The sequence below is a fragment of the Streptomyces sp. NPDC055815 genome, assembly GCF_053616475.1.
Window position 1 is genome coordinate 1 of record NZ_JBSHDU010000040.1, and the last position, 55,174, is coordinate 55,174.

A 55,174-nucleotide genomic window follows, 5' to 3' on the forward strand; every position below is an offset into this window, starting at 1 on the left:
ATCCGGGACCTGGGTGACAAGGTCGCCGCCCGGCACATCGCGCAGCGCGCCGGTGCCCCGCTGGTCGCGGGCACCCCGGACCCGGTCTCGGGTGCGGAGGAGGTCGTGGCGTTCGCGCGGGAGCACGGGCTGCCGATCGCGATCAAGGCCGCGTTCGGTGGCGGCGGCCGTGGTCTGAAGGTCGCCCGGACCCTGGAAGAGGTTCCGGAGCTGTACGACTCCGCCGTCCGTGAGGCCGTCGCGGCCTTCGGCCGGGGCGAGTGCTTCGTCGAGCGCTACCTCGACAAGCCGCGCCACGTGGAGACCCAGTGCCTGGCCGACACCCACGGCAACGTGGTCGTCGTCTCGACGCGTGACTGCTCGCTGCAGCGCCGCCACCAGAAGCTGGTGGAGGAGGCTCCGGCGCCGTTCCTGTCCGAGGCGCAGAACGCGGAGCTGTACGCGGCGTCGAAGGCGATCCTGAAGGAGGCCGGCTACGTCGGCGCCGGCACGGTCGAGTTCCTCGTCGGTGTCGACGGCACGATCTCCTTCCTGGAGGTCAACACGCGTCTGCAGGTCGAGCACCCGGTGACCGAGGAGGTCACGGGCATCGACCTGGTCCGCGAGATGTTCCGGATCGCCGACGGCGAGGAGCTCGGCTACGGGGACCCGGAGATCCGCGGTCACTCCTTCGAGTTCCGTATCAACGGCGAGGACCCGGGCCGCAACTTCCTCCCGGCCCCCGGCACCGTCACCGTCTTCACCCCGCCCACCGGCCCCGGTGTCCGTCTGGACGCGGGCGTGGAGTCCGGCTCGGTGATCGGCCCGGCCTGGGACTCGCTCCTGGCCAAGCTGATCGTCACCGGCGCCACCCGCGAGCAGGCCCTGCAGCGCGCCGCGCGTGCGCTTGCGGAGTTCAAGGTCGAGGGCATGGCCACCGCCATCCCGTTCCACCAGGCCGTCGTCGTCGACCCCGCCTTCACCGCCACGGAGACATTCACAGACGTGTTCCAGGTCCACACGCGGTGGATCGAGACGGAGTTCGTCAACGAGATCAAGCCGTTCGCCCCGGCCGGCACGGAGGCGGAGGAGGACGAGGCGGGCCGCGAGACGATCGTCGTCGAGGTCGGCGGCAAGCGCCTGGAGGTCTCCCTGCCGTCCTCGCTCGGCATGACCCTGGCCCGCACCGGCCTGGCGGCCGGCGCGAAGCCGAAGCGGCGGGCGGCGAAGAAGTCCGGCCCGACCGCCTCCGGCGACACCCTCGCCTCCCCGATGCAGGGCACGATCGTGAAGGTCGCGGTCGAGGAGGGCCAGGAGGTCAAGGAGGGCGACCTGATCGTCGTCCTGGAGGCCATGAAGATGGAGCAGCCCCTCAACGCCCACCGCTCCGGCACCGTGAAGGGCCTGACCGCCGAGGTCGGCGCCTCCGTCACCTCCGGCGCCACCCTCTGCGACATCAAGGACTGAATTCAGGCGGCCACGCCCGGGCACGGCGAATTCCTTCCCCCCTTTCACCTCATTTCTCGGCCTTCTTCAGCACGTCCTTTCGAAGGACTTTTCCGGTGAGGAGAGAACACATGCACAGCACTCTGATCGTGGCCCGCATGGAGCCCGGATCGAGCACCGACGTCGCCAAGCTGTTCGCCGAATTCGACGCCTCCGAGATGCCGCATCTCATGGGGACGCGCCGGCGCCAGCTGTTTTCCTACCGCGGCCTCTACTTCCACCTCCAGGACTTCGACGCCGACAACGGCGGCGAGCTCATCGAGCGCGCCAAGTCCGACCCGCGCTTCGTCCGCATCAGCGAGGACCTGAAGCCCTTCATCGAGGCCTACGACCCGGCCACCTGGCGCTCGCCGGCCGACGCCATGACCACCCGCTTCTACAACTGGGAGGCGAACGCGTGACCGCGCGACGCGTCGTCATCACCGGCATCGAGGTGCTCGCCCCCGGCGGCACCGGCGCCAAGGCCTTCTGGGACCTGCTCAGTGAAGGCCGCACGGCGACCCGGGGCATCACCTTCTTCGACCCGGCGCCGTTCCGCTCCCGGGTCGCCGCCGAGATCGACTTCGACCCGGCGGCCCACGGCCTGACCCCGCAGGAGGTCCGCCGCATGGACCGGGCCGCCCAGTTCGCGGTGGTCGCCGCGCGCGGCGCCGTAGCCGACAGCGGCATCGACCTCGCCGCCCACGACCCGTACCGCGTCGGCGTCACCGTCGGCAGCGCGGTCGGCGCGACCATGGGCCTCGACGAGGAGTACCGGATCGTCAGCGACGGCGGCCGGCTCGACCTCGTCGACCACGAGTACGCGGTGCCGCACCTCTACAACTACCTGGTGCCGAGCTCCTTCTCGGCCGAGGTCGCCTGGGCCGTCGGCGCCGAGGGCCCCAACACCGTGGTCTCCACCGGCTGCACCTCCGGCCTCGACTCCGTCGGCTACGCCGTCGAGCTGATCCGCGAGGGCTCCGCCGACGTCATGATCGCCGGCTCCTCCGACGCCCCGATCTCCCCGATCACGATGGCCTGCTTCGACGCCATCAAGGCGACCACCCCCCGGTACGACGACCCGGCGCACGCCTCCCGGCCCTTCGACGGCACCCGCAACGGCTTCGTGCTCGGCGAGGGCGCGGCCGTCTTCGTCCTGGAGGAGCTGGAGAGCGCCCGCCGGCGCGGCGCCCACATCTACGCGGAGATCGCCGGCTACGCCACCCGCAGCAACGCGTACCACATGACCGGTCTGCGGCCGGACGGCGCCGAGATGGCGGAGGCGATCCGGGTCGCGCTCGACGAGGCGCGGATGAACCCCACCGAGATCGACTACATCAACGCGCACGGCTCCGGCACCAAGCAGAACGACCGGCACGAGACCGCCGCCTTCAAGAAGAGCCTCGGGGACCACGCGTACCGGACCCCCGTCAGCTCCATCAAGTCGATGGTCGGCCACTCCCTCGGCGCCATCGGCTCCATCGAGATCGCCGCCTCGGCGCTCGCCATGGAGCACCACGTCGTGCCGCCCACCGCGAACCTGCACACCCCGGACCCCGAGTGCGACCTCGACTACGTGCCGCTCGTCGCCCGCGAGCAGCTCACGGACGCGGTCCTGACCGTCGGCAGCGGATTCGGCGGCTTCCAGAGCGCCATGGTCCTCGCCCGTCCCGAGAGGAAAACCGCATGAGCGCCTCCGTGGTGGTGACCGGCCTGGGCGTCGCCGCGCCCAACGGCCTGGGCCGCGAGGACTTCTGGGCCTCGACCCTCGGCGGCAAGAGCGGCATCGGCCGCCTCACCCGCTTCGACCCCTCCGGCTATCCGGCCCGGCTCGCCGGGGAGGTGCCCGGCTTCGCCGCCGAGGAGCATCTGCCCAGCCGGCTGCTGCCGCAGACCGACCGGATGACCCGGCTCGCGCTCGTCGCCGCCGACTGGGCGCTCGCCGACGCGGGCGTCAGCCCCGAGGAGCAGGCCGACTTCGACATGGGCGTGGTGACGGCCAGCTCCTCCGGCGGCTTCGAGTTCGGCCAGGGCGAGCTGCAGAAACTGTGGAGCCAGGGCAGCCAGTACGTCAGCGCCTACCAGTCCTTCGCCTGGTTCTACGCGGTCAACAGCGGCCAGATATCCATCCGCAACGGCATGAAGGGCCCCAGCGGCGTCGTCGTCAGCGACCAGGCCGGCGGTCTCGACGCCGTGGCGCAGGCCCGCCGCCAGATCCGCAAGGGCACCCGGCTGATCGTCTCCGGCGGCGTGGACGCCTCCCTCTGCCCCTGGGGCTGGGTGGCGCAGCTGTCCTCGGAGCGGCTCAGCACCAGCGAGGAGCCGACCCGGGCGTACGTGCCCTTCGACCGGGAGGCCCGCGGCCACGTGCCCGGCGAGGGCGGTGCGATCCTCGTCATGGAGGCCGCCGAGGCGGCCCGGGAGCGCGGGGCCCGGATCTACGGCGAGATCGCCGGATACGGCTCCACCTTCGACCCCCGGCCCGGCACCGGCCGCGAGCCCGGCCTGCGCAAGGCGATCGAACTCGCCCTCGCCGACGCGGAGCTGACCCCGGCCGACATCGACGTCGTCTTCGCGGACGCCGCCGCCGTGCCCGAGCTCGACCGCGCCGAGGCCGAGGCGATCAACGGGGTCTTCGGCGCCGGGGCCGTACCCGTCACCGCGCCCAAGACGATGACCGGCCGGCTCTACTCGGGCGCCGCGGCGCTCGACCTGGCCGCCGCGTTCCTCGCGATCGACGAGGGCGTCATCCCGCCCACCGTGAACGTCGACCCGGTGGCCGAGTACGGCCTCGACCTGGTCCTCGACCGTCCCCGTACCGCCGAGGTGCGCACCGCCCTGGTGCTCGCCCGCGGCCACGGCGGCTTCAACTCCGCGATGGTCGTCCGCGCCGCGGACTGACCGCCGCCCGCCCCCCACCACCCGCAGACAAGAGGAGACACACCATGAGCACCCAGCCCTTCACCCTCGACGACCTCAAGCGGATCCTGCGCGAGGGCGCCGGCGCCGACGAGGGCGTGGACCTCGACGGCGACATCCTCGACAGCCACTTCGAGACCCTCGGCTACGAGTCGCTCGCCCTCCTGGAGACGGGCAGCCGCATCGAGCGCGAGTACGCCATCACCCTCGACGACGACGTGCTGTCCGACGCCGACACCCCGCGCGCCCTGATCGAGGCCGTCAACGCCCATCTGTCGGCCGTCGCCGCGTCCTGAACACGCCCCCCTCCGCGTAGAGAAGAGACCAGCAGCATGTCCCAGCAGGAGAAGAGGGTCGCCCTCGTCACCGGAGCCACCAGCGGCATCGGCCTCGCCGTCGCCCGGCTCCTCGCGGCCCAGAACCACCGGGTGTTCCTCGGCGCCCGCAGCGCCCAGAACGTCGCCGCCACCGTCAAGCAGCTCCAGGACGAGGGGTACGAGGTCGACGGCACGACCCTCGACGTGCGCTCCGGCGAGGACGTCCAGGCCTTCGTCCGGGCCGCCGTCGACCGCTTCGGCACCGTCGACGTCCTGGTGAACAACGCCGGCCGCAGCGGCGGCGGGGTCACCGCCGACATCGCCGACGAGCTGTGGCACGACGTCATCGACACCAACCTCAACAGCGTCTTCCGGCTCACCCGCGAGGCGCTGACCACCGGCGGCATGCGCGAGAAGTCCCGCGGCCGGATCATCAACATCGCCTCCACCGCGGGGAAGCAGGGCGTCGTCCTCGGCGCCCCCTACTCGGCCTCCAAGCACGGCGTCGTCGGCTTCACCAAGGCCCTCGGCAACGAGCTCGCCCCGACCGGCATCACCGTCAACGCGGTCTGCCCCGGCTACGTCGAGACGCCGATGGCCCAGCGCGTCCGGCAGGGCTACGCCGCCGCGTACGACACCTCGGAGGACGCCATCCTCGAGAAGTTCCAGTCGAAGATCCCCCTCGGCCGCTACTCCACGCCCGAGGAGGTCGCCGGCCTCGTCGGCTACCTGGCCTCGGACACGGCCGCCTCCATCACCTCGCAGGCGCTCAACGTCTGCGGTGGCCTCGGCAACTTCTGATCCGCACCCTCTGAACGCGAGGAGAGTTCACGATGACGACCCGTGAGGTCGAGCACGAGATCACCGTCACGGCCCCGGCCCGGGCCGTGTACCGGCTGATCGCCGAGGTGGAGAACTGGCCGCGGATCTTCCCGCCCACCCTCTACGTCGACCACGTCGAGCGCGGCGAGCGGGAGGAGCGCATCCGGATCTGGGCGACCGCGAACGGCGCCCCGAAGAACTGGACGTCGCGGCGGACCCTCGACCCGGACACCCTGACGATCACCTTCCGCCAGGAGGTCTCCACCCCGCCCGTCGCCGCCATGGGCGGCACCTGGATCATCGAGCCGCTCTCCGCGACCGAGTCCCGGATCCGGCTCCTCCACGACTACCGGGCGATCGACGACGACCCCGAGGGCCTGAAGTGGATCGACGAGGCCGTCGACCGCAACTCGCGCTCCGAACTCGCCGCGCTCAAGACCAACGTCGAACTGGCCCACGCCTCCGAGGAGATCACCTTCTCCTTCGAGGACACCGTGCGGGTCGACGGCTCCGCCAAGGACGTCTACGACTTCGTGAACGAGGCGGACCGCTGGCCGGAGCGGCTGCCGCACGTGGCCACGGTCCGCTTCGAGGAGGAGACCCCGGGGCTGCAGAGCCTGGAGATGGACACCCGGGCCAAGGACGGCTCCACCCACACCACGAAGTCGTACCGGGTGACCTTCCCGCACCACCGGATCGCCTACAAGCAGATCACCCTGCCGGCCCTGATGACCCTGCACACGGGCTACTGGACGTTCACGGAGGAGGCCGACGGCGGCGTCTCCGCCTCCTCCCAGCACACGGTCGTCCTCAACACGGCGAACATCGAGCGGATCCTCGGTGCCGAGGCCACCGTCGCCGACGCCCGCGACTACGTGCGCACCGCGCTCAGCACCAACAGCCGGGCCACCCTCGGGTACGCCAAGGAGTACGCCGAGGCCAAGGCCCGTACCGAGGGCAAGGCCTGACCATGGAGACGACGGTGGAGACCGACGTCGTCGTCATCGGTGCCGGTCCCACCGGCCTGATGCTCGCCGGCGAACTGCGGCTCGGTGGCGCGGACGTGATCGTCCTGGAGCGCCGTGCCACCCCCACGACCGAGTCCAGGGCCTCCACACTGCACGCCCGCACCATGGAACTCCTCGACGACCGGGGCCTGCTGCCCGCCTTCGGCACCCCGCCGTCGGAGCCCCGCGGCCACTTCGGCGGGATCCCGCTCGACCTGACCCTGCCGAGCCCCCACCCCGGGCAGTGGAAGGTCGAGCAGACCCGCACCGAGCGGCTGCTCGCGGAGTGGGCCGCCGGCCTCGGCGCCGGCCTGCGGCGCGGCCACACGCTCCGTTCCCTCACGGAGACGGACACGCACACCGAGGCCGGGGCGGTCGGTCCGGACGGCCGTGAGGTACGGGTCAGGGCACGGTACCTCGTCGGATGCGACGGCGAGCAGAGCACCGTACGGGCCCTGACCGGGGCCGAGTTCCCCGGCCAGGAGGCCCGGCGCGAGCTGCTGCGCGCCGACGTCGCCGGGATCGACGTCCCGAACCGGCGCTTCCAGCGGCTGCCCGGCGGCCTCGCCGTCGCGGCCCGCCGGCCCGACGGCGTCACCCGGGTCATGGTCCACGCCTTCGGCCGGCCCGCGGCCCCTCGCACCGAGGAGCCCGGCTTCGACGAGGTCGTGGACGTGTGGAAGCGGGTCACGGGCGAGGACATCAGCGGCGGCACCCCGCTCTGGGTGAACTCCTTCCACGACGCCGACCGGCAGCTCACCCGCTACCGCGACGGCCGGGTGCTCTTCGCCGGGGACGCCGCCCACCAGCAGATGCCGATCGGCGGCCAGGCCCTCAACCTCGGCCTGCAGGACGCCGTCAACCTCGGCTGGAAGCTCGCCGCCACCGTCCGCGGCACGGCACCCGACGGGCTGCTCGACACGTACCACGAGGAGCGGCACGCCGTCGGCCGCCAGGTCCTCGGCAACATCAGGGCGCAGGCCCTGCTGCTCCTCGGCGGCCCCGAGGCGGAGCCCGTCCGCTCCCTCCTCGGCCCGCTCATCGGCCTGGACGCGGTGCGCACGCACCTCGCCGGGAAGATCTCCGGACTCGACATCCGGTACGGGACGGAGGACGGCGGAGTCCACCCGCTGACCGGCACCCGGCTGCCGCACACCGCCCTCGCCGGAGGCCACGCGCCTGTCACCGGGCCGCTGCGGGCGGGACGCGGCCTGTTCCTCGTCCTCGGCGAGGAGAGCGCCGCTCCCGCCGCCCGCTGGGCGGACCGGGTCACCACGCTCGCCGCCCGGCCGGTGCCCGGCGGCCCCCTCGACGGCCTCGACGCCGTCCTCGTACGGCCCGACGGCCACGTCGCGTGGACCTCGGCGGACGACGCGGGACCGGAGACGGCCCTGCGCCGCTGGTTCGGTGCCCCCACCCACGAACTCGGACGAAGGACGCCATGACCACCTCGCATCCCCGCACCACCGACACCCCCGCCGGCACCGACACCGACGTCATCGTGGTCGGCGGCGGCCCCACCGGCCTCATGCTCGCCGGTGAACTCCGCCTCGGCGGCGCCCGGGTCCTCGTCGCGGAGCGCCTGGAGCGGCCCACCGGCCAGTCCCGCGGACTCGGCTTCACCGCCCGCGCGATGGAGGTCTTCGACCAGCGCGGACTGCTGCCCCGCTTCGGACAGGGCGAGACCCTGGAGACCAGCCCGCTGGGCCACTTCGGCGGGGTGCAGTTCGACTACACCGTCCTGGAGGGCGCCCACTTCGGCGCCCGCGGCATCCCCCAGTACACGACCGAGAAGGTCCTGGAGGAGTGGGCGACCGAGCTCGGCGCTGACGTCCGGCGCGGCTGGGAGTTCACCGGCCTCACCCAGGACGCCGACCAGGTGGAGGTCACCGTCCGCACCCCCGAGGGCGAGCGGCGGCTCCGCGCCGCGTACGTGGTGGGCTGCGACGGCGGGCACAGCCCCGTCCGCAGGGCCGCCGGCTTCGACTTCCCCGGCACCCCCGCCACCCGCGAGATGTACCTCGCGGACGTCGTCGGCTGCGGGCTGCGGCCCCGGTTCCTCGGCGAGCGGCTGCCGGAGGGCATGGTCATGGCCGCGCCGCTCGCCGAGGGCGTCGACCGGATCATCGTCTGCCCGCACGGCACGCCGCCCCGCGACCGCCGCGAGGCCGAGACGGTGGGCTTCGCCGAGGTGGCCGCCGCCTGGCGGCGCATCACCGGCGAGGACATCAGCGGCGGTTCCGCCGCGTGGGTCTCCTCCTTCACCGACACCACCCGGCAGGCCACCGAGTACCGGCGCGGCCGGGTGCTCCTCGCGGGCGACGCCGCCCACGTCCATCTCCCGGCCGGCGGCCAGGGACTCAGCACCGGCGTCCAGGACGCCGCCAACCTGGGCTGGAAGCTCGCCGCCGCCGTGCGCGGCCGGGCGCCCGAGGGGCTGCTCGACACGTACCACGCGGAGCGCCACCCGGTGGGCGAGCGGCTCCTGATGAACACCCGGGCCCAGGGCACGGTCTTCCTCGGCGGCGAGGAGTCGGACCCGCTGCGCGAACTGTTCACCGAACTCCTCGGCCACGACGAGGTGAAGCGGCACCTCGCCGGCGTCGTCAGCGGCCTCGACATCCGCTACGAGGTGGGTCAAGGCGACCCGGACGACCCCCTGCTCGGGGCGCGGCTCGCGCACCGGGCGCTGACCACGGCGGCGGGGGAGACCAGCACCACCCGGCTGCTCCACTCCGCGCAGGGCCTGCTGCTCGACCTCGCCGACGACCCGGCGGTACGGGAGACGGCGGCGGCCTGGAAGGACCGGGTCCTCACCGTCACCGCCACACCGCTGCCCGCCGACGGCACGGACGTCCTCACGGGCCTGGCCGCCGTCCTCGTACGGCCCGACGGCCACGTCGTATGGACCTCGAAGGGCGGCGCGAGCCCCGAGGCGGCCCTGCGCCGCTGGTTCGGCGCCCCCGCCCTCGCGGTCTCCGACGGCGGCGCGTCCCGGTGACCACCACGACGAACGCCCCGGCCGCGCCCCGCACCGCAGGAGTGCGCCGGATCGTCCTGGACGGCGCCGGGGTCCCGATCTCCGCCCTGCTCGCCGAACCGGAGCCGGGGCCCGACTCCTTCGGGGCGCCGCGCGCGACCGTCGTCGCCCTCCACGGCGGCGGCATGAGCGCCGGCTACTTCCACGGCCAGGCCCAGCCGGGTCTCTCCCTGCTCACCCTCGGCGCCCGGCTCGGCTTCACCGTCCTCTCCCTCGACCGCCCGGGATACGGCGACTCCACCGCCCGGCTGCCGCACGGCCAGACGCTCACCGAGCAGTCGGACACCCTGCGGGCCGCCCTGGCAGACTTCTCCGCCCGGCACACCACCGGAGCCGGCCTCTTCCTGCTCGCCCACTCCTACGGCGGGAAGCTCGCCCTGACCGCCGCCGCCCGCGACACCGGCGCGGCCGGCACCCCGCTCCTGGGGCTCGACGTCTCCGGCTGCGGCCAGGAGTACGCGGTGGGACCCGACGACCTGCCGGGCAGCCGGGGCCACGGCCACTGGACCCGGAACTGGGGCGCCCTGCGCCTCTACCCGCCGGGCACCTTCCGGGCCAGCGGCGCGCTCGTCGCCCCGATGCCGGAGCGGGAGCGGGCCGAGGCCCTGCGCTGGCCCGGCCTCTTCCCGGAGGTGGCGGCCCGCGTGCGGGTGCCCGTACGGCTGACGTTCGCGGAGTACGAGTCGTGGTGGCGGCACGACGAGGCGGCGCTCGACCGGCTGACCGGACGATTCACCGCCGCACCCCGTGTCCTCGTCGAGCGGCTCCCGGACGCCGGACACAACATAAGCCTGGGCCTCGCGGCCCGTACGTACCATCTGCGGGCCCTCGCGTTCCTGGAGGAGTGCCTCGCGACCCTGCGACCCGAGGTGTGACCCGCGCTCATGGTGAAGGCCCGACCGACCACGTTCCGCTCCCTGTCCGTCCGCAACTTCCGGCTCTTCGCGGCCGGGCAGGTGGTGTCCGTGGCCGGGACCTGGACGATGGTCGTCGCCCAGGACTGGCTCGTCCTCGGCATGACCGGCGACTCCGGCACGGCCCTGGGGACCGTGACCGCCCTGCAGTTCGCCCCCATGCTGCTCCTCACCCTCTACGGGGGGCGGCTCGCCGACCGGTACGACAAGCGGACGCTGCTCACCCTCGCCAACCTGGCGGCGGGGGCGCTCGCCCTGATCCTGGCCGTGCTCGACCTGAGCGGCACGGTACGGCTCTGGCACATCTGGCTGCTCGCCCTCGGCCTCGGGATCGTCAACGCGGTCGAGGTCCCCACCCGGATGTCCTTCGTCGGTGAGCTGGTCGGCAACGAGCTGCTGCCCAACGCCTCCGCCCTGAGCGCCGCCTACTTCAGCGTCGCCCGGGTGGCGGGACCGGCCCTCGCCGGACTCCTCATCACCGGCTTCGGCACCGGCTGGGCCATCGCCCTCAACGCGGTCAGCTACCTCGCGACGGTGGCGGGGCTGCGCCTGATGCGGCCCGAGGAGAACCGGGGGGTCGGCCGCGGAGCGGCGCCGAGCACGGTGCGGGTCGTCGACGGCCTGCGCTACACCGCCTCCCGCCCCGACCTCGTCCTCCCCATGGCGCTCGTCGCCGTCATCGGCCTGTTCGGCATGAACTTCCAGCTGACCCTGCCGCTGCTCGCCAAGACGGTCTTCCACGCCGACGCGGCCTCCTTCGGCCTCCTCACCACCGCCTTCGCCGCCGGCTCCCTCCTCGGAGCCATCGCCGGCACCCGGCGCAGCGGGCGCCCCGCCGCCCGCACCGTCATCGGCTCGGCCCTCGCCTTCGGGGCCCTGGAGACGGCGGCGGGACAGGCGCCCGGATTCCTCGGCGCGCTCGTCCTCCTCACGCTCACCGGCTTCGCCTCGATCTCCTTCGTCCAGGCCGCGAACCACCGCGTCCAGCTCGGCAGCGACCCCCGCTACCGGGGCCGGATCCTCGCCCTCTACACCCTGATCCTCCAGGGCACCACCCCGCTCGGGGCGCTGCTCGTCGGCCTGCTCGCCGAGCACCTCGGCGCCCGCGCGGGCCTCTGGCTCGGCGGCCTCGTCTCCCTGGCCGCGGCCCTCGCCGCCCTCGCCCTCCAGCACCGCGGGAAGCGGGCGGCGGGGGCCGGCACCGATCCGTCCGAGAACGACGAAAGGCCGATACGCGATGCCGCTCCTGAGGGCCGGGGACGATGACCTCCACCTCTGGACGCTCCGCCCGCCCCCGCCGGACTCCGTGCTGCCCACCGGGGAACTCGACCGCCACGAGCGGCGCCGGGCCGCCGCGTTCGTCCGGCCCGCGGACCGCGTCCAGTACCTCGCGGCGCACCTGGCGCTGCGCCGGATCCTCGCCCGGTACACCGGAGTCGCGGCCGGGCGGCTGCGCTTCGGCCGGGCGGCCTCGGGACGGCCCGTGCTCCTCGGCCTACCGGAGCCGCCGTCGTTCTCGCTCTCGCACAGCCACGGCCTGGTGCTGCTCGGCGTGGCGGCGCGACCGGTGGGCGTCGACGTCCAGCGCGTCCCCCCGTACGCCACCGCCGAGCTGTGCCGTACGGCGCTCCACCCGGCCGAGGCCGAGGATCTCGCCGCGCTGCCCGGGGACCGGCTGGCCGAGGGCTTCGCCCGGCTGTGGACCCGCAAGGAGGCCTATCTGAAGGGCCTCGGCACCGGGCTCGCCCGGGGCCTCGCCGCCGACTACCTGGGCGCGGCCGAGCGGGCCGGCGCCCGGCGGCCCGCCGGGTGGGCCGTCCTCGACCTGCCGGGCGGGCCCGGCCACGCGGCGGCGGCCGCACTGCGCACGGACGGCAGCCCGCGCGTCACGACGCGGACGGTACGGCCGGAGGACCTGACCACCACGCACGAGATGTTCACCGAAAGGGGAGTGGGGAGCGCATGACCACGACGTCCACGACGACCGCGACGGCCGCGACGTCCACGACGACCGCGACGACCGCGGCCTTCACGGCAGGAGGCGCCCTCGCGGACCGCCTCACCGAACTGGGCAGGCTGAAGGAGCTGGCGCAGGAGGGACCCGATCCGAAGGCCACCGAACGCCAGCACGCGAAGGGCAAGCTGACGGCGCGTGAGCGGATCGGGCTGCTCCTCGACAAAGGGAGCTTCACGGAGGTCGAGCAGCTGCGCCGGCACCGCGCGCAGGGCTTCGGCCTGGAGGCGAAGAAGCCGTACACCGACGGTGTCATCACCGGCTGGGGCACGGTCGAGGGCCGCACGGTCTTCGTGTACGCGCACGACTTCCGGATCTTCGGCGGCGCCCTGGGCGAGGCCCACGCCACCAAGATCCACAAGATCATGGACATGGCCATCGCGGCCGGTGCCCCGCTGGTCTCCCTGAACGACGGCGCCGGCGCCCGCATCCAGGAGGGCGTCTCCGCGCTCGCCGGCTACGGCGGCATCTTCCAGCGCAACACCAGGGCCTCGGGTGTCATCCCGCAGATCTCGGTGATGCTCGGCCCGTGCGCCGGCGGCGCCGCGTACAGCCCGGCGCTCACGGACTTCGTGTTCATGGTCCGCGAGACCTCGCAGATGTTCATCACCGGCCCGGACGTCGTCAAGGCGGTCACCGGCGAGGAGATCACCCAGAACGGCCTCGGCGGGGCCGACGTCCACGCCGAGACGTCGGGCGTGGCGCACTTCGCGTACGACGACGAGGAGACCTGCCTGGCCGAGGTCCGCTATCTGCTCTCGCTGCTTCCGCAGAACAACCGCGACCTGCCGCCCGTCGTGCCGAGCTCCGACCCGGCCGACCGGCTCGGCGAGCGGCTCCTCGACCTCGTACCGGCCGACGGCAACCGCTCGTACGACGTCCGCGGGGTCATCGAGGAACTCGTCGACGACGGCGAGCACATGGAGGTCCACGCGGCCTGGGCGCCCAACCTGGTGTGCGCCTTCGCCCGGCTCGACGGCCATGTCGTCGGCATCGTCGCCAACCAGCCGGCCGCCCTGGCCGGAGTCCTCGACATCAAGGCCAGCGAGAAGGGCGCACGGTTCGTCCAGTTCTGCGACGCCTTCAACATCCCGCTCGTCACCCTCGTCGACGTACCCGGCTTCCTGCCCGGCGTCGACCAGGAGCACGAGGGCATCATCCGGCGCGGCGCCAAGCTGCTGTACGCCTACTGCAACGCGACCGTGCCCCGGATCTCCGTCGTCCTGCGCAAGGCCTACGGCGGCGCCTACATCGTCATGGACTCCCGCTCCATCGGCGCCGACATCTCCCTCGCCTGGCCCACCAACGAGATCGCCGTCATGGGCGCCGAGGGCGCCGCCAACGTGGTCTTCCGGCGCGAGATCGCGGCCGCCGAGGACCCCGAGGCCATGCGCCGCCGGAAGATCGAGGAGTACCGCGAGGAGCTCGTCCACCCGTACTACGCGGCCGAGCGCGGTCTCGTCGACGACGTCGTCGACCCGCGGGAGACCCGCCGGGTGCTCTGCCGGTCCGTCGCCATGCTCGCCGCCAAACACGCCGAACTGCCGCGCCGCAAGCACGGCAACCCGCCCCAGTAGGAGTCCCGATGACCGCTCCCGCGCAGCCCGCCCCCGGGCACCTCGTCCGCGTCGAGAAGGGCGCCCCGAGCCCCGAGGAACTCGCCGCCGTGACCGCCGTCCTGCTCGCCCGCACCCAGGAGCGCCCGGCCGCCACCGCCCCCCGGAGCGTCGCCGGCTGGCGGCGCCTTGAGCGTGCGGGCGGCTTCGAAGGGCCCCGCACCTGGCACTCCGTGCTCCCCGCCCGCCACCGCTGACCCGTCCCTCCGCACCGTCGAAGGAACCCACCATGACCACGACCACGACCGCGACCGACGAACTCGCCGAACTCCGCGCCACCGTCCGTACCCTCTCCGACCGTGCCGAGATAGCCGCCGTGTGCGAGCGGTACGCCATGCACCTCGACAAGGACCGCGGCAGCGACGACTGGTTCGGCCAGGTCTTCACCGACGACGTCCACCTCGTCTTCCCGATGGGCGAGTACAAGGGCATGGAGGGCCTCGCCGCCTTCCAGCAGATGGCCCGCACGACCTTCGCCCGCACCCACCACCTCACCGGCGCCTACGCCATCGACCTCGACGGCGACGAGGCCCGGGTCCGCGCCCACCTCACCGCCTTCCACGTCCGCGAACCCGCCGAGCCCTCCGCCCACTTCGCCATCGGCGGCCACTACGACGCCCACGTCGTCCGCACCCCGGCGGGCTGGCGCATCCGCTCCTTCGTCTTCGACCTCGTCTGGAACGCGGGCGAGGCCCCCGGCGCGAAGGGCCACTCCCGATGAGCGCCCCCACCCTGACCCCGCGCCGGCCCGCCGGGCTCGCCGAGCGGATCGCGCTCTCGGCCGCCACCACCCGCGGCGCCCACCTGTCCACCGAGGACTTCCACGGCTGGCTCGACGGGCGTCGCCGCGCGCACACCTTCCGCGTCGACCGGGTGCCCTTCGGCGCCCTCGACGGCTGGTCCTTCGAGGAGCACAGCGGCAACCTCGTCCACCGCAGCGGCCGCTTCTTCACCGTCGAGGGCCTGCACGTCGTCGAGGAGGCCGGACCCTACGGCGACGGCCCCTACCAGTCCTGGCACCAGCCCGTCATCAAGCAGCCCGAGGTCGGCATCCTCGGCATCCTCGCCAAGGAGTTCGACGGCGTCCTGCACTTCCTCATGCAGGCGAAGATGGAGCCCGGCAACCGCAACCTGCTCCAGCTGTCCCCGACCGTCCAGGCCACCCGCAGCAACTACACCAAGGCCCACCGCGGCGGCGACGTGAAGTACATCGAGTACTTCACCGACCCCGGGCACGGCACCGTCGTCGCCGACGCCCTCCAGTCCGAGCACGGCGCCTGGTTCTTCCGGAAGTCCAACCGCAACATGATCGTCGAGACCACCGGCGAGGTCGCCCTCCTGGACGACTTCTGCTGGCTCACCCTCGGGCAGATCGGCGAACTCCTCCACCAGGACAACGTCGTGAACATGGACGCCAGGACCGTGCTGTCCTGCGTGCCCCACCAGGACACCGCCCCCGGCGCCCTGCTCTCCGACGTACGCCTCCTCTCCTGGTTCACCGGCGAGCGCTCCCGCCACGACGTACGGGCCCGGCGGGTCCCGCTGCGCGAGCTGCCCGGCTGGAAGCGGGGCGAGGAGACCATCGAGCACGAGGAGGGCCGCCACTTCAAGGTCGTCGCCGTCTCCGTCCAGGCCGGGAACCGCGAGGTCACCCGCTGGACGCAGCCGCTGATCGAACCCGTCGGCCTCGGCGTCACCGCCTTCCTCACCCGCACCTTCGACGGGGTCCCGCACTACCTCGTGCACGCCCGCGTCGAGGGCGGCTTCCTCGACACCGTCGAACTCGCGCCCACCGTCCAGTACACCCCCGGGAACTACGCCCACCTGCCCGCCGGGGAGCGCCCCCGCTTCCTCGACCAGGTCGTCGGCGCCGACCCCTCCCGCATCCGCTACGAGGCCGTCCACTCCGAGGAGGGCGGCCGCTTCCTCAACGCCGAGAGCCGCTACCTCCTCGTCGAGGCCGACGAGGAGCAGGCCCCGGCCGACCCGCCGGCCGGCTACGCCTGGGCGACCGCCGCCCAGCTCACCTCGCTGACCCGGCACGGCCACTACCTCAACGTGCAGGCCCGGACCCTGCTCGCCTGCCTCAACGCCCGGGCGGTGCACGCCCGATGACCGCGGCCGCCCCCCTGCGGATCGGGGTCCTCGGCTGCGCCGACATCGCCGTCCGCCGGATGATGCCCGCCATGGCCGCGCTCCCGGAGACCGAGGTCACCGCGGTCGCCAGCCGCGACCCCGAGAAGGCCGCCGAGGCCGCCGCCCCCTACGGAGCGGCGGCCGTCCACGGCTACGAGGCCCTGCTGCGGCGCGAGGACGTCGACGCCGTCTACGTACCGCTGCCCGCCGCCCTGCACGCCGAGTGGACCGAGGCCGCGCTCCGCGCGGGCAAGCACGTCCTCGCGGAGAAGCCGCTCACCACCGACCCGGAGCGGACCGCCGCCCTGCTCGACCTGGCGGCCCGCTCCGGGCTCGCCCTGATGGAGAACGTGATGTTCGTCCATCACCGGCTCCACACCGACGTCCGCAAGCTCGTCGCCGACGGCGCCATCGGCGAACTCCGCGCCCTGCACGCCTCGTTCGGCATCCCGCGGCTTCCCGCCACCGACATCCGGCACGACCCCGGGCTCGGCGGCGGCGCCCTCGGCGACGTCGGCGTCTACCCGCTGCGGGCCGCCCTGCACCTGCTCGGCGACGCGCTCGACGTCCTTGGCGCGCACCTCGTCCGCGGCACCGGCAGCCGCGTCGAGACCGCAGGCGGGGCGCTGCTCGCCACCCCCGCCGGAGTGACCGCGCACCTCGCCTTCGGCATGGACCACGGCTACCGCTCGGCGTACGAACTGTGGGGGAGCGAGGGCCGGCTCATCGTCGAGCGGGCCTACACCCCGCCCGCGCACCACCGGCCGGTCGTCCGCCTGGAGACCCGTGCCGGCACCGAGGAACGCGTCCTGGACGCCGACGACCAGGTCCGCAACACGGTCGCCGCCTTCGCCGCCTCCGTACGCGCCGGGGCGGGCGTCGCCCACGACCGGGAGACCCCGCTCCGCCAGGCCCGCCTGCTCGACGCCGTCCGCCGCCGGGCGGCTCCTTCCTGACCGACCCCCCACCGGGCCCCGCGACCAGGGGCCCCGACCCTGGAGAGAACCGTGAAAGGCATCGTCCTGGCCGGAGGCCACGGCACCCGGCTGCACCCGATCACCCTCGGCACGTCCAAGCAGATGCTGCCGGTCTACGACAAGCCGATGATCTACTACCCGCTGTCGGTGCTGATGCTCGCCGGCATCCGCGACATCCAGATCATCTCCTCGCCCGACGACATCGACAACTTCCGCCGTCTGCTCGGCGACGGCGCGCCGCTCGGCATCTCGCTCAGCTACGCGGTCCAGGAGGAACCGCGCGGCCTCGCCGAGGCGTTCCGCATCTCCGCCGACCACATCGGGGACGACTCCGTCGCGCTCGTCCTCGGCGACAACATCTTCCACGGCCCCGGCTTCTCCGCGATCCTCCAGGAGAAGGCCCGGAGCGTCGACGGCTGCGTCCTCTTCGGCTACCCGGTGCGCGACCCCGAGCGCTACGGCGTCGGCGAGGTCGACGCCGACGGGCGGCTAGTCTCCCTGGAGGAGAAGCCCGAGCACCCCCGCTCCGACCTCGCGATCACCGGCCTCTACCTCTACGACAACAGCGTCGTCGACATCGCCAAGAACCTCACGCCCTCCGCGCGCGGCGAACTGGAGATCACCGACGTCAACCGCGAGTACCTCGCGCGGGGCAAGGCCGAACTGGTGTCCCTCGGAAGGGGGTTCGTCTGGCTGGACGCCGGCACGCACGACGCGCTCACCGAGGCCGGCCAGTACGTGCAGATCCTGGAGCACCGCCAGGGCGTACGGCTCGCCTGCCTGGAGGAGGTCGCCTGGCGCATGGGCTTCATCGACCGCGAGGCCTGCCTGCGGCTCGGCGCGCGCCTCGCGAAGTCCCCGTACGGCCAGTACGTCATGGAGATAGCCCGAGCGGGCTGAACCGCACGTGGCGAGACGGACGCCTCTGCTCCCGGTACGCCACACCAGGACGAGCGCTCAGCCGGCCGTGGCGCCGTACCGGGCGAGCAGGCGGGCCCGGCGGGACGGCTGGAGGTTCGCGCGGGTCACGTCGCCGTCGTAGTGGGCGACGACCCGGGGGTCCATGACGCGGCGCCAGAGCGGCGGCACGTACGCGAGGACGATCATCCCCGCGTACCCCGTCGGCATCTCGGGGGCCTCGTCGAAGTGGCGCAGCGACTGGTAGCGCCGGGTGGGGTTGGCGTGGTGGTCGCTGTGCCGCTGGAGGTGGTAGAGGAAGACGTTGGAGGCGACGTTGTCGCTGTTCCAGCTGTGGCGCGGGGCGCAGCGCTCGTACCGCCCGCTCGCGGTCCGCTCCCGCCTGAGGCCGTAGTGCTCGGTGTAGTTGATGACTTCGAGCAGGCAGAAGCCGAAGACCGCCTGGACCGCGAGGTACGGCAGGACCCCGGGCCCGAAGGCGAGCGCCAGCGCCGCGAAGAGGAGGAACGACAGCGCCCAGGAGCCGAGGACCGTGTTCCGCGGGCTCCACACGGACCGGCCCCGGCGGCCGAGCCGCCGCTTCTCCAGGCGCCAGGCCGAGGTGAGGCTGCCGAGGACGGTCCGGGGCAGGAAGCGCCAGAAGCTCTCGCCGAGCCGGGCGCTCGCCGGGTCCTCGGGGGTGGCGACGCGGATGTGGTGGCCGTGGTTGTGCTCGACGTAGAAGTGGCCGTACCAGGTCTGGGCGAGCGCGATCCGGGAGAGCCTGCGCTCCAGGGCCTCCGTCTTGTGCCCCAGCTCGTGGGCGGTGTTGATGGCGATGCCGGCGACCCCGCCGAGGGTGAACGTCAGCCCGATCCGGTCGACGAGGGCGAGGTCGCCCCGGGTGATCAGCCAGCAGCCGAGGACGAGCCCCGCGTACTGCAGGGGGAGGTAGAGGTAGGTGCACCACCGGTAGTAGCGGTCCTTCTCCAGGTGGGCGATCGCGCTGTCCGGCGGGTTGGCGGAGTCCTTGCCGATGAGGTGGTCGACGACCGGGAAGATCACGTACAGGACGAGGATCCCGGTCCACCAGAAGAGCCGGAGCCCGGTGGCGTTCACCAGTCCCCAGGAGAGGAAGGGGAAGGCCGGGATGAGCAGGCCGAGCAGCCAGAGCCAGCGCTTGGGGTCGCGCCAGGCGGCGGGGGCTTCGGGGGAGTCGCTGTGCAGGGCCAAGACCGGCTCCTCGGAGAGGTGGACACTTCACATGCGTTCTGTCCAGTTGATAGACGGATTCAGGGTGAGGTGTCAATGCGCGGGACCGGGGCCGGTGTGCGAAGACGGCGGGGGGACGGTGGATAAAGTGGGGGCACGATGACACGTTTCCGCGAGAGTGTTCGGTCCCTCCTGCGCGAGCAGGTGCTCGACGCCGCCTACCGGCTCGTCGCCGCCGACGGCTGGGGCGTGCTCCGCATGGCCGCCGTCGCACGGGCCGCCGGCATCAGCCGCCAGACGCTCTACAACGAGTTCGGCTCGAAGGAGGCCATCGGCAACGCCCTGGTCCAGCGCGAGCTGGAGGGCTTCCTCCTCGGCATCCAGCGCGAACTCGACGCCCACCGGGGCGAGTTGGAGGCGGCAGCGGCGGCGGGCGTCGGCTACACGCTCCAGCAGGCCGTGGACAACCCCCTCATCAAGAGCGTCCTGCTCGCCGCGCGCGGCGGCGAGGACGACCTCCTCGCCTACCTCACCACGCGCCCGGAACCGGTCTTCGGCACGGCGATGGCGATGCTCGACGCGTACGCGATCGAGGCCTGGCCCGACGTCGACGAGGAGTCCCGCGGCCTCGCCGTCGAGACGATCGTGCGGCTCACCGTCAGCCACATCGTCCAGCCGGTGGCCGCGCCGGAGGAGTCGGCCCGGCGCATCGCCAGGATCACGGCACGGATCGCCTACCCGGGCGGTGCCTGACCCGGCCGTCGGGAACCCGTGGGCGGTGGCGGCCGACTGCCTCGACGCGACACGGAACGTCGGGCCCTGCCATCCCCTGGGGGAGAACCATGAACCGCCGCAACCTGCTCCGCGCCACCACCGCCCTCGGGGCCGCGGGCGCGCTGGGAACCAGCACCGCAGCCCACGCCGCCCCCGCGGCGCCGCCGTCGGCGCGCCGCCCGCTCCGCGTCCACCTCGTGCTCTTCGACGGCGTCGAGGAACTCGACTTCGCCGCCCCCTACGAGGTGCTCTCCGCCGCCGGCTTCTTCTCCGAGCGTCCGGTGGACGTCCGGTACGTCTCCGTCGACGGGCCCGGCACCGTCACCGCCGCCTACGGGACCGAGGTCCGCGTCGACCACCCCTGGGCCCCGCGCGAGGCCGACCTGCTCGTCGTACCGGGCGGCGGCTACGCGCGCCGGGACAGCCCGGGCGTCTGGGCCGAGATCGACCGGGGCGCCCTGCCCCGCGCCCTCGCGGCGGCGGTCCGGCCGGGCCTCACCGTCAGCGCCCTGTGCACCGGCGTCATGCTGCTCTCCGCCGCCGGACTCACCCGGGGCCGCCCCTGCACCACCCACCACAAGGCCCGCCCGGACCTGGAGCGGCAGGGCGGCGTCCTGAAGGGGGCCAGGGTGGTGGACGACGGCGACCTCGTGACCGCCGGGGGTGTCACCTCGGGCCTGGAGCTCGCGCTCTGGCTCGTACGCCGGGAACTCGGCCCCGACGCGGCGAACGGCCTGGAGGCCATGCTCGAGTACGAGGCGAGGGGCACGGTCTGGGTCCGGCCGGACCGGCACTGAACGGACCGGCACTGAACGGACGGGTTCGGGCGGACGCGTCTCTGACGGACGCGGCGAGGCCCGCTGTCGGACACGGGGGATCTCCGACAGCGGGCCTCTGTTGAATATTGTACGAGATCATCCGGGGTGGTTCGCCCCGGCCGGCGGCGGTGGCGAACGGGGGAGGGACGGGGTACATCTCCCCTGAGGCGCGGACACGGCCCCCGGGGCCGGACACCCTCGACCGCGCCCCCCGCGCCGACGAGGAGGCCGCCGTGGAAGGCAGAAGCAAAGGGTTCGTGCAGTCCTTCAACCGTCTCGGCGGGTACGGCTTCGTCGTCCCCGTGGGCTCCGAGGAGCAGGTGTACTTCAGCGCCGAGGACATCGAGAGCGAGGAGCGGACGGTCTCCGAGGGGCAGCAGGTCTCCTTCGTCCTGGTCCTCGGCGACGGCCGCTTCGAGGCGAAGGAGCTGCGCGTCTGACGGCGACGGGCGTCCGGGGTGCGGCGGCCGGCCGGTGGTACTGTGCCGAGGCCAGTCGCACCTTTGTACGCACCTGAACGGGTACGTCCACGGGTCAGGGAATCCGGTGCGAGACCGGAACTGACGCGCAGCGGTGAGGGCGACGGGCGGAGCATCGGCCACTGGGCGGCACGACGGGCCCGGGAAGGCGCTCCGTCCGGCTGACCCCGAGTCCGAAGACCTGCTGGCGGCCCCGGCGGCACGCGGTCGTCCGGGGAGCACCGTACGACAGGCTCCGCGTATGAGCCGTGGACGCAGAGGAAGTCCCCCGTGCCGCTCGCACACCCCGTCCGCTCCGCCGTGCCCGCCCTCACCGGCGTCCTGGTCCTCCTCGCGACGGCGACCGGCTGCGGGCCCTCCGCACCCTCGTCGAAGCCCGCACCGGAGCGCGGCCACCCCGTGACCCTCGACGACAACTGCGGACGGAAGGTCCGCGTCGACCGCGCCCCGCGCCGGGCCGTCGCCCTCGACCAGGGAGCGGCGGAGATCATGCTCTCCCTCGGCCTCGCCGACCGCATGGTGGGCACCGCGACCTGGACGGACCCCGTGCTCAAGGGCCTGGAGGAGGAGAACGCCAAGGTCCCGCGCCTCGCCGACCGCTACCCCTCCTTCGAGAAGGTCCTCGACACCGAACCCGACTTCGCGGCCGCCTCGTTCGCGTACACCCTCGGCAAGGGCGGGGTCGCGCCCCGCGAACGCTTCGAGCAGCTCGGGGTCCCGACGTACCTCTCGCCGACCGACTGCGTCGGCAAGGACAACAGCGGCGACGGCGACGGCGTCCGCACCCGCCCCCTCACCACGGACACGGTCTACGGCGAGATCCGCGACCTGGCCCGGGTGTTCGGGGTCCCCGAGCGCGGCGAGAAGCTCGTCGCCGGGCTGAAGGCCCGGGTGGCGAAGGCCACGGCGGCGGCCGACTTCACCGACGCCACCGTCCTCTACTGGTACTCCGACGCCAAGTCGCCCTACATGGCCGGATGTTGCGGGGCACCCGGGATCGTCACGAACGCCCTCGGGGCGAAGAACGTCTTCGACGACACCCGCGAGGAGTGGCCCCAAATCAACTGGGAGACCGTCGCGGACCGCGACCCGGACGTCCTCGTGATCGGCGATCTGACCCGCCGCGCGCAGTCCGCCGAGAGCGCGGCGAAGAAGATCGAGTTCCTGGAGTCCGACCCCGTCACCCGGAACATGACGGCCGTGAAGCACAAGCGGTACGTCCTGCTCAGCGGCCAGGCGATGAACCCCACCCTCCGCACCGTCGAGGGCGTCGAGAAGGTGGCCGCCGCGCTCCGCTCGTACGGCCTCGCGAAGTGAGGACGACCCGGCGGGAGACCACGGCCGCCACCGTGCCCCTGTGGGCGGCGGCCGGGCTCGCGCTGCTCGGCCTGTCCGTGGCCGTGGCCGTCACCATCGGCCCGGCGGACATCGGCGTCGGCGAGGCCGGTTCCGTGATCGCCGCCCACCTCGGCGGCGGCGCCTCCGGCCTCTCGCCGATCCGCGACGGGATCGTCTGGGACCTGCGGCTGCCCCGTACCCTCCTCGCCGCCGTCTGCGGCGCCGGACTCGCCGTCTGCGGGGCGGTGATGCAGTCGCTCCTGCGCAACCCGCTCGCCGACCCCTTCGTCCTCGGCGTCTCCTCCGGCGCCTCCACCGGCGCGGTCGCGGTCGTCGTCCTCGGCATCGGCGGCGGGGTCCTCTCCGTCACCGGCGGGGCGTTCCTGGGGGCGGTGGTCTCCTTCGCGCTCGTCCTGCTGCTCAGCCACACCCTCGGCGGCTCCACGGACCGGGTCGTCCTCGCGGGCGTCGCCGCGATGCAGCTCTTCTCCGCCCTCACCTCCTTCGTCGTCATGACCGCCGCCGACGCCGAGACCACCCGGGGCGTCCTCTTCTGGCTGCTCGGCTCGCTCGCCGGGGCCGGCTGGAGCGACGTGTGGCTGTGCCTCGGCGTCCTCGCGGCCGCCCTGCTGGTCTGCGGCGGGTACGCGAGGACCCTGGACGCCTTCGCCTTCGGCGAGGAGGCCGCCGCCTCGCTCGGCATCGCCGTCGCCCGGACCCGGCTCGTCCTGCTGTGCGTCACCGCGCTCCTGACGGCCGCCCTGGTCTCCGCCGCCGGGGCGATCGGCTTCGTCGGCCTCGTCCTGCCGCACGCCGCCCGCGCGCTCGCGGGTCCCGGGCACGCCCGGCTCCTGCCGGTCACCGCCCTTGCCGGAGCGGTGTTCCTCGTGTGGGCCGACACGCTCGCGCGTACGGTCCTCGACCCGCAGGAGGTGCCGGTGGGCGTGGTGACCTCGCTGATCGGCGTCCCGGCCTTCGTCCTCGTCCTGTACCGCACCAGGAGCGCGCGATGACCACCACCGCCGGCTCTTCGGGCGCCGGGCTCCACGCCGACCGGGTCTCGCGCACGGCCGGGGACACCCTCGTCCTCGACGGGGTCAGCGTCTCCCTCGCCCCGGGCACCGTCACCGGGCTTCTCGGGCCCAACGGCTCGGGCAAGTCCACCCTGTTGCGCCTCCTCGCCGGCGTCCTCGCCCCCGACTCGGGGGTCGTCACCCTCGACGGCGAACCGCTCGGCGGGCTCGGCCGCCGCACCGTCGCCCGGCGCCTCGCCACGGTCGAGCAGCAGGCCGACACCCAGACCGACCTGACCGTCGCCGATGTCGTACGCCTCGGCCGCATCCCGCACCGCAGGGCCTGGACCCCGCCCTCGGCCGCCGACGAGACCGCCGTCCGCACCGCCCTCGAACGGACCGGGCTCACCGATCGCGCCCGGCAGCCCTGGCGCACCCTCTCCGGCGGCGAACGCCAGCGCGTCCAGATCGCCCGCGCCCTCGCCCAGGAACCGCGCGAACTCCTCCTCGACGAACCCACCAACCACCTCGACATCCAGCACCAGCTCGACCTCCTCGCCCTCGTCTCCGGCCTCCGCCTCACCGCCGTCGTCGCCCTGCACGACCTCAACCTCGCGGCGATGTACTGCGACCGGCTCGTGGTCCTCGCCCGGGGCCGGGTGGTGGCGAGCGGCCCACCGGACGAGGTCCTCACCGAGGAGCTCATCGCCGAGGTGTACGGGGTCCGCAGCGCCGTGACCCGGCCGGGACCCGACGGGCGCCCCCACATCCGCTTCCTGGGTACGGTGGGTCCATGCCCGAGCCCGTAGACCCCGCAGCCGCTCCCTCCCGTCCGCACGACCGGACCCCGGGACCGCGTGAACTCGCGGCGGCGGCCGAGGTGTTCGGTCTGCTCTCCGACCCCACCCGGCTCCATCTGTTGTGGGTGCTCACCCGGGGCGAGGCCGACGTCACCGCCCTCACCGAGGCGTGCGGGGCCGCGCGGCCCGCCGTCAGTCAGCACCTCGCCAAGCTGCGCCTCGGCGGGCTCGTCACGAGCCGCAAGGACGGCCGCCGGGTCGTGTACGCGATGCCGGACGGGCATCTGAAGCGCCTGGTCGTCGAGGCGATCAGCCGGGCGGACCACCAGGTGACGGGCGAGCCCTGGCACGACTGACGTGAACATGTGCGCACGCGTGCACATATCGGCTACGGTGGAGGCGTCGCACCGACCAGCCGTCCGCCGTCGCCGACCGGGGGCGCCCCCATGCTGTCCGTCCTGCGCAACCGCACCTACCGACGCCTCTTCGGCGCGCAGGTCGTCGCCCTCGCGGGCACCGGCCTCGCCACCGTGGCGCTCAGCCTCCTCGCGTACGACCTGGCCGGGGCGGACGCCGCCGCCGTGCTCGGCACCGCCCTCGCCCTCAAGATGGCCGCGTACGTGACGATCGCCCCGCTCGCGGGCGCCCTCGCCGACCGCGTGCCCCGGCGCACCCTGCTCGTCGCGATGGACCTGGCGCGGGCGACGGTCGTGCTCGCCCTGCCCTTCGTCACACAGGTCTGGCAGGTGTACGTCCTGATCCTCCTGCTCCAGGCCGCCTCCGCCGCCTTCACCCCGGCCTTCCAGGCCACGATCCCGCAGGTGCTCCCGGAGGAAGGCGCCTACACGGACGCCCTCTCCCTCTCCCGGCTCGCCTACGACCTGGAGAGCCTGGTCAGTCCCGTCCTGGCCGCCGCACTGCTCACGATCGTCCCGTACGCCTGGCTCTTCACCGGCACGGCCCTCGGCTTCCTGGCCTCGGCCCTCCTCGTCAGGACGACCACCCTGCCCGCGCCGCCGGAGCCCGAGGCGGACGGTCCGCGCCGGCTCTACGCCAAGGTCGCCTACGGCGTCCGGCTGTTGCTCGCCACCCCACGGCTGCGGGCCCTCCTCGCCCTCGACCTCGCCGTCGCGGCGGCCGGGGCCGTGGTGCTCGTCGACACCGTGCTCCTGGTCCGCGACACCCTCGGCCGCCCCGCCGGTGACGTCCCCCTCGCGCTCGGCGCCTACGGGGCCGGGTCCATGGCCGTGGCGCTGCTGCTGCCGCGCGTCCTGCGCCGGGCGGACGACCGCGCCGTCATGGTGCGGGCGGCCTTCGTCCTGCCCGGGGCCCTCGTGCTCCTCGCCCTCGGGCTCACCGCCGCGCCCGGCGCCTGGTCCTGGCCCGCGCTGCTCGCGGTCTGGCTGCTCGTCGGCGCCGCCGGGTCCGCCGTCCTCACCCCCGGCGGCCGGGTGGTGCGCCGCTCGGCCGCCGGGGACGACCTGCCGGCCGCCTTCGCGGCCCGGTTCTCCCTCTCGCACGCCTGCTGGCTGCTCGCCTACCCGCTCGCCGGCGGGCTCGCCGCCTGGGCGGGGCCCGCCGTCTCGGCGGCCGTGCTCGCCGCGCTCGCCCTCCTCGGGGCCGTGGGCGCGGCGTGCCTCTGGCCCCGCGAGGACCCGGCCGAGCTGGAGCACGCCCACCCCGAACTCCCGGCCGGCCACCCGCATCTGGCCGGGGCGGGGACGGGGGCCGGGGCGGGGGCCGGGGCAGGGGTCGGGGCCGGGGGTCGGCACGCGCACGCGTACCACATCGACACGCTGCACCGGCGGTGGCCGTCGGCGCCGGGCCGGGAGTCCGGGAGGGAGTCCGGGCGGGAGTCCGGGCGGGAGTCCGGGCGTGCGACCGGTCGTGCGGCCGGACGTCTGTCCGGCCGTGTGTCCGGTCGTGCTTCCGGTCAGCGCGGGAGTCGCATCTCCAGGCCGTCCAGGACGACGTCGAGGCCGTAGGCGAACTTCGCGTCCCGCGTGGCGACCGGGTCGACCGCCGCGTGGGTGGCGGCCTCGGCGTACGACTCGGCGAGGTGGTCGTGGTCGGCGGCCGCCTGCTGGGCGGCGGGCATGAGACGGGCGATGAACCCGGCCTCGGTCTCCCCGGAGCGGGCGACCGTGGTGAGCCAGGCGGCCTCCGTGGTGCTCATGCCGATGACGTACGACAGGAGCGTGTCGATCGCCCGGCTCGGCTCGGGGAACCCGGCGGCCGTGAACAGGGCGGCGAGCCGCTCCGAGTACGACATCAGGTTGGGGCCCAGATAGGCGAGCCCCGCCTGCCCGAGGGTCGACGACAGCCAGGGGTGGCGCAGGGCCGTCGCGCGGAAGGACTCGGCGGCCTCGGTGGCGGCGGCCCGCCAGGGGCTGCCCGCGGGCGGGACGGTGAGCTCGCCGGCGACCTCGTCCACGGCGAGCTCCATCAGCTCGTCCTTGGTGGCGACGTGGCGGTACAGCGAGGTGGCCCCGGCGTTCAGGCGGGCGCCGAGCTTGCGCATGCTGAGCGCCTCGATGCCGTCGGCGTCCAGCATGACGACGGCCTCGCGGACGATCGCGGCCCGGCTGAGCGCGGGCTGGTCGGGGGCGGCCTGCTCGCGGGCCCACACGGACGGGACGGGGTTCGCCTTGGCGGCCATGGTCCTCCTTCACTGCGACGAGCACGGCGTACGGCGTGCGCATTCAGCGTACAGGTCTCCGGGGTTGCGAACACTGTGCGCAGCTGCGTACAGTGTTCGCAACGAAGGGCGCTCCGAGGGGAGCGAACGAAACCCGAGGGGGAACTCCCGATGGAAACCCGCAACCCACGCCGCTGGTGGATCCTGGTCGTGCTGTGCCTCAGCACCCTGGTCCTGGTCGTCGACAGCATGGCGCTCACCGTCGCCGTCCCGTCCATGACCGCGGACATCGGCGCGAGCGCCCAGGACATCCAGTGGATCCTGGACTCCTACATCCTGGTCTTCGCGGGACTCCTGCTCACCTCGGGCAGCCTCGGTGACCGCTTCGGCCGCCGGAAGGTCATGGTCGTGGGCCTGCTGCTGTTCGGCGCGGCCTCACTGGCCGCGACGGTCTGCACCAGCCCCGGCGAGGTCATCGCCGCCCGCATCACCATGGGCGTCGGCGGCGCGCTGATCATGCCCTCGACGCTCTCCATCCTCATCACCGTCTTCGACGAGGACGAGCGGCCCCGTGCCATGGCCGCCTGGGGTTCCGTGTCCATGCTCGGCCTCGTCGGCAGCCCCGTCCTCGGCGGCGTCCTGATCGACCACTTCTCCTGGCACTCGATCTTCTTCATCAACGTCCCGGTCGTCGCCCTCGCCGTCCTCGCCGCCCTCACCCTGATGCCCGAGTCCAAGGGCCCCTGGCAGAAGCCCGACCCGCTCGGCGCGATCCTCTCCGTCGTCGGCATGACCGCCCTGATCTGGTGGATCATCGAGATCCCGCAGCACGGCGCCTTCGAGGGCCGCTCGCTCCTCACCCTGGCCGTCGCGGTCGTCGCCCTCGCCGGGTTCGTGATCTGGGAGAACGTCACCCCCGAGCCGATGGTGCCGCTGGTCCTCTTCAAGCACCGCAACTTCAGCGGCGGTTCGCTCTCGCTGACCCTCGTCCAGATCGGCAACGGCGGACTGCTCCTCGTCCTCACCCAGTACCTGCAGTTCGTCCTCGGCTACTCGCCCGTCAAGGCCGGTCTCGCCTTCGTCCCGCTCGCCGTCGCCGCCCTCATCGGCAACGGCGCCGGCGCCGGCCTCGCCGCCAAGATCGGCAACCGGCTCCTGATCCTCGCCGGCATGCTCGTCATGGCCGCCTCCTTCGCCCTGCTCACCACCGTCGACGCCCACTCCGGCTTCACCGTCCCGGCCATCGCCCTCGGCCTGCTCGGCCTCGGCGCCGGCCTCGCGATGCCGGCCGCCGTCGGCGCGCTGATGAGCACCATCCCCGCGGAGAAGGCCGGCGTCGGCTCCGCCCTCAACGACACCATCCAGCAGGCCGGCACCGCCCTCGGCATCGCCATCCTCGGCTCGCTCCTCACCAGCACCTACTCCTCCGAGATGCCGGCCGACGCCCCCGAGCAGGCCAAGCAGTCCATCGGCGGCGCCCTGGCCGCCGCCCAGGGCGACACCGGACTGATCACCGCCGCCCGGGACGCCTTCACCTCCTCGATGTCCACCACCTTCACCATCAGCGCCATCGGAGTCCTCGCGGCGGCCGTCCTCGCCACGCTGGTCATGCGGGACACCAAGTCCGCCGCCGGCGCCGACGAGAAGGGCGAGACCGACGAGACCGACAAGACCGACAAGACCGGGGAGGCCGAGGGGAAGGAACTCGTCGCCTGACCCCCGGCCCCCACGGAAGAGCCGGTACCCCCAGGGGTGCCGGCTCTTCCGTCTGCCCCGGCACGGCCGAGGCGGTCGCTCAGTTCATCGCGGCCGTGCCGGCCGCGAGCGACCCGCCCGCGATCACCTGATCCGTCGTCAGGAGCGTGATGAGGGACGCTCGGGCACGGGCGACCCGGGACCGTATCGTGCCGACCGGACAGCCGGCCGTCTCGGCGGCCTCCGCGTAGGAGAGACCCAGGAGTTGGGTCAGCACGAAGGCCTCCCGGCGTTCCTCCGGGATCTCCCCCAGGAGCTCCGCGAGCGCGATGCCGTCCTCGAAGCCGGGGAGCCCGCGGGGCTGCGCCCGCTCGGCCGCCGCCTGCCAGTCGTCCTGGTCCGACAGCCTGGGCCGGGCCGCGGCGCGCCGCAGACTGTCCACGACCGTGCGGCGGGCGATGGAGAGCAGCCAGGTGCGGGCGGAGGAGCGCCCCTCGAAACGGGGGAGCGCGGTGAGCGCCCGCAGGAAGACCTCCTGGGTGAGGTCGTCGGCCGCCTGCCGGTCGGCGCTGAGGTACGCCACGTACCGCCAGACGTCCCGGTGCAGCGCGCGCACGAACTGATCGGCGTGCGAACGCCCGCCGTCCCGGGCGGCCAGGGCGAGGCGGGTGGTCGCCGCGTCGCTCTCGGCCGAGGGCGCGGTGCGCGGGGAGCTTGGGCGCGGGGAGCCTGTGCGCGAGGAGCTTGCACGCGGGGAGCTTGTGCGCGCATTCACAAGGGTGAGGGGGGCAGAGGTGGTCTGGGCAGGAGTCATCGCCGCATGTCCTTACGGGCAAGAGGGGTCCGGCGCGCCGATCGGGCGCCGCCGCTGAGTCGTACGGCCTGCCGATGGGCAGGCCGATGCCCGGGGCGAGGAACGGGTCCGTCGCCCCCGGGGATCCGGCTGTCAGAAGACAGCGATCGCCCGAGGAGGCCCTCTGGTGAGCAGCGCGCGTGCGAGGAGGAGACGCCGGGGGAGCCGCCCGTCACCGGTCCGCGCGCGCCGGACCCGAGGCCGGTCCACGGCCACGGGCAGCACCGCGAGGAGCAGCCGCAGGGGCCGGAAGAGCCGGGCGGGCGCGGCGCGCAGCAGACGGAACGCGGCCCGCTCGCCGTACGCGAGCCAGAGGCCGCTGAGCAGCGCGGCGAGAAGGTGGGCGGCGAGCATGCCGGCCGAGGAGGTCATGTCCGTTATGTCGTGCCCGGAGGGCATGGCGGTGGACGGCGCGACGGTGGACGACATGGCCGCCATGTGGCCCATGGAGGCATGACCCATGGCCATGTGATCCATCGCCATATGACCCATGGCGGCGTGGTCCATGACCGAGGGGTTCATGCCCGAGTGGCCCATGGCCGAGTGATTCATGGCCAGGTGAGCCATGGCGGGCTGACGCGTCCCGGGCGCGGCGACGGACGTCTGCGACCACGAGAAGGCGAGGTGCAGTACGGACTGGAAGGCGACGGCGGCCGAGGTCACGGCCAGAAGTCCGCGCTCCCGCCCGCCCAGGAGCCACGCGCCCACCGCCGTACCGACGAGGGCCGCACCGAGCGTCCTGCCGGGCACGGCCTGGCCCGACATGAGGATGTGGCCGGTGGCCGCGAGCAGCACGCAGACGGCCGCGAACATCGCGGCGCGCACGGAGCGGGAGCATCGGCCTGGTGTCATGGCGGGCCCATCCTCGCACCCCGTTCCGTACGTCCCACAAGAGCGCCCCGGGAACTCCCGCGCCGTCCCGGCCGACTTCTCCGGTCGACGGCCGACGCGTCCGGGCCTCGACCGTCGCCGGAAGGGGAGACGTGTGAGGCTGGAGAGGACGGCGGCGGAGGCTCCGCCCGAGCGCGGACGCGGCACGCCCCGGGGACTGACCGCGCTGCTCACGACCGCCATGGCGTTCTCGATGATGCAGCTGTTCCTGCTGGGCGCGCTCGGTCCTCGGCTCGTCGAACGACTCGGCGTCTCGGAGACGGAGCTGGGCCTGACGACGACCGTCGGGTTCGGCACGGCGGCCGTGCTCTCGCCCCTCGGCGGCCGGATCGTCGACCGGGCCGGCCCGCGACGCTCCCTGGTCGCCCTGCTCGTGCTCTCGGCGGCGGCCCTCGGACTCGTCTGCGCGGCCCCGGGCCCCGGCCTGCTGCTCGCCGCCGCCACGCTCGGCGGTGTGCCGCAGGCGCTCGCCAACCCGGCGACGAACAAGGCGATCCTGGCCGCGGTGCCCGCCGCCCGGCGGGGTGCGGTGACGGGGACGAAGCAGTCCGGCGTGCAGCTGGGGGCCTTCGCCGCCGGCCTGCCCCTCGCGACGGCCGCAGGCCTCGTCGGCTGGCGGGGCGCGGTCGGGGTGGCGGCGGGCGGGGCACTCCTGGCGGCGGTGTGGGCGTGGCGATCGCTGCCGGACGGCAGGCGTACGAGTACGGACGCGGGCACGGGTACGAGTACGGGCACGGCCGGGGGCCCGAGTGCAGGCGCGGGCGCGGGCGCGAGTACAGGAACGGGCGCTGGCGCGGGCGCGGGTACGACTGCGGGCGCGGGCACGGGCACGGGTACACGGACGAGTGCGGGCGCGCGTACAGGTGTGGCCGACGGGGCCGGGGCCGGCGCGGCCCACGTGGTGTGGCTGACGGGGTTCTCGCTCTTCCTCGGCGCGGGGATCGCGTCCGTGAACACGTACCTCGTGCTCTTCGGCGTCCAGCGCCTCGGCATGGGCCCGGCGGTGGCGGGCGCGCTGCTCGCCGTCCTCGGCGTGGCCGGCATCGCGGGCCGGATCGGGTGGTCGCGGGTGGCCGCGCCCGGTCGTGCCGAGTGGCTGCCGGGAGGGCTCGCGGCCGGTGCGGTGGGCGCGGCGGGGCTCCTGGTCGCCGCCCCGTACGCGGAACCGCTGGTCTGGGCGGCCGCGGTGGCGGTGGGCGTGTTCGCGGTGTCCGGCAACGCCGTCTCGATGGTCCTGGTCCTCCAGCGTTCCGCGCCGCGCCGGGCGGGCCGGGACTCGGCGCGGGTGGCCGCCGGATTCTTCGCCGGGTTCGCCCTGGGGCCGCCGTTGTTCGGGCGACTCGCGGAGAGCGGCCGGTACGGGACGGGCTGGGGCCTGGTGGCCGCGGAGTTCGCCGTGGCCGGGGCGGTCGCGCTGGTCTGGGCGGTCAGGGACGGCCGGAGCAGTCATGGCTGAACGGCACTGGGCGGACGAGGCGTTGGCGACGGTGCTCCGCCGGGTCGGGGAGACGGCACGACAGGTGGGGGAGCGCTTCCCGTTGTACGCGGATCCCGGCGACGGACGCTGGACCACGACCGGCCGGGGCTCGTGGGCCGGAGGGTTCTGGGCCGGGCTGCTGTGGCTGCGGGCCCGCCACACGGGCACGTCCGCCGACCGCACGGCGGCGGCCGTCTGCACGGCCCGGCTGGCGCCCTGGGCGGAGGCGGACACCGCGACCAGGGGCCTGATCCTCTGGTACGGAACGGCACTCGGCGACGACACGGACGCCGGACTCCTGCGTACGCGGGCGGCCCGGTCGGCCCTCGCCGCGTACGACCCGGCCCTCGGGCTCGTCCCCTGGGGAGCGGCCCTCGGCGGCCCGCGGCAGCGCGCCCGCGCGGACGGCGTCCCCGGCCTGGTCCCGCTGCTCGCCTCCGCCGGCCCCGAGGGGGAAGCGGCGGCGGCCGGCCACCTCCACCGCCACCTGGACCTGTGCCTGGGCGGCGAGGGCGCCGAACGCCCCGTCCCGGCATGGGAGTTCACGACGGGCTCCGGCTGGCAGACGTCTCCTGAGCCGGAGGCGGGCTGGACGAGGGGCGAGGCGTGGCTGCTCCTGGCGGTCGCCGACGCGCTGCTCCGCGCGGGGAAGGAGGTCTGGCGACCGGAGCGATTGCGCGAGGCGGTCGAACTACTCGTAGGGGAAGGTGAGTTCCTGTCGGGCCCTCTGGTCCCGCCCGCCCGCGTCCACCACCCGGACGGTCCCGTCGACACCTCGGCCGCGGCGATCGGCGCGGTCGCCCTGCTGAAGCTGGGGCTGCTGCCCGTACCGGAAGCCGCCGCGTACCGCAGGCGCGCCGAGGACGTCCTCCGCCACCTGACCACGACCCACCTCACCCCGGACGGGACGCTGCGGGACGGCTGCTACGACGCGGCCTCGGACACGGCCGTCCGTCACGCCCTCGTCTGGGGCGACTTCTTCCTGGCCCTCGGCCTCGCCGCCCTGCGCGGCCACGTCGACCTCAGGGAGGTGTAGACCCGGCAGGGGGGCCGTCCGCACCTTGCCGGGATCCGGCATGACGGACGCCCGCGGACCCCGGCTAGCGTGCCCGCGGCGCATGGGGTGCCGGTGAAAGGGGGGCGTGATGTTTCCGCTGGTCTGGGGGGTGTTCGCGACGGTCTTCGGCTGGGTCGTCGCGACGGACTTCCGGGGTGCGGCCCGCCGCCTGCACGTGATGTCCCGCGCGGCCTCGCCGTTCGGGGGCGCCGGGACGCCGACCCCGGGCGTCGGCTTCCTCCGGGTCCTGGCGGGGGTGTTCGCCCTGGTCGGTCCCGTCGTCCTGGTCTCCGGGACCGTCGGTCTGTGGCGCGGCGAGGAGGGGCCGGAGGAGATGCCCGTGCCTCCCGTCGGGTTCGTCGTGGTGGAGGCGCTCGTCGCCGGTGTCTTCCTGTGGCGGGCATGGCGCCGCTCCGGCCTGCTGCGCCGCGAGTGGGACGCCGGCACCGGTCTGCGGCGGGCCGCCGTGGCCGGCCTCACGGCGGCGTTCGTCGCCTTCGTCGTGACGCTCGGCTTCGGCTGGGGAACGTGGATGATGACGAGCTGGCTGGTCGGCGGCCTGTGCGGGGTCTCGCTGTTGGTGGGCCGCCGAACCGGCCACCCGGACGAACCTACGATGTCGCCATGACGATCTCCGGGCAGCGGCCGCTGATACGCGTCCTGTACGACGAGTCCCGCATTGACCTGCGGGATCCGGCGCGTCCGAGACCCGTCCGTGTCTACCTGTGGGAACCGGACCATCCGCCGGCTCCGCCCGCTCCCCTGGTCGTCGTCTCGCACGGCACCGGAGGTTCCGGCAGCCGGATGGAGTGGTTGGTGGGGCCGCTCCGCGAGGCCGGTTACCGGGTCGTGGCCCTGGACCACCACGGCAACAACTTCGTCGACGGCTACGAGCCGGAAGGCTTTCTGCACGTGTGGGAACGGCCCCGCGACGTCTCCTTCGTCCTCGACGTGCTGGCTCGCGAGCAGCCCCTGGGGCCGGTCGGCGCGGCCGGGTTCTCCCTGGGCGGCTACACGGCGGCGGCACTCGCCGGCGTTCGTGTCGATCCGCAGATCCTGTGGGCGGTGATGACGGGGGCGGTGCCCCTGCCGGAGATTCCCGAGTTCCCCGGCGCACTGGAGGCGCTGCGGAAGAAGTACCCGCCGGACGAGTCGTTGCGGCACGCGCTCGACGACGCCGGGGCGGACCTCTCGGATCCCCGCGTCCGGGCGGTCTTCCAAGTGGCCCCCGGAGTCGGCGGTCTCGTGACGCGCGAGAGCCTGGCGGCCGTGCGGGTGCCGGTGGGCATCCGCTGGGGTGGAGCGGACACGGTCAACCCCTACGAGGTCGACACCCGCCCCTACCTGGACCACATCCCCGGGGCGAGTGGCCGCTCGGCGGGCCCCGACGTCCGCCACGAGGACTTCTTCCTGCCGGAACCTGCCGACCCGGCGGTCCGTGACCGGGTGGGCGGGGAGGCCGCCGCCTTCTTCGCGCAGCACCTCGCCTGAGGCCGGGAAGGCAGCTTGCGGGGCCGGCGCACGCGCGACGGCTGGTATTACTGGGGGATGCAGGAAGAGACGGCACGCTCCGCGATCGACACGTTCATCTCCGCGTTCAACGCCTCCGACGACAGCTACGTGACTGCCCTGCTCTCCCAGGCCCTGACCTCGGACGTGGTCTTCTGGGGGCCGTTGGGCCGCAGCGAAGGAATCGAGGCGGTCGAGCGTTTCGTGCGGGACATCCGGCGCCACCCGGCGGGGACCGGCACTATGGTGCGCTGCTCGGCGGTGGACATGCCCGACGAGTGGGCCCGGTACCAGTGGGTCTTCACCACGCCGGACGGAGGCCCCCGCCTGGCGGGAACGGACGTCGTCCACCTGCGGCGGAGCCTCATCGACCAGGTCATCGTCTTCGCGGGCGAGATCGAGCCATCCGCGGCCTGAGCCGCAGGTCGATCCGCTTACACGGACGGGGCCCCAGCGCTCCGGGCCGTGTGGCCGGCGGGCAGTAGTCCGGCCAGGGTGTCCTCGAAGGCACGGTGGTGGGGCGTCAGGGGGCACCAGGGGTGCGGCGGCAGGGGGTAGTCGTCGCGCAGGACGCCCTCCGGGAGCACCCCGGTCGCGGGCAGCGGCGAGGTCTCGCCCGGTGGGCGAGGTACGCCCAGACCCCGCTGTCCAGCGGCACGACGGCCCTCTCGTCGCCGGGCGGGCGCCAGGACGCGCCCGTGAGGGGGTGACGGCGGACGAGGAGGACGTCGGGGCGCGGCCGGGGCGCGGGGATCCCGGGGCCGGCGAGCCCGACGGACCGGGCCTCAGGACTGGCGAGTCCGACGGATCGGGTGCCGGGGCCGGGCAGTTCTACGGAGCGGGCCTCCGAGCCGGCCGCTCCGACGGACCGGGCCCCCTGGCCGGCCAGTTCGAGGGACCGGGCCTCCTGGCCGGGCAGTTCGAGGGACCGGGCCTCCTGGCCGGGCAGTTCGAGGGACCGGGCCTCCTGGCCGGGCAGTCCTACGGACCGGGCCCCCGGCCCGGCAGGGAGGTACATGCCGACGGCGTGGCCGAGCAGTTCCGTGACCGGGCCCGCCGGGAGGGTCGCCGGATGGCCTTCGGTGGCTGTCACCAGGTGGGCCAGTGCGACCCCCACCGCCGCCTGCCAGCGGCGGCTCCACGAGCCGTCCGGCTCGACGGGCGGCACGCGGTGCCCGGCACGCTCCAGGTCCTCCCAGGCGGGCGGCGGCCCGGCGGGTGTGGACGGGGACGGCGACCCGGGACACCGGCGCCGTCAGCACGGTGCCGCACCCGGCACACACGAACACGTCCAAACAAGCTCCCCCTCGCCCCGGCCGACGGGGGATTGTGCCCGGCCGGCGGCCGGGGGATCCACCGATTTCCGGAAGGGCCCTAGGCCGGCGCCGTCGTGTCCGGTGCGTAGGCGCGCAGGACGCGGCGGGCGACCGAGGTGACGTGGAGTTCGTCCGGGCCGTCGAGTATGCGGGCCGTGCGGCCGGTGCGCAGGAGGGCGGGGAGGCCGGTGTCCGGGCCGAGGCCCGCCGCCCCGTGGACCTGGATCGCGCGGTCCGCCACCTCCTGGAGGGTGCGGGCCGCGGCGGTCTTCGCGAGGCCCGCCTCCACGTGCGCGTCGCGTCCCGAGGCGATCCGGTCCATCGCCTCGTACACGAGGGGGCGGGTGGTCCGGAGGGCGAGGAGGGCCTCGAACACGTGCTGCTGGACCAGGGGCTGGGCAGCCAGCTCACCCCGTACCCCCCGGCGCGCGCCGGCCCGCGCGCACATCAGGTCGAAGGCGCGCTGCGCCTGGCCGATCCAGCGCAGGGCCCGCAGGGTCCGCCCCAGTTGGAGGCGTTCACCGGCGACGGCGAGGGCCCGTCCCGCTTCGCCGACGAGGTGCCCGGCGGGGACGGCGACACCGTCGAAGGCGATCTCGTACTGCCCGCCGGCCCCCAGCACGGGCAGTTCGCGCACCACCCGGAACCCGGGCGCGGACGTCGGCACGAGCAGCAGCGACAGACCGTCCCGGTCGCCGGGGGCGCCGTCCGTCCGCGCCAGGACCGTCACCAGGTCGGCGTCGGCCGCGCCGGAGACGAACCACTTCCGCCCCGTCACGGTCCAGCCGCCGTCCGGCCGCCGCGCGGCCCGGGTGGCGGTCAGGACGGGCTCGCTCCCCGGCGTGTCCGGCTCCGTCATCGCGTAACACGCCCGCAGCTCCCCGGAGACGAGGCGGTCCAGGACCTCCTCGCGCACGGTCCGCGAGCCGTGCCGCGCCAGCATCGTCACGTCGAGCAGGGGTGCCGAGCCGAGCGCGGCCGGCCCGTGGTCGCTGGCGCCCTCGGCCTCCGCCACCGGGGCGTACGCGGCGAGCGGCAGGCCTCCGCCGCCCAGTTCCCCGGGCAACGGCAGCGCCCACAGGCCCCGTTCGCGCGCCTCGGCCCGCAGCCGGTCCCGTACCGCCCGGGCACCGGGACCGCCCGCGTCGAGTTCCGGCTCGTACGGGATCACCCGCTCCCGTACGAACTCCGCGACCCGTGCGCGCAACCCGTCGTCGATCATGACGTCCCTTCTCCGCTCTTCCCCGCTCCGGGAACTCGGCAGAACACCCGTCCGACTGTCTGCCCGGGGAAGGGGTCGGGCCGCCCGGCCCGCCGGTTCCCCGTTTCCGTACGGACCCCAGCGCCGGCCACCGCCGCGCGAGGAGAGGAGAGGCATGACGTCCCCAGCGACCCCGCAGACCGTCCGGCCGCTCGACACACTGGCCTTCCACGTGACGGGCCCCCCGCCGCTGACCCGGGTCGTGACCGACCACCTCGGACGGCTCGGCGCCCGGCCCCGGCCCACGGGCGCCTCGGACGGCGGCGACGCGCGCACCGTCCTCACCGGCGACGGCTTCGCCCCCGCCACGGCCCGCGCGGCCTGGGGCCCGCCCGGCTCCGGACTCGTCGACGAGGCCACCGCCCAGGCGGCGACGGGCGTGATGGCCGTCCACGGCCGGCGCGACGGAGCCCCGCGCGGACTCGCCGCCGACTACCTCGCCACCGCCACCGGAGTCCTCACCGTGCAGGGCCTGCTCGCGGAGCTCATCGGCCAGGCGCGCGGCGGCCGGCCGGGCGGCACCACGACCACCGGCGCCGACCGGGCCGGCCTCCTCGTCGTCTCCCAGTACGTCGCCGCCGCCGGAGCCGACGAGCCGGAGGCCGCCGAACTCGCCCCGGGCGGACCGCCCTTCACCTCCGCCGACGGGATCCTGTTCGAGCTGGAGACGCTCGACCCGGGCGCCTGGGCCGCGTTCTGGCGGGCCCTAGACGCCCCCGCCGAGGCGATACGGAGCGGCTGGCGGCCCTTCCAGTTCCGCTACGCCACCGCCTGCGCGCCCTTCCCCGCCACCCTGCACGCCGTGACCCGGGCCCACCCGATGGAGCGCATCCGGCGCGCGGCCGCGCTCTCGGGCGCGGAGGTCTGCGCCCTGCGCACGCTCGCCGAGCGCGCCCGGGAGGGGGACGTCGGCGCGGACCCCTGGGAGCTGCGGGTGCTGGAGGCGGCGCCGACGTCCACGCCCCCGGCCGTGCCTCCCGGCCGACCCCTCGCCGGGCTCACCGTCCTGGAGGCGGGGCGACGGATCCAGGCGCCGCTCGCCGCGCACCTCCTCGGGCTGCTCGGTGCCGACGTGATCCGGATCGAGCCGCCCGGCGGCGATCCGCTGCGCGGGATGCCGCCCGCCTGCTCCGGTGTCTCGGCCCGCTGGCTGGCCCTCAACCGGGGCAAGAAGGCCGTCGAGATCGACATCAAGTCCCCCCGGGACCGCGACCGGCTGCGGGAACTCGCCGCCGGCGCCGACGTGTTCCTGCACAACTGGGCGCCCGGCAAGGCGGCGGCCCTCGGCCTCGACTCCGACGACCTGGCCGCCGTCAACCCGGCGCTCGTCCACGCGTACACCAGCGGCTGGGCCGACCGGATCGACGACGCCCCCATGGGAACGGACTTCATGGTCCAGGCCCGCACCGGCACCGGTGAGGCCGTACGCCCCGCGGGGGAGCCGCCCGCGCCGTCCCTGATGACGCTCCTCGACGTCCTCGGCGGGCTCCTCGGCGCCGAGGCCGTCCTCGCCGGGCTCCTGCTCCGCGAACGCACCGGGCACGGCGTCCGCGTCGACTCCTCGCTCCTCGGCGCCGCCGACACCCTGACCGGGCCCGCGCTCGACCGGGCCGGGCGGGGGCGCGACCCCCGGCGCCCGGCCGGGTTCCGGCACCCGCTGCGGACCGCCGACGGCTGGGTCGCGGCCACCGACGCGTGCGCGCCCGCGGCCGCCGCGTACGACCTGCGGGAGCTCTCCACCCGGGAGGCCGTCGACCAGCTGGCCCGCCACGGACTGGCCGCGACCCGGGTCACCACCGACCTGAACGACCTGCACCACGACCCGCGCCTCACCGGCCCGATCGGCCGCGACGCGCACGGCGCCCCCGCAGTCCCCGACCCCTGGAGCCTCGCATGACCGCCGACGACCGGACCACACCGCAGCCCACCACCCCTGCCGTACCGCCGGTGTCCGACCGGCCGTCGCCGCGGCCCACCCCCGCGACCGAGCCTCCGACGCCCGACCGGCCGTCGCCGCGGGACTCCGCCCCGGCCGAGCCTCCGACGCCGCAGCCCACCACCGCGACCGAGCCTCCGACGCCCGACCGGCCGTTGCCGCAGCCGACCACCCCGACCGAGCCTCCGACGCCGCAGCCCACCACCCCGACCGAGCCTCCGACGCCCGACCGGCCGTCGCCGCGGGGCTCCGCCGCCGACCAGCCGCCCGCGCCCCTCCCGCTCCGCGACCTCCTTCCCCCCGCCCTCCGGCGTTCCTGGGCGGCCGACGGCAGTTGTCCCGACCTCGACCTGTACGGGCTGTTCCGGGCGCGCCGGATCGCCGATCCGCACCGTACGGCGGTCCTCGACGCCAAAGGCGCGTTCTGCTACACCGCCCTCGACCGCAGAGCCCGCTGTCTGGCCGCCGGGCTCAAGGAGCTCGGCATCCGGCCGGGCGACGTGGTCGGCGTCCAACTACCCAACCACCGCGACGCCGTCGTCGCCGACCTGGCGCTCGCCGCCCTCGGCGCCGTCGCGCTGCCGTTCCCGGTGGGGCGCGGCGTACGGGAGGCCGAGAGCCTGCTCCGGCGTTCCCGGGCCGTCGCCGTCATCGCCGCCACCGCCCACCGCGGCGCCCACCCCGCCGCCGAACTGCACGCCCTCCTGCCCGCGCTGCCCGCGCTCCGGCACGTCGTCGCCGCAGGACCGGGCCCGGCGCCCGAGGGCACGGTGCCGCTGGCCCGGCTGGCGCGCACCGACGCCACCGGGTTCGCGCCCGCCCGGCCCGACCCCGAGTCCGCCGCCCGGATCCTCGTCTCCTCCGGCTCCGAGGCGGAGCCGAAGATGGTCGCGTACTCGCACAACGCCCTGGCCGGCGGCCGCGGCAACTTCCTGGCCTCCCTGATCCCCGACGGCAGACCGCCGCGCTGCCTGTTCCTCGTGCCGCTGGCGTCGGCGTTCGGCTCCAACGGCACCGCCGTGACGCTCGCCCGGCACGGCGGGACCCTCGTCCTGCTCGACCACTTCACCCCGGAGGCGGCGCTCGCCGCGATCCGCGCGCACGAGCCGACGCACGTCCTCGGCGTCCCGACGATGGTCCGCATGATGCTGGAGCACCTGGACAGGGAGCGGGAGGGCGGCGGTACGGAGCCGCTGCCCGCCCCGACCGCCCTGGTCCTCGGCGGCGCGCCGCTCGACGCGGGGACGGCGGAGGCGGCGGCGAAGGCCTTCGGCTGCGCGGTGGTCAACCTCTACGGCTCCGCCGACGGCGTCAACTGCCACACGGGCCTCGGCGAGGCGCTGCCGCCCGCCGACGGTTCGGGCGTCGTCGCGGGTCGGCCCGACCCGCGGGTCACCGACATCCGCATCGCCGACCCCGACACCCACCGCCGACTCCCGGACGGCGCCGTCGGCGAGATCCTCTCCCGCGGCCCCATGACCCCGCTCTGCTACGTGGGCGCGCCCGAACTCGACGCCCGCCACCGCACCGAGGACGGCTGGGTGCGGACCGGTGACCTCGGCCTCCTCGACGCCGACGGGATCCTGCACGTCGTCGGACGCCTCAAGGACGTCGTCATCCGGGGCGGCGCCAACATCAGCCCCGCCGAGGTGGAGCGCGCCCTCGCCGGCCACCCCGGGATACGGGACGTGGTCTGCGTCGGGGTCCCCGACCCGCTGATGGGCGAGCGCCTCGCCGCCTGTGTCGTACCCAAGGGGGACACGACGCCCACCCTCGACTCCCTCGGCGGCTTCCTGGCCGGCCTCGGCCTCGAACCGCGCAAGCATCCCGAGCGGCTGCTCGTCGTCGCCGAACTGCCCCTGACGGCGGCGGGCAAGCCCGATCGCGCGGCTCTCGCCCGCCGTGTCGGCGAGCCGGATCCGGCGGTGGCCTCGCGAGGGGCGGCCTGACGCGGAGGGGCCCGATGGCCTCGGCCACCGGGCCCCTCCGTCACCGCACCCGTGGCCTCGGCCACCAGGCCCTGCCGTCACCGCATCCGCCGCCCTTACGAGCCCATGGCCTTCTTCAGCTCGGCGGCCGCACCCCGGTACACCTCGACCAGATCGAGGCTCTCGTCCGGGTAGTTGACGATCTCCACCTGCTCGGCGCCGGAGTCCGGCAGGACGGTACCGGTCGACATGTGCGCGTTGTCGAGGACGAACTGCGGTTTCTTTGCCGACAGTTCGGCGAGCCGTGCCGGGGTGACGGCCTCCGGCCCGTACGTGCCGACCGGCGTCACGCCCGCGAGCTTCGCCGACCAGCCGGTGAAGACCTGGGTGACGACGACGGGGCTCCGGCCGCCCGGCCAGGCCGACTTCAGCTCCTTGTTGAGCCGCGCGTACTCGCTGTCGAAGCCGGTCCGCCACTTCGCCGCCGCGTCCCCGGTGCCGAACAGCCCGGCGAGCCGCGTCACTTCGGCCCGTACCTTGTCGGCGTCGTTGTCGAGGTTCACCTCCACCAGCTTCGCCTTCGACCCAGCCGCCTCCTTGATCTTCGCGGCGTACGGCTCGAAGGGCGCGTACAGCACGAAGTCCGCCCCGGCCACGGCCGCGAGGTCGGAGGGCTTCGGGTCGTAGTCGGGCGCGTGGTGGACCGACTGCGGGACGATGACCGTGACGTCCTTCGCGCCCGCGGCCTTGGCGAACGCCCCCTCCCAGGTCGTCGTCACGACGACCGAGGGGCCGGCGTTCCTCTTCCCCTCCTCCACGCGGGGACCGTCGCCGCAGCCCGCGGTGAGGAGCAGTGCCGCGCTCAGTGCGAGGAGCGGGCCGAGGGAAGCGATACGGACGCGGGTGCGCGCCATGAGCGGTTTCTCCGTTCGGGAACGAGATGTACGGCGAGGACGACCGCCCCCGCCGTCAGGACGAGGACCGGCCCCGGTGGCCAGTCGAGCCGGAGGGCCACGAGGAAGCCGGTCAGGTTGACGACCACCCCGATCCCGATCGCCCACAGGGTGATCGACCTCAGCGAGCCGCCGAGCCGGCGCGCGGCCAGCGCGGGAAGCAGGGTCAGGGCGTCGACGAGCAGCGCCCCGGTGAGTTTGATGGCGCCGGCGACCGCGACGGCGACCAGGACGAGGAGGACCGTCGTCAGGGTCCGTACCGGCACTCCCGAGCACTCGGCGAGCTCCCGGTCGTACAGCAGCAGACCGATCTCGCGCCGCCGCCACCAGAACAGTCCCGGTACGGCGACGGCGAGCACACCGAGGACGACGAGGTCCGGGGTGCCGACGGACAGGATGGAGCCCCACAACAGGGCGAAGGCACCTGAGGCGTTGACGCCGGACACGGCGAGCACAAGGAGCGCCGCAGCGATGGCCAGGCTCATCAACAGGCCCATGGCGCCGGACAGTCCGCCGGGCGTACGGGCCAGGGGAGCGATCCCGGCGCCCGAGAGGGCGCAGGCGAGCAGGGCGCAGACCATCGGGTCGATCCCGGTGACCAGACCGACCGCGATCCCGAGCAGGGCGACGTGCATCATCGCGAACCGCACCGGCATGATGTCGAGCCCGACGATGACGACGCCCACGACCGGCAGCGCGATCGCCGCCACGAGCAGCGCGAGCCCGGCCCGCTGCACGGGGACCAGCTGGAGCAGGGTGCCGAGATCGGCCGCTGCGAGGGGTACGGGGGGCACGGTACCCAGGTGCGCCGCACTCACCGGACCTCCCGGAGCCGTCCGGCCGCCATCTCCAGGACCCGGTCGCAGCGTTCGGCGAGGGCCCGGTCGTGCGTCACCACCACCAGCGTGACGGGGAGGGCTGTGAGCAGGTCGGCGGCCTCCTCCTGGCCCTCGAAGTCGAGCGCGGCGGTCGGCTCGTCGGCGAGCAGCACGCCCGCCCCGGCGGCCACGGCGCCGACCGCCCGCGCCACGTACATGCGCTGCAACTGCCCGCCGGACAGCGTGTGCAGGGACCGGCGCGCGAGCCCTCCCACGCCGAGCCGCTCCGCCGCCTCCGCGGCCGCCGCCGGGTCGGAGCCGCCGGCGAGGAGTTCCTCGCCGAGCAGCGGGAACCGGCCGGCGGCGGGCTTCTGCGGAATCCAGGTGCAGGCCCGCCGCCGCCACGCCCACCCGGCGGCCGAGCGGGCCTCGCGGCCGCCGACCTCGACGGTGCCGGTCACCTGCCGGTGCAGCCCGAGAACGGCTCGCAGCAGGGTCGTCTTGCCGGAGCCGTTCGTGCCGGTCAGTGCGACGCGCTCGCCGGCGGCGATCTCCAGGTCGACGCCGACGACGGTCTCGCTGCGGCCGTGCCGGCAGGAGACCCCGCGCATCCGTACGTCCAGTCCGCCCATCCACCCGTCCCGTCCCGCCCGCGCGCCCTCCACCGGGGCCGTCGGTCCTGGAGGAGTCGTACGCGGGGCGTGTCGGGTTCCCGCGCGTCGGCGGGCAGGTGGTTACGTGGCCGCGAACCCGTCGAGTCCCCCGAGGAGAACACCATGCGGATCCACGTGACCAGCGTCTTCGTCGACGACCAGGACAAGGCCCTGAGCTTCTACACGGAGAAGCTGGGCTTCGTGAAGAAGACGGAGGTCCCGCTCGGCGACTACCGGTGGCTGACCGTCGTCTCGCCGGAGGCCCCCGACGGCACCGAGCTGCTCCTGGAGCCCGACGCGCACCCGGCCGCCAAGGCGTACGCGCGCGCCCTCGTCGCGGACGGCATCCCGGCCACCCAGTTCGCCGTCGACGACGTCCGCGCCGAGTACGAGCGGCTGCGCGCCCTCGGGGTCCGCTTCACCATGGATCCCACGGAGGCGGGACCGGTCACCATCGCCGTCCTCGACGACACCTGCGGCAACCTCATCCAGATCGTCCAGCTGCCCTGAGGGCGGCGGCCGGGTCAGGCGGCCGGCTTGCCGGGCTGGTCGTGGGTCGAGCAGTGGATGCCGCCGCCGCCGGACGCGATCGTGTCGATCTGGACCTGCACGACCTCGCGCTTGGGCAAGTGCTCCTGGAGGATGCCGCGGGCCCGGTCGTCGGCCTTCCGGTCACCGAACTTCGGCATGAAGACGGAGTCGTTCGCGACGTAGAAGTTGGCGTACGTGGAGACGAAGTCGTCGCCCTCGCCGGTGATCAGGTCCAGATCGGGCTGCGGCAGGTCGATGATCTCGAAGTGCCGGCCGCGGGCGTCGGTGGCCTTCTCCAGGACCGTGCGGGCCTGGTCCGCCGAGCGGGACCAGGAGTCCGGGGGAGTGCCGGGGAAGGCCTGGTCGAGCAGGACCACACCGGGCGCGGTGAACCGCACGAGGCTGTCGACGTGCGCGTCGGTGATGTCCTGGCCGCGGACGCCCGCGAGCCAGACCACCTTCTCCACGCCGAGCGTCTCGATCAGCTCGTCCTCGATCTGGTCCCGGGTCTTCCCGCGGTTGCGGTTGTTGTTGACGATCGAGCTCTCGGTGACGAGGAGGGTGCCCTCGCCGTCGGTCTCGAAGGAGCCGCCCTCGGCGGTGAGCGGCGCCACCTCGCGGGGGATGCCGTACTTGGCGAGGAGCCTGCGCCCGACCAGGGCGTCGTTGTCGTGCGTCTGCTTGTTGCCCCAGCCGTTGAAGTTGAAGTCGATGCCGACGAGCTCGCCGTCGTCCTCCACGAAGACGGGGACGATGTCGCGGGCCCACAGGTCGTCGACGGGCATCGGGATGACCTCGACCTGCGAGCCGCAGGCCTTCTGGGCCGCGGCCTGCTGGGCCGGGCGGGCCATCATCACGACCGCCTCGTACTCGGACACGGCCCGGGCGATGCGGGCGATGTCCTCCCGTACATAGGGGAGCTCCTCCCCCCAGACGGAGTCGAGCGCCGGCCAGGACATGAAGGTCCGGGTGTGGCTCTCCCATTCGGCGCCGAAGCGGCGCTCGCCGTCCGCGCCGGGGGAGGCCGGAGTACGGCTCGCGCCGGGGGCGGTACCGCCCTGCGCGGCCTCCTCGGGGCCGCAGGCGGTGGCGCCGAGGGCGAGGGCTCCGCCGATTCCGGCGAAGGCCCGCAGGGCGGTGCGGCGGGAGGGGGAACGGTGGGACACGGTGTACTCCGATCATGGGCTGGCGAGACTGTCCGGCGGCGGGCGGATCGCGTGACGCGCGCGGCGGCGGGAATCGCGGGCCTGGCCTCACACCGTGGCGGACGCCCGGGGACGGGCGTCGCGGGAGGTGTGAGTGGGGGTGGCCGTCGACGCCACTCTGACACTGACCGGATTTTCAGTCAAATGGCCGCACGGTGTGGCGGGCGGCGTGTCGCCCGGTCGGCGCAGGGGGTGCGGGAGGGGTCCACAGGCCCGTTGATCAGCCCTTCCGTACCGATCCGTCCCTCTCGTATTGACTGAAACTTTGGTCAACGGCACGATCGAGCCCATGTCCTCCACGTATCCACCCGGGCCGCGGCCGGCCCACGCGCCGCCGACGCCCGACGACCCCCGAGAGATCGGCGGCTACCGGATCCAGGCCCGGCTCGGCGCCGGCGGCATGGGCGTCGTCTACCTCGCCCACACCCCGGGCGGGCGGCCCATCGCCCTCAAGGCGGTGCGCGAGGACTTCGCCGCCGACCCCGAGTTCCGGCGGCGCTTCGCCCACGAGGTCGCCAGCGCGAGCCGCATCCACGGCCTCTTCACCGCGCAGGTGGTGGACCACGGAGCCGACGACCCCGTCCCCTGGCTCGCCACCGCCTACGTCCCCGGCCCCTCCCTCCAGCAGGTCGTCGAGCGGCACGGCCCGCTCCCCGTCCGTACGGTGCTGCTCCTCGTCGCCGGGATCGCGGAGGCCCTCCAGGCCATCCACGGCGCGGGCGTCGTCCACCGCGACCTCAAGCCCGCCAACGTCCTGATCGCCGAGGACGGCCCGCGCGTCATCGACTTCGGCATCGCCCGGGCCGCCGACGCCACCGGGCTCACCGGCACCGGCCTGCGGATCGGCACCGCCGCGTACATGGCGCCCGAGCAGGCCCTCGGCCTCGCCGTGACGCCCGCGACCGACGTCTTCGCGCTCGGCGCGCTCGCCGCGTACGTGGCCGGGGGAGCCCTGCCGTTCGGCACCGGCCCCGAGTCGGCCGCGCTGTACCGCGTGGTCCACGAGCCGGCCGACCTCTCGCACGTGCCCGTCGAGCTGCACGCCCTCCTGGAACGCTGCCTCGCCAAGCGCCCCGAGGAACGCCCCGCCCCGCACGAACTGATCGCCGCCGCCCACGCGCACCCGGCCGTCGGCCCCGCCCCGGAGTTCACCGAGGGCTGGCTGCCGGGCGCGGTACGGAGGGAGCTGTCGGGCGGGGCCGGCCGGGGAGAGCCGGGCTGGGGAACGGCCGACCAGCGGGAGCCCGGCTGGGGAGGGCCCGGCCGCGGAGAGTCCGGCTGGGGAGCGCCCGGCCAGGGGGAGCCCGGCTGGGGAGCGCCCGAGTCCGTCCGTACGCCGTCGCCGTCGCCCTCGCTCCACGACCGGCCCACCCACGCCGCCGTGGCCGTCCCCGTACCCACGCGGCGGGTCCCGGAGCCCCGCCCCGGGGAGGACCGCGCCCCCGGCGAACCCCCGTCGCGCCGGTCGCGGCGCCGTCGCGGGCGTACGGCCCTGATCGCGGGCGTCGCCGTCGGCCTGCTCGCGGCGGCGGCCGGGGCCGTGTACTACCTCGACGGGACCGGGGCGCCGTCCTTCACGCCGGGATACGCCGACGTCGAGCTGACCGCCCCCGACGACGCGTACGAGTTCGACCTCGGCGCCGGGAAGGTGGTCCCCGCCGAGACCTCCGACTGGTACCTGACCCGCGAGAAGGGGGCCTTCGTGCTGCCCGAGCAGGCGGACGCCTTCGTCGCCTCCGGATACGTGCTGAGCCCCGAGGACTGCGAGCGGGGCATCGAGACGGAACCCGTCACGAGCCTCCCCCTCGACGACCTCGGCGACGAACGGCCCTTCTGCGTCCGCAGCCCCGACGCCCGGCGGCTCGTCATCGCCCGGCTCGTCGAAGGGGCGCCGGGCCAGGGCCCGGTCACCGTGGTCCTGAGCCAGTACCGCAAGGACGGCTGAGTGGACGGCGGGCGGCGGGCGGGCGCCGTGGTCGATCACTCCGTGCGCCGCTCCGGATAGGGTTCATGGCATGGCGTCTCGTAGTACTCAGATCCTTGAAGCGGCCGCCCGGGTGATCGCCCGGCGCGGGGTCCGAGGGCTGCGCGTGGAGGAACTGGCCGCCGAGGCCGGGGTCTCCACCGGCCTGATCTACTACCACTTCAAGGACCGCACCGGGATCCTGCGCCACACGCTCGAATTCATCAACGACCGCGCCGAGCGCTACACCACCGAGCGGGACGCCGACGCCGAGCCCCTCGGCCCGCGCGAGGAACTCGACCAGGTCCTCCTCCTGGAGCTCCAGGACCTCCCGGTGGTGCGGGAGAACAGCTCGGCCTGGGGCGAGCTGCGGGCGAGCGCCGTCTTCGACCCCGTCCTGCGCGAGGACCTCGCCCGCGCGACCCTGGTGTGGGTCCAGGAGGTGGCCGGGCTCCTGGGCCAGGTGCAGCCCATGGCGCCCGCGGCCGAGCTCGCCGCGGCGGCGGAGCGGCTGACCGCCCTCCTCGAAGGCCTGAGCATGCGCTGGCTGAGCGGCGGCCTGACGATCGACCACGCGCGCACCCTCATGCGGGAGGCCGTCGAGGTGGAACTGGACCGGCTGGGCGGGCCCGCCGAGGAGCCCGGCCCGCGCCCGTAGAACGTCCCGGCTCAGCCGACGTGGACGCGGGGGCGGCGCTCCCGGTCGGACTCGGCCTCGCGGAGGATCTCGCGGGTGGTGGGGGCGACCTCGCCACGGCCGAGGAGGAAGAAGCGGAAGAAGTTGGCGAAGGGGTTGCCCTCGGTCCACTCGAAGTAGATGTGCGGGCGGACGCCGGTCAGGTCCCGGGCGTGGAGCAGGAGGGCGGCCAGCGCGTTGGGGACGGAGGAGGACTCGACGGTCAGGACCCGGTAGCGGTCGTGGAGGACCTCGCCCTTGACGGTCAGGCCGGCCTCGAACTCGGAGGGGTCGGTGACGGTGACCTCGATGAAGACGAAGTCCTCGGTGGTGGGCAGGTCGTTGTCGGCGCGGATCTGCTCGATCTTGTCGCGGTACTCGGCGATGTCCCGGTTGTCGGGTTCGTTGGCGATGAACCGGGGCGTGCGGCGTGAGATGTCCTGGATGAACCGCTCGGCCATCTCGTCGAGCTCGATGTGGGTGACGCGGAGCTCGAAGGCGCGGCCGAGCCGGGAGAGGAGCGAGATGAGGATGATGCCGGCGATGAAGCAGGCGCCGATCTTCACGCCGTCGGGGCGTTCGATGACGTTGACGACGGTGGTGTAGAGGAAGACGGCGGAGATGGCGCCGAAGCCTATGGTCCAGCCGCGCTGGCCGGCCTTGCGGGCGGCGATGGTCACGGCGATGGCGGCCGAGCAGATCAGGACGAGGACGCCGGTGGCGTAGGCGCCGCCCTGGGCGTCGACGTCGGCGTCGAAGATCCAGGTGACCAGGAACGCGACCAGGGTGAAGACGATGACCATGGGGCGCACGGCGCGGGCCCAGTGGGGTGCCATGCCGTACTTGGGCAGGTAGCGCGGCATCAGGTTGAGCAGGCCCGCCATGGCGGAGGCGCCGGCGAACCAGAGGATGGCGATGGTGGAGATGTCGTAGATGGTGCCGAAGGTGTTGCCGATGTACTCGTGGGCGAGGTAGGCCAGCGCGCGGCCGTTGGCCTGGCCGCCGGACTCGAATTCCTTCTCCGGGATGAGGACGGTGGTGATGAAGCTGGTGCAGATCAGGAAGACGCTCATGATGAGCGCGGCCGTGGTCAGCAGCTTCTTCGTGTCCCGGATGCGGCCGGCGGGCTTCTCCTCGGTGTCGCCCGGGTCGCCCTGGACGTGGGGCATGACGGCGACGCCGGTCTCGAAGCCGGACAGGCCGAGGGCGAGCTTGGGGAAGACCAGCAGGGCGACGCCGATCATGGCGAAGACGTTTCCGTGTTCGGCGGTCAGGGCGGCGGTCCAGTCGGTGACGACATGGCCCTCGGTGATCACGTGCCACAGGCCGCTGGCCACGACGACCACGTTGAGGGCGAGATAGACGCCGACGAGGAAGACCGCGACGCCGATGGCCTCCAGGAAGCCCTTGAGGAACACCGCACCGAGCAGGGCGATCAGCACGAGCGTGATGATCATCTGCTTGTTGTGCAGTGCCTCCTCCAGATGCGGGTTCTCGACGAGGTGGGTGGAGGCGTCGGCGGCCGACAGGGTGATGGTGATGAGGAAGTCGGTCGCGGCGAAGCCCAGCAGGGTGAGGACGAAGAGCTTGCCCTTCCAGAAGGAAAGCAGCCGCGACAGCATCGCGATCGAACCCTCGCCGCGCGGGCTCTCCTCCGCCACCCGCCGGTACACGGGCAGCGCGCCCGCCAGGGTCACGATCACCAGCACGATCGTCGCGACCGGCGAGAGCAGCCCGGCCGCCAGGGCGGCGATGCCGGGCTGGTAGCCGAGGGTGGAGAAGTAGTCGACACCGGTCAGGCACATGACCCGCCACCAGCGCTGCCCCTGGTGCCCGGCGTCCGGAGACGCCTCCTTGGGCCGGGAGGGCTTGCCCTTCCCCATGTCGGAGAGGCCCTCCAGCATCCACGCGCGCAATCGTCCGGAGCGGGCGTCCTGTGTGGTGGCCATCGGGTGTCCCTGGGGTGTCGGTGAGGAGCGGATCGGCGGTCGACCTGACGGTCGACTTTCGGCCATCAGATCGACGGCCGGGCAAGCCTAAACAGACGGAGGGCCGCCGACCGGGGGTCACGCGTCAGGGAAGCGTCAAGATCCCCCTGTCGGACGTCGTACGTGTCACACCGGAGGTCCGTGCGGGCGTCAGCGGCTGCCGAAGGCCTGGGTCCAGTAGGGGCCGCCGGAGGTGTGGAGCCCGACGCCGATCTCCTTGAAGTCGCAGTTGAGGATGTTCGCCCGGTGACCGGGGCTGTTCATCCAGGAATCCATCACCTGCGCCGCGGTGGTCTGGCCCTTCGCGATGTTCTCGCCGTAGGACGACCAGGTGTATCCGGCGGCCGTGATGCGCTCGCCGGGGCCGTCGCCGTCGGGGTTGGTGTGGTCGAAGAAGTCCCGCGCGGCCATGTCGTCGGAGTGCCCCTGGGCGGCCTTGGTCAGCAGGGGGTGCTCGGTCAGCGGCCCGCAGCCGGCCTTGGCCCGTTCCGAGTTCACCAGGCTGATGACCTGCTGCTCGGTGGAACCGGAACCAGAACCGGAACCGGAGGGCGTCTGTGTGGTGCGGGTGGGCGCGGGCGCGGACGTGGCCGTACGCGTCGGGCGGGGCGGTGCGGGCGGCGAGGTGCGGGAAGCGGTCGGGGTGGGGCGCGAGGGAGTGGGGGTCTTGTGGGGGGTCTTCGACGCCGTGGCCGACGGGGAAGGGGTGGCCGAGGCCGTGGCGGTCGCGCTCGGCTCCTGCGCGGCGGGCAGTCCGGTGTCGGCGGGCGTGGCGAGGGTGGTGTCCCTGGCCTCCGTACCCTCGTCGGGGCCGGTGGTCAGGGTGAAGGCGCCGCCGGTGACCGCCACCACGGCTATGCCCGCGGCGACGATGAGGCGCCTGCGGCCGCGCTGCCGCTGCTGCCGACGCCGCCGGCGGGTGGCGCGGGAGCTGCGGGGGCCGCGGCCGGCCGGGGGCGCGCCGGGCGCGGTCGCGGCTCCGGGGCCGTGCGACGGGGCGGCGAGGTGTGCGGGCGCGGCGACGGTCTCGAAACCGGAACCGAGACCGGAACCGAGGCCGGCCCGCTCGCGGACGCCCGCGAGGAGCAGCGCGGCCGGAGGCACCAGGAGCAGTCCGGCGAGCAGCCCCTCGGCCGGTACGAGCCCGCTCCACAGGCCGGCGCAGTGCGCGCACCCGCGCGCGTGCCGGGCTATGCGCTTGCGCCAGAGGGCGGACGGCCGGCCGTCCCAGGCATCGGTCTCGTACCGCAGCGTGGCGCAGGGCGGGTGCTGCGACAGGGCCCGCACGACGACCCTGGCACCCTCCAGCCGCTCCTTCATCCGCTGGACCCGCACCGCGGTGTGCTGCGGGGACAGCTGCAGCGCGGAGGCAACCTCGTGCCGGCTGAGCTCCCCGGCGCACTCCAGCCACCACAGGGAGAGCAGCTCCCGGTCGTCGGGTTCCAGCCAGCGGGTCGCCTCGGCGGTCTCGCGGCGCTGGCCGGAGAGGTTCAGCCGGACCACGGCCATCTCCACGAAGTCGGACCCGGGCTGCGGGATCTCGCGGGCGTCGTCGAGGCCGCCCGAGGGGAGCCCGGCCTGCTGCTGCCGGTGCCAGTGGCTGCGGATGCCGTTCATGGTGATGGCGACCAGCCAGGACCGGAAGCTGTCCGGGGAGCGCAGGTCGCCGAGTCCGGCGAGGGCCCGCAGCATCGTCTCCTGGACGACGTCGTCGACGTCGTGGTGACCGTTCATCGCCCGGCCGACGATGTTGTAGACCAGCGGCAGGTGGAGGGCGATGAGCCGGTCCTGCGCCCGAGGGTCTCCGCTCTGTGCCGCCCTGACCAGTTCCGTACCGTGCTGTGCGCCCATGCTCCGAATCACCCTGCCTGTTCCCGCTGTCGTCGACGGCCAACACGTGGGAGATCACGGGGAGGCGGCTCGATAACGGAAACTAGCGGAGCGATTCCGCGAGAGCGCCCTTCCGTACGGCAGACCAGGAGGATCTCCGGGTCTTCGTGTCTTCTGCCCATACGAACTCGCGTCATGATCCGGCAAGACTGCCAGGGCATGACGGATCACCAGGCACATGACCGAGCACTGGGGAGGACCGCGCGATGAGCGTGCAGCAGTACGACGAGATCGGTGAGGCGTTCGAGGGCTTCAAGTCCCTGCCGCTGACACAGTACGGGGAGGTGCCCAGCTTCCTGGGCCTGGTCGGCGACGTACGGGGCAGGTCGGTCCTCGACCTCGCCTCCGGCACCGGTTTCTACAGCAGGGAGTTCAGGCGGCGGGGCGCCTCCGAGGTGCTCGGCATCGACATCTCCGGAGAGATGGTCGCCGCGGCGCAGGCGTTCGAGGAGAGCGATCCGCTGGGCGTGCGCTACGAGGTGGGGGACGTGTCCGAGCTGCGCGCCCTCGAACAGCGCTTCGACATCGCGCTGGGCGTGCAGCTGCTCAACTACGCGCCGGACATCGCCGCCATGGAGCGGATGTGCCGCAACGTGCACCGGAGCCTGAAGCCCGGTGCCGAGTTCTTCGTGCTCGCGCAGAAGCCGGACTACCGCTTCGACGGGCCGTCCCTGGCCAAGTACGGCTTCCTCTGCGAGGCGACCGGCGAGGAGATCGAGACCGGACCGCGCGTCCGGATCACCGCGCTGCTCGACCCGCCGATCTCGTTCGTCGGTGCCTGCCCGCGCCGCGAGGTGTACGAGGGCTCCCTGCGCGCGGCGGGCTTCGGCGACCTGACCTGGGTCCCGCTGGAGATCTCCGAGGCGGGCGTCCGCGCGTTCGGCGAGGAGTTCTGGGCGGACTGTCTCGCCAACCCGCCGTTCGAACTCCTGCGCTGCCGCGCCTGACGGCCGCAGCCGCTCGAACGGCCCGCCCCCGGGTGCCCCCGGGGCGGGATGCGGGCAGGCTGGTGCTCCGGACCGGGCGCGTGCCGCACAGGCGCCGCCCGGCCGGGAGGCACGCTCGCGGGAGCAGGGCAGGGGAGGACGGCATGACAGGGTCGGACACCGACACACGTCCCGCCGCACGGCTCCTCGCGCGGCTGGCCCTGCTCGCGGCCGTCGGCTCGCTGGTCGTCCTCCTGCTCGCGGTGGGCGACGGCGGCCTCCTGGTGGTGGGGGCGGGCTTCCTCGGCCTGGTGCTCTGCGCCGCCGGCATCTGGTGGTTCGTCGCGCACCGCGGCGCGGTCCGCCTCGTCGGGGCGCTCCTGGCGATCGCCGCGCCCGTCGGCGTCCTCGTCCTCTTCGCGTACGAAGGACTGTGGTTGACGGCCCTGATCCTGTGCCTGTGCTGGGGCGCGGCGCTGGCCTGCGCGCGGGCGGCGCTGCGCAGATCGCGCCCGAAACGGGCGATGCGGGCGGTCGCGGCGACCCCGCCCAGGAAACCGGTCCTGATCATGAACCCGAAGTCCGGGGGAGGCAAGGTCGGCCGCTTCCACCTGGTCGAGCGGGCGGAGGAGCTCGGGGCGCGGGTGATCCTGCTCGACCCGGCCGCCCCGGCGGACGTCGCCGAACTGGCCCGCGAGGCGGTGACCGAGGGCGCGGACCTCCTGGGCGTCGCGGGCGGCGACGGCACCCAGGCCCTGGTCGCGGCGGTCGCCGCCGAGCACGACGTGCCGTTCCTGGTCGTCTCGGCCGGCACCCGCAACCACCTCGCCATGGACCTGGGCCTCGACCGCTCCGACCCGTCCCGCTGCCTCGACGCGCTGACCGACGGCGAGGAACTCCGGATCGACCTCGGCGACGTCGACGGCCGGGCCTTCGTCAACACGGTGTCCTTCGGCGTCTACGCCGACGTCGTCCAACACCCCGAGTACCGCGACGCCAAGGCGGGCACGGCACTCACCCTCATGCCGGACCTCCTCCTGGGCGACGGCGTGAGCCGCCTGGACGCACGCGTCGACGACAAGCGGCTCTCCGCCCAACAGGCCCTGCTGATCAGCAACAACCCCTACGTCTCGCCCGACGAACTCAGCGGCGGCGGCCGCCGGCCCACCCTCGACGACGGCGAGCTGGGAGTCATCGGCATCCGGGTCGAGGACGCGACCCAGGCCGCCGACCTGGCCGTACGGGGCTCGCAGTCCACGGCCCTGACCGTCCTGACGGCCCACCGCGTCGAAGTGACCGCCCACACGGCCGAGATCCCGGTGGCGGTGGACGGCGAGGCCCTCCGCCTGCCCACCCCCGTCACCTGCACCCTCCGCCCCGGCGCCCTCCGCGTCCGAGTCCCCCGCAACCGCCCGGGCGTCCCCACCCCCGTACCGCCCGTCAGATGGCGCCGCATCTTCGACCTGGCCTTCGGCCGCCGGGCGTCATGACCGGGTGCGGCCCTCGGCCTGTCCCGCCAAGGAGCGGGTCAGGCCGAATGCGGTGGTGAGCCAGGCGGCCACCGCGATCCACAGGAGGACGCGGCCCAGGGTGTCCAGCCAGGTCGACCCTGTGGCCGTCGCGGTCGACAGGGACGCCACCGCCGTCATGCCGAGGGGGAAGACCGTCGCCCAGCGGAGGACGTCGTAGCCGGGGCGCCGGTGGGCGAGCTCGCCGTAGAGCAGGAGCGCGTACCAGGTCAGGGCGAGTCCGAGGAGGGCGAACGCGGTCGTCCGCAGCGCCGTCTCCGCGCCGCCCGACCACGCGCCCGAGGCGAGCAGCTTGGAGGCGGCGAGCACCGAGATCGCCAGGGCGCCGGCCGCGATCCAGTGGTCGCCCGCGCCCCTCACGACCTCGCGGACGTCGAAGCGGGCCAGCGCCTCCGCGTACAGCAGGAGCCCCAGGAGGAAGAGGGCGAGGGCCGCGTCGGCCAGCCAGTCGCCGGCCTTCGGGGCGAGCAGAGCGGACAGGACCGCGAGGCCCTCGGTGGCCACGCAGATCAGGAACGCGGCCCCCGGCGCCCGCCGCGGCAGATGCCGGAGCACGGCCGCCAGCAGGACCGGCCAGGCCGCCGCGGCCAGGACCAGCAGCGATACGGCCACCGGAGTGAGGCCGAGGAGTTCGAAGCGGGCGCCGAGCACCGTCGAGGCGGCCACGGCGGTGAGCGCCGCAGGAGTGTCGGCGGTCCTCGCCCAGCGCCGGCGGTCGCCGAGGAGCAGCGTCGAGAAGTCGAACGCGAGCAGCAGCCACAGCGCCACGGCCACACACAACGCCACCACCGAGACCGCTTCGAAGCCCGTCAGATGGAGGCCCACCGAAAGGATGCCGGTCGCCAGGACCGCGGCTCCGGCCGCCGGTGACAGCGCCGCCCACCGGGGCCCGGAGCGCGTCACGCGCCGGGGAGGGGACGCTGG

Annotated in this window: 53 protein-coding genes and 1 riboswitch (1 of these 54 cut by a window edge); of the genes, 39 read left to right on the forward strand and 14 right to left on the reverse strand. The window is 74.1% G+C overall.

Annotated elements, in window-relative coordinates; translation table 11 throughout:
- From ACWGN5_RS24130 to rfbA, 18 genes are all read left to right on the forward strand, one after another.
- On the forward strand, nt 1–1,446 hold a 1,446-nt coding region (locus ACWGN5_RS24130), incomplete at its 5' end, for an ATP-binding protein (RefSeq protein WP_453518587.1).
- Between the two features lie 110 nt (nt 1,447–1,556).
- A complete protein-coding gene (locus tag ACWGN5_RS24135; RefSeq protein ID WP_453518589.1) occupies nt 1,557–1,886 on the forward strand; it encodes a TcmI family type II polyketide cyclase in 330 nt (109 codons plus the stop codon).
- Nucleotides 1,883–3,154, forward strand: coding sequence for a beta-ketoacyl-[acyl-carrier-protein] synthase family protein (locus tag ACWGN5_RS24140; RefSeq protein ID WP_453518591.1), 1,272 nt, complete (start codon nt 1,883–1,885; stop codon nt 3,152–3,154). Before ACWGN5_RS24135 ends, ACWGN5_RS24140 begins: the two co-directional genes overlap by 4 nt.
- On the forward strand, nt 3,151–4,365 hold the full coding sequence (locus ACWGN5_RS24145) for a ketosynthase chain-length factor (RefSeq protein WP_453518593.1): 1,215 nt from the start codon (nt 3,151–3,153) through the stop codon (nt 4,363–4,365). Before ACWGN5_RS24140 ends, ACWGN5_RS24145 begins: the two co-directional genes overlap by 4 nt.
- Nucleotides 4,366–4,409: 44 nt before the next feature.
- Nucleotides 4,410–4,679: an acyl carrier protein gene (locus ACWGN5_RS24150; protein WP_369147305.1), complete on the forward strand. Its 270-nt coding sequence runs from the start codon at nt 4,410–4,412 to the stop codon at nt 4,677–4,679.
- Between the two features lie 36 nt (nt 4,680–4,715).
- Nucleotides 4,716–5,501, forward strand: coding sequence for a 3-oxoacyl-ACP reductase FabG (gene fabG / locus ACWGN5_RS24155; RefSeq protein WP_453518596.1), 786 nt, complete (start codon nt 4,716–4,718; stop codon nt 5,499–5,501).
- A 32-nt stretch (nt 5,502–5,533) separates the two neighbouring features.
- Nucleotides 5,534–6,490: an aromatase/cyclase gene (locus ACWGN5_RS24160; RefSeq protein ID WP_453518599.1), complete on the forward strand. Its 957-nt coding sequence runs from the start codon at nt 5,534–5,536 to the stop codon at nt 6,488–6,490.
- A 2-nt stretch (nt 6,491–6,492) separates the two neighbouring features.
- A complete protein-coding gene (locus tag ACWGN5_RS24165; RefSeq protein ID WP_453518602.1) occupies nt 6,493–7,974 on the forward strand; it encodes an FAD-dependent monooxygenase in 1,482 nt (493 codons plus the stop codon).
- Complete coding sequence (locus tag ACWGN5_RS24170; protein ID WP_453518604.1) at nt 7,971–9,530, forward strand: FAD-dependent monooxygenase; 1,560 nt, start codon at nt 7,971–7,973, stop codon at nt 9,528–9,530. Before ACWGN5_RS24165 ends, ACWGN5_RS24170 begins: the two co-directional genes overlap by 4 nt.
- The gene (locus ACWGN5_RS24175; protein ID WP_453518605.1) at nt 9,527–10,444 is read left to right on the forward strand and encodes an alpha/beta hydrolase; all 918 of its coding nucleotides are present in this window, start codon (nt 9,527–9,529) and stop codon (nt 10,442–10,444) included. Before ACWGN5_RS24170 ends, ACWGN5_RS24175 begins: the two co-directional genes overlap by 4 nt.
- A 9-nt stretch (nt 10,445–10,453) precedes the next feature.
- Nucleotides 10,454–11,749: an MFS transporter gene (locus tag ACWGN5_RS24180; protein WP_453518608.1), complete on the forward strand. Its 1,296-nt coding sequence runs from the start codon at nt 10,454–10,456 to the stop codon at nt 11,747–11,749.
- The gene (locus ACWGN5_RS24185) at nt 11,721–12,449 is read left to right on the forward strand and encodes a 4'-phosphopantetheinyl transferase family protein (protein WP_453518610.1); all 729 of its coding nucleotides are present in this window, start codon (nt 11,721–11,723) and stop codon (nt 12,447–12,449) included. The genes ACWGN5_RS24180 and ACWGN5_RS24185 overlap by 29 nt, the downstream gene beginning before the upstream one ends.
- Entirely contained in the window at nt 12,446–14,074 is a 1,629-nt protein-coding gene (locus ACWGN5_RS24190) for an acyl-CoA carboxylase subunit beta (RefSeq protein WP_453518612.1), read from the forward strand. The genes ACWGN5_RS24185 and ACWGN5_RS24190 overlap by 4 nt, the downstream gene beginning before the upstream one ends.
- A gap of 8 nt (nt 14,075–14,082) precedes the next feature.
- Nucleotides 14,083–14,310 (forward strand): acyl-CoA carboxylase subunit epsilon, encoded by a 228-nt coding sequence (locus ACWGN5_RS24195; protein WP_453518614.1) that lies wholly within the window; start codon nt 14,083–14,085, stop codon nt 14,308–14,310.
- Nucleotides 14,311–14,342: 32 nt separating this feature from the next.
- Entirely contained in the window at nt 14,343–14,834 is a 492-nt protein-coding gene (locus tag ACWGN5_RS24200) for a nuclear transport factor 2 family protein (RefSeq protein WP_453518617.1), read from the forward strand.
- Nucleotides 14,831–16,228 (forward strand): NDP-hexose 2,3-dehydratase family protein, encoded by a 1,398-nt coding sequence (locus tag ACWGN5_RS24205; protein ID WP_453518618.1) that lies wholly within the window; start codon nt 14,831–14,833, stop codon nt 16,226–16,228. Before ACWGN5_RS24200 ends, ACWGN5_RS24205 begins: the two co-directional genes overlap by 4 nt.
- Nucleotides 16,225–17,205, forward strand: coding sequence for a Gfo/Idh/MocA family protein (locus ACWGN5_RS24210; RefSeq protein WP_453518621.1), 981 nt, complete (start codon nt 16,225–16,227; stop codon nt 17,203–17,205). Before ACWGN5_RS24205 ends, ACWGN5_RS24210 begins: the two co-directional genes overlap by 4 nt.
- A gap of 51 nt (nt 17,206–17,256) precedes the next feature.
- Nucleotides 17,257–18,126, forward strand: a complete 870-nt coding sequence (gene rfbA / locus ACWGN5_RS24215) for a glucose-1-phosphate thymidylyltransferase RfbA (RefSeq protein ID WP_453518623.1) — start codon at nt 17,257–17,259, stop codon at nt 18,124–18,126.
- Nucleotides 18,127–18,183: 57 nt separating this feature from the next.
- Here the strand turns inward: rfbA and ACWGN5_RS24220 are convergent, their stop codons facing one another.
- Nucleotides 18,184–19,356 (reverse strand): alkane 1-monooxygenase, encoded by a 1,173-nt coding sequence (locus tag ACWGN5_RS24220; protein ID WP_453518626.1) that lies wholly within the window; start codon nt 19,354–19,356, stop codon nt 18,184–18,186.
- 138 nt (nt 19,357–19,494) lie between these two features.
- Between ACWGN5_RS24220 and ACWGN5_RS24225 the strand changes: the two genes are divergently transcribed.
- From ACWGN5_RS24225 to ACWGN5_RS24260, 8 genes are all read left to right on the forward strand, one after another.
- Nucleotides 19,495–20,088 (forward strand): TetR family transcriptional regulator, encoded by a 594-nt coding sequence (locus tag ACWGN5_RS24225; protein ID WP_453518627.1) that lies wholly within the window; start codon nt 19,495–19,497, stop codon nt 20,086–20,088.
- A gap of 89 nt (nt 20,089–20,177) precedes the next feature.
- Nucleotides 20,178–20,906 (forward strand): DJ-1/PfpI family protein, encoded by a 729-nt coding sequence (locus ACWGN5_RS24230; RefSeq protein ID WP_453518629.1) that lies wholly within the window; start codon nt 20,178–20,180, stop codon nt 20,904–20,906.
- 254 nt (nt 20,907–21,160) lie between these two features.
- Entirely contained in the window at nt 21,161–21,367 is a 207-nt protein-coding gene (locus ACWGN5_RS24235) for a cold-shock protein (RefSeq protein WP_369147322.1), read from the forward strand.
- A 50-nt stretch (nt 21,368–21,417) separates the two neighbouring features.
- Nucleotides 21,418–21,595, forward strand: a riboswitch (cobalamin riboswitch).
- 81 nt (nt 21,596–21,676) lie between these two features.
- A complete protein-coding gene (locus ACWGN5_RS24240; protein WP_453518631.1) occupies nt 21,677–22,723 on the forward strand; it encodes an ABC transporter substrate-binding protein in 1,047 nt (348 codons plus the stop codon).
- A complete protein-coding gene (locus ACWGN5_RS24245) occupies nt 22,720–23,757 on the forward strand; it encodes a FecCD family ABC transporter permease (RefSeq protein WP_453518634.1) in 1,038 nt (345 codons plus the stop codon). Before ACWGN5_RS24240 ends, ACWGN5_RS24245 begins: the two co-directional genes overlap by 4 nt.
- Nucleotides 23,754–24,566 (forward strand): ABC transporter ATP-binding protein, encoded by an 813-nt coding sequence (locus ACWGN5_RS24250; RefSeq protein WP_453518636.1) that lies wholly within the window; start codon nt 23,754–23,756, stop codon nt 24,564–24,566. Before ACWGN5_RS24245 ends, ACWGN5_RS24250 begins: the two co-directional genes overlap by 4 nt.
- Nucleotides 24,551–24,913, forward strand: coding sequence for an ArsR/SmtB family transcription factor (locus ACWGN5_RS24255; protein WP_453518639.1), 363 nt, complete (start codon nt 24,551–24,553; stop codon nt 24,911–24,913). Before ACWGN5_RS24250 ends, ACWGN5_RS24255 begins: the two co-directional genes overlap by 16 nt.
- Nucleotides 24,914–25,003: 90 nt before the next feature.
- Entirely contained in the window at nt 25,004–26,542 is a 1,539-nt protein-coding gene (locus tag ACWGN5_RS24260; RefSeq protein ID WP_453518642.1) for an MFS transporter, read from the forward strand.
- On the opposite strand, the gene ACWGN5_RS24265 is transcribed toward ACWGN5_RS24260, so the two are convergent.
- On the reverse strand, nt 26,491–27,216 hold the full coding sequence (locus ACWGN5_RS24265) for a TetR/AcrR family transcriptional regulator C-terminal domain-containing protein (RefSeq protein WP_453518644.1): 726 nt from the start codon (nt 27,214–27,216) through the stop codon (nt 26,491–26,493). The two genes, ACWGN5_RS24260 and ACWGN5_RS24265, sit on opposite strands and share 52 nt — an antisense overlap.
- Nucleotides 27,217–27,366: 150 nt before the next feature.
- Between ACWGN5_RS24265 and ACWGN5_RS24270 the strand changes: the two genes are divergently transcribed.
- Nucleotides 27,367–28,911: an MFS transporter gene (locus tag ACWGN5_RS24270; protein ID WP_453518646.1), complete on the forward strand. Its 1,545-nt coding sequence runs from the start codon at nt 27,367–27,369 to the stop codon at nt 28,909–28,911.
- Nucleotides 28,912–28,990: 79 nt separating this feature from the next.
- Here ACWGN5_RS24270 and ACWGN5_RS24275 read toward each other — a convergent pair whose 3' ends face one another.
- Nucleotides 28,991–29,704, reverse strand: coding sequence for a sigma-70 family RNA polymerase sigma factor (locus ACWGN5_RS24275; protein ID WP_453518648.1), 714 nt, complete (start codon nt 29,702–29,704; stop codon nt 28,991–28,993).
- A 132-nt stretch (nt 29,705–29,836) separates the two neighbouring features.
- Entirely contained in the window at nt 29,837–30,595 is a 759-nt protein-coding gene (locus tag ACWGN5_RS24280; RefSeq protein WP_453518649.1) for a hypothetical protein, read from the reverse strand.
- A gap of 220 nt (nt 30,596–30,815) precedes the next feature.
- On the opposite strand from ACWGN5_RS24280, the gene ACWGN5_RS24285 reads away from it, so the two are divergent.
- The 5 genes from ACWGN5_RS24285 (at nt 30,816) to ACWGN5_RS24305 (ending at nt 35,094) form a co-directional block, all read left to right on the forward strand.
- Nucleotides 30,816–32,090 (forward strand): MFS transporter, encoded by a 1,275-nt coding sequence (locus ACWGN5_RS24285; RefSeq protein ID WP_453518730.1) that lies wholly within the window; start codon nt 30,816–30,818, stop codon nt 32,088–32,090.
- A complete protein-coding gene (locus ACWGN5_RS24290; RefSeq protein ID WP_453518652.1) occupies nt 32,083–33,147 on the forward strand; it encodes a sugar ABC transporter permease in 1,065 nt (354 codons plus the stop codon). The genes ACWGN5_RS24285 and ACWGN5_RS24290 overlap by 8 nt, the downstream gene beginning before the upstream one ends.
- Before the next feature lie 109 nt (nt 33,148–33,256).
- Nucleotides 33,257–33,796 (forward strand): hypothetical protein, encoded by a 540-nt coding sequence (locus ACWGN5_RS24295; RefSeq protein WP_453518654.1) that lies wholly within the window; start codon nt 33,257–33,259, stop codon nt 33,794–33,796.
- Nucleotides 33,793–34,659 (forward strand): alpha/beta hydrolase family protein, encoded by an 867-nt coding sequence (locus tag ACWGN5_RS24300; RefSeq protein ID WP_453518656.1) that lies wholly within the window; start codon nt 33,793–33,795, stop codon nt 34,657–34,659. Before ACWGN5_RS24295 ends, ACWGN5_RS24300 begins: the two co-directional genes overlap by 4 nt.
- Before the next feature lie 57 nt (nt 34,660–34,716).
- Entirely contained in the window at nt 34,717–35,094 is a 378-nt protein-coding gene (locus ACWGN5_RS24305; RefSeq protein WP_453518659.1) for a nuclear transport factor 2 family protein, read from the forward strand.
- Nucleotides 35,095–35,200: 106 nt separating this feature from the next.
- Here ACWGN5_RS24305 and ACWGN5_RS24310 read toward each other — a convergent pair whose 3' ends face one another.
- Complete coding sequence (locus ACWGN5_RS24310) at nt 35,201–35,845, reverse strand: hypothetical protein (protein WP_453518660.1); 645 nt, start codon at nt 35,843–35,845, stop codon at nt 35,201–35,203.
- Nucleotides 35,846–36,051: 206 nt separating this feature from the next.
- Nucleotides 36,052–37,215, reverse strand: a complete 1,164-nt coding sequence (locus ACWGN5_RS24315) for an acyl-CoA dehydrogenase family protein (RefSeq protein WP_453518661.1) — start codon at nt 37,213–37,215, stop codon at nt 36,052–36,054.
- A 154-nt stretch (nt 37,216–37,369) separates the two neighbouring features.
- Between ACWGN5_RS24315 and ACWGN5_RS24320 the strand changes: the two genes are divergently transcribed.
- Nucleotides 37,370–39,151, forward strand: a complete 1,782-nt coding sequence (locus ACWGN5_RS24320) for a CoA transferase (RefSeq protein ID WP_453518662.1) — start codon at nt 37,370–37,372, stop codon at nt 39,149–39,151.
- Nucleotides 39,148–41,139, forward strand: a complete 1,992-nt coding sequence (locus ACWGN5_RS24325) for a class I adenylate-forming enzyme family protein (RefSeq protein ID WP_453518665.1) — start codon at nt 39,148–39,150, stop codon at nt 41,137–41,139. Before ACWGN5_RS24320 ends, ACWGN5_RS24325 begins: the two co-directional genes overlap by 4 nt.
- Before the next feature lie 95 nt (nt 41,140–41,234).
- On the opposite strand, the gene ACWGN5_RS24330 is transcribed toward ACWGN5_RS24325, so the two are convergent.
- The 3 genes from ACWGN5_RS24330 to ACWGN5_RS24340 are packed head-to-tail and all read right to left on the reverse strand — an operon-like array spanning nt 41,235 to nt 43,521.
- Entirely contained in the window at nt 41,235–42,032 is a 798-nt protein-coding gene (locus ACWGN5_RS24330) for a metal ABC transporter solute-binding protein, Zn/Mn family (RefSeq protein WP_453518668.1), read from the reverse strand.
- Entirely contained in the window at nt 41,981–42,865 is an 885-nt protein-coding gene (locus tag ACWGN5_RS24335; protein WP_453518671.1) for a metal ABC transporter permease, read from the reverse strand. Before ACWGN5_RS24335 ends, ACWGN5_RS24330 begins: the two co-directional genes overlap by 52 nt.
- 20 nt (nt 42,866–42,885) lie before the next feature.
- A complete protein-coding gene (locus tag ACWGN5_RS24340) occupies nt 42,886–43,521 on the reverse strand; it encodes an ATP-binding cassette domain-containing protein (RefSeq protein WP_453518674.1) in 636 nt (211 codons plus the stop codon).
- Nucleotides 43,522–43,665: 144 nt separating this feature from the next.
- Between ACWGN5_RS24340 and ACWGN5_RS24345 the strand changes: the two genes are divergently transcribed.
- Entirely contained in the window at nt 43,666–44,052 is a 387-nt protein-coding gene (locus ACWGN5_RS24345) for a VOC family protein (protein ID WP_453518675.1), read from the forward strand.
- A gap of 14 nt (nt 44,053–44,066) precedes the next feature.
- Here the strand turns inward: ACWGN5_RS24345 and ACWGN5_RS24350 are convergent, their stop codons facing one another.
- The gene (locus ACWGN5_RS24350; RefSeq protein WP_453518676.1) at nt 44,067–45,239 is read right to left on the reverse strand and encodes an agmatine deiminase family protein; all 1,173 of its coding nucleotides are present in this window, start codon (nt 45,237–45,239) and stop codon (nt 44,067–44,069) included.
- A gap of 328 nt (nt 45,240–45,567) precedes the next feature.
- Between ACWGN5_RS24350 and ACWGN5_RS24355 the strand changes: the two genes are divergently transcribed.
- Together ACWGN5_RS24355 and ACWGN5_RS24360 are read left to right on the forward strand one after the other, a co-directional pair.
- Nucleotides 45,568–47,223 carry a protein kinase domain-containing protein gene (locus ACWGN5_RS24355; protein WP_453518677.1) on the forward strand — a complete coding sequence of 552 codons (1,656 nt, stop codon included), beginning with the start codon at nt 45,568–45,570 and terminating at the stop codon, nt 47,221–47,223.
- A gap of 70 nt (nt 47,224–47,293) precedes the next feature.
- Complete coding sequence (locus tag ACWGN5_RS24360; RefSeq protein WP_453518678.1) at nt 47,294–47,899, forward strand: TetR/AcrR family transcriptional regulator; 606 nt, start codon at nt 47,294–47,296, stop codon at nt 47,897–47,899.
- 11 nt (nt 47,900–47,910) lie between these two features.
- On the opposite strand, the gene ACWGN5_RS24365 is transcribed toward ACWGN5_RS24360, so the two are convergent.
- Together ACWGN5_RS24365 and ACWGN5_RS24370 are read right to left on the reverse strand one after the other, a co-directional pair.
- On the reverse strand, nt 47,911–49,866 hold the full coding sequence (locus tag ACWGN5_RS24365) for an amino acid transporter (RefSeq protein WP_453518680.1): 1,956 nt from the start codon (nt 49,864–49,866) through the stop codon (nt 47,911–47,913).
- Between the two features lie 189 nt (nt 49,867–50,055).
- Complete coding sequence (locus ACWGN5_RS24370) at nt 50,056–51,756, reverse strand: sigma-70 family RNA polymerase sigma factor (RefSeq protein WP_453518682.1); 1,701 nt, start codon at nt 51,754–51,756, stop codon at nt 50,056–50,058.
- Between the two features lie 245 nt (nt 51,757–52,001).
- Here ACWGN5_RS24370 and ACWGN5_RS24375 point away from each other — a divergent pair, with 245 nt between their 5' ends.
- A complete protein-coding gene (locus tag ACWGN5_RS24375) occupies nt 52,002–52,742 on the forward strand; it encodes a class I SAM-dependent methyltransferase (RefSeq protein WP_453518684.1) in 741 nt (246 codons plus the stop codon).
- 143 nt (nt 52,743–52,885) lie between these two features.
- The gene (locus ACWGN5_RS24380; protein ID WP_453518686.1) at nt 52,886–54,211 is read left to right on the forward strand and encodes a diacylglycerol/lipid kinase family protein; all 1,326 of its coding nucleotides are present in this window, start codon (nt 52,886–52,888) and stop codon (nt 54,209–54,211) included.
- Here ACWGN5_RS24380 and ACWGN5_RS24385 read toward each other — a convergent pair.
- Both ACWGN5_RS24385 and ACWGN5_RS24390 read right to left on the reverse strand, forming a co-directional pair.
- Nucleotides 54,206–55,153, reverse strand: coding sequence for a tellurite resistance/C4-dicarboxylate transporter family protein (locus ACWGN5_RS24385; protein ID WP_453518689.1), 948 nt, complete (start codon nt 55,151–55,153; stop codon nt 54,206–54,208). The two genes, ACWGN5_RS24380 and ACWGN5_RS24385, sit on opposite strands and share 6 nt — an antisense overlap.
- Nucleotides 55,150–55,174, reverse strand: the 3' end of a protein-coding gene (locus ACWGN5_RS24390; protein ID WP_453518690.1) for a histidine phosphatase family protein. Its footprint extends 581 nt past the window's final position; the window shows 25 of its 606 coding nt (coding positions 582–606); its start codon lies off the right edge, out of view; the stop codon is at nt 55,150–55,152. Before ACWGN5_RS24390 ends, ACWGN5_RS24385 begins: the two co-directional genes overlap by 4 nt.

What these genes read in the sequence shown, in the direction of transcription:
- ACWGN5_RS24135 (WP_453518589.1), top strand. Translation starts at nt 1,557, where the DNA reads ATGCACAGCACTCTGATCGTGGCCCGCATGGAGCCCGGATCGAGCACC.
- ACWGN5_RS24145 (WP_453518593.1), top strand. Translation starts at nt 3,151, where the DNA reads ATGAGCGCCTCCGTGGTGGTGACCGGCCTGGGCGTCGCCGCGCCCAAC.
- ACWGN5_RS24150 (WP_369147305.1), top strand. Translation starts at nt 4,410, where the DNA reads ATGAGCACCCAGCCCTTCACCCTCGACGACCTCAAGCGGATCCTGCGC.
- fabG (WP_453518596.1), top strand. Translation starts at nt 4,716, where the DNA reads ATGTCCCAGCAGGAGAAGAGGGTCGCCCTCGTCACCGGAGCCACCAGC.
- ACWGN5_RS24160 (WP_453518599.1), top strand. Translation starts at nt 5,534, where the DNA reads ATGACGACCCGTGAGGTCGAGCACGAGATCACCGTCACGGCCCCGGCC.
- ACWGN5_RS24165 (WP_453518602.1), top strand. Translation starts at nt 6,493, where the DNA reads ATGGAGACGACGGTGGAGACCGACGTCGTCGTCATCGGTGCCGGTCCC.
- ACWGN5_RS24170 (WP_453518604.1), top strand. Translation starts at nt 7,971, where the DNA reads ATGACCACCTCGCATCCCCGCACCACCGACACCCCCGCCGGCACCGAC.
- ACWGN5_RS24180 (WP_453518608.1), top strand. Translation starts at nt 10,454, where the DNA reads ATGGTGAAGGCCCGACCGACCACGTTCCGCTCCCTGTCCGTCCGCAAC.
- ACWGN5_RS24185 (WP_453518610.1), top strand. Translation starts at nt 11,721, where the DNA reads ATGCCGCTCCTGAGGGCCGGGGACGATGACCTCCACCTCTGGACGCTC.
- ACWGN5_RS24190 (WP_453518612.1), top strand. Translation starts at nt 12,446, where the DNA reads ATGACCACGACGTCCACGACGACCGCGACGGCCGCGACGTCCACGACG.
- ACWGN5_RS24195 (WP_453518614.1), top strand. Translation starts at nt 14,083, where the DNA reads ATGACCGCTCCCGCGCAGCCCGCCCCCGGGCACCTCGTCCGCGTCGAG.
- ACWGN5_RS24200 (WP_453518617.1), top strand. Translation starts at nt 14,343, where the DNA reads ATGACCACGACCACGACCGCGACCGACGAACTCGCCGAACTCCGCGCC.
- ACWGN5_RS24205 (WP_453518618.1), top strand. Translation starts at nt 14,831, where the DNA reads ATGAGCGCCCCCACCCTGACCCCGCGCCGGCCCGCCGGGCTCGCCGAG.
- ACWGN5_RS24210 (WP_453518621.1), top strand. Translation starts at nt 16,225, where the DNA reads ATGACCGCGGCCGCCCCCCTGCGGATCGGGGTCCTCGGCTGCGCCGAC.
- ACWGN5_RS24225 (WP_453518627.1), top strand. Translation starts at nt 19,495, where the DNA reads ATGACACGTTTCCGCGAGAGTGTTCGGTCCCTCCTGCGCGAGCAGGTG.
- ACWGN5_RS24230 (WP_453518629.1), top strand. Translation starts at nt 20,178, where the DNA reads ATGAACCGCCGCAACCTGCTCCGCGCCACCACCGCCCTCGGGGCCGCG.
- ACWGN5_RS24250 (WP_453518636.1), top strand. Translation starts at nt 23,754, where the DNA reads ATGACCACCACCGCCGGCTCTTCGGGCGCCGGGCTCCACGCCGACCGG.
- ACWGN5_RS24255 (WP_453518639.1), top strand. Translation starts at nt 24,551, where the DNA reads ATGCCCGAGCCCGTAGACCCCGCAGCCGCTCCCTCCCGTCCGCACGAC.
- ACWGN5_RS24260 (WP_453518642.1), top strand. Translation starts at nt 25,004, where the DNA reads ATGCTGTCCGTCCTGCGCAACCGCACCTACCGACGCCTCTTCGGCGCG.
- ACWGN5_RS24265 (WP_453518644.1), bottom strand. Translation starts at nt 27,216, where the DNA reads ATGGCCGCCAAGGCGAACCCCGTCCCGTCCGTGTGGGCCCGCGAGCAG.
- ACWGN5_RS24270 (WP_453518646.1), top strand. Translation starts at nt 27,367, where the DNA reads ATGGAAACCCGCAACCCACGCCGCTGGTGGATCCTGGTCGTGCTGTGC.
- ACWGN5_RS24275 (WP_453518648.1), bottom strand. Translation starts at nt 29,704, where the DNA reads ATGACTCCTGCCCAGACCACCTCTGCCCCCCTCACCCTTGTGAATGCG.
- ACWGN5_RS24280 (WP_453518649.1), bottom strand. Translation starts at nt 30,595, where the DNA reads ATGACACCAGGCCGATGCTCCCGCTCCGTGCGCGCCGCGATGTTCGCG.
- ACWGN5_RS24285 (WP_453518730.1), top strand. Translation starts at nt 30,816, where the DNA reads ATGGCGTTCTCGATGATGCAGCTGTTCCTGCTGGGCGCGCTCGGTCCT.
- ACWGN5_RS24290 (WP_453518652.1), top strand. Translation starts at nt 32,083, where the DNA reads ATGGCTGAACGGCACTGGGCGGACGAGGCGTTGGCGACGGTGCTCCGC.
- ACWGN5_RS24295 (WP_453518654.1), top strand. Translation starts at nt 33,257, where the DNA reads ATGTTTCCGCTGGTCTGGGGGGTGTTCGCGACGGTCTTCGGCTGGGTC.
- ACWGN5_RS24300 (WP_453518656.1), top strand. Translation starts at nt 33,793, where the DNA reads ATGACGATCTCCGGGCAGCGGCCGCTGATACGCGTCCTGTACGACGAG.
- ACWGN5_RS24305 (WP_453518659.1), top strand. Translation starts at nt 34,717, where the DNA reads ATGCAGGAAGAGACGGCACGCTCCGCGATCGACACGTTCATCTCCGCG.
- ACWGN5_RS24315 (WP_453518661.1), bottom strand. Translation starts at nt 37,215, where the DNA reads ATGATCGACGACGGGTTGCGCGCACGGGTCGCGGAGTTCGTACGGGAG.
- ACWGN5_RS24320 (WP_453518662.1), top strand. Translation starts at nt 37,370, where the DNA reads ATGACGTCCCCAGCGACCCCGCAGACCGTCCGGCCGCTCGACACACTG.
- ACWGN5_RS24325 (WP_453518665.1), top strand. Translation starts at nt 39,148, where the DNA reads ATGACCGCCGACGACCGGACCACACCGCAGCCCACCACCCCTGCCGTA.
- ACWGN5_RS24330 (WP_453518668.1), bottom strand. Translation starts at nt 42,032, where the DNA reads ATGGCGCGCACCCGCGTCCGTATCGCTTCCCTCGGCCCGCTCCTCGCA.
- ACWGN5_RS24340 (WP_453518674.1), bottom strand. Translation starts at nt 43,521, where the DNA reads ATGGGCGGACTGGACGTACGGATGCGCGGGGTCTCCTGCCGGCACGGC.
- ACWGN5_RS24345 (WP_453518675.1), top strand. Translation starts at nt 43,666, where the DNA reads ATGCGGATCCACGTGACCAGCGTCTTCGTCGACGACCAGGACAAGGCC.
- ACWGN5_RS24355 (WP_453518677.1), top strand. Translation starts at nt 45,568, where the DNA reads ATGTCCTCCACGTATCCACCCGGGCCGCGGCCGGCCCACGCGCCGCCG.
- ACWGN5_RS24360 (WP_453518678.1), top strand. Translation starts at nt 47,294, where the DNA reads ATGGCGTCTCGTAGTACTCAGATCCTTGAAGCGGCCGCCCGGGTGATC.
- ACWGN5_RS24365 (WP_453518680.1), bottom strand. Translation starts at nt 49,866, where the DNA reads ATGGCCACCACACAGGACGCCCGCTCCGGACGATTGCGCGCGTGGATG.
- ACWGN5_RS24370 (WP_453518682.1), bottom strand. Translation starts at nt 51,756, where the DNA reads ATGGGCGCACAGCACGGTACGGAACTGGTCAGGGCGGCACAGAGCGGA.
- ACWGN5_RS24375 (WP_453518684.1), top strand. Translation starts at nt 52,002, where the DNA reads ATGAGCGTGCAGCAGTACGACGAGATCGGTGAGGCGTTCGAGGGCTTC.
- ACWGN5_RS24380 (WP_453518686.1), top strand. Translation starts at nt 52,886, where the DNA reads ATGACAGGGTCGGACACCGACACACGTCCCGCCGCACGGCTCCTCGCG.